35 protein-coding genes (3 of these 35 cut by a window edge) are annotated in these 57,671 nt (G+C 34.1%); 9 read left to right on the top strand and 26 right to left on the bottom strand.

Features of this window, described 5'->3' with window-relative positions; genetic code table 11:
- The 26 genes from SLW70_RS09105 to SLW70_RS08980 form a co-directional block, all read right to left on the bottom strand.
- Positions 1 to 2: a 2-nt sliver of a hypothetical protein gene (locus tag SLW70_RS09105; protein ID WP_320887999.1), read on the bottom strand. Its footprint begins 829 nt before the window's first position; only 2 of the gene's 831 nt are visible here; its start codon straddles the left edge of the window (only 2 of its three bases are visible, at positions 1 to 2); its stop codon lies off the left edge, out of view.
- Positions 3 to 22: 20 nt separating this feature from the next.
- On the bottom strand, positions 23 to 1,582 hold the full coding sequence (locus SLW70_RS09100; protein WP_320887998.1) for a RagB/SusD family nutrient uptake outer membrane protein: 1,560 nt from the start codon (positions 1,580 to 1,582) through the stop codon (positions 23 to 25).
- Positions 1,583 to 1,592: 10 nt separating this feature from the next.
- Positions 1,593 to 4,781: a SusC/RagA family TonB-linked outer membrane protein gene (locus tag SLW70_RS09095; protein WP_320887997.1), complete on the bottom strand. Its 3,189-nt coding sequence runs from the start codon at positions 4,779 to 4,781 to the stop codon at positions 1,593 to 1,595.
- A gap of 595 nt (positions 4,782 to 5,376) precedes the next feature.
- On the bottom strand, positions 5,377 to 9,432 hold the full coding sequence (locus SLW70_RS09090; protein WP_320887996.1) for a two-component regulator propeller domain-containing protein: 4,056 nt from the start codon (positions 9,430 to 9,432) through the stop codon (positions 5,377 to 5,379).
- Positions 9,433 to 9,603: 171 nt separating this feature from the next.
- Complete coding sequence (locus SLW70_RS09085; protein WP_320887995.1) at positions 9,604 to 10,656, bottom strand: GntR family transcriptional regulator; 1,053 nt, start codon at positions 10,654 to 10,656, stop codon at positions 9,604 to 9,606.
- 264 nt (positions 10,657 to 10,920) lie between these two features.
- On the bottom strand, positions 10,921 to 12,291 hold the full coding sequence (locus SLW70_RS09080) for a family 43 glycosylhydrolase (protein ID WP_320887994.1): 1,371 nt from the start codon (positions 12,289 to 12,291) through the stop codon (positions 10,921 to 10,923).
- Positions 12,292 to 12,377: 86 nt separating this feature from the next.
- Complete coding sequence (locus tag SLW70_RS09075) at positions 12,378 to 15,371, bottom strand: glycoside hydrolase family 2 protein (RefSeq protein WP_320887993.1); 2,994 nt, start codon at positions 15,369 to 15,371, stop codon at positions 12,378 to 12,380.
- A gap of 142 nt (positions 15,372 to 15,513) precedes the next feature.
- Entirely contained in the window at positions 15,514 to 17,610 is a 2,097-nt protein-coding gene (locus SLW70_RS09070; protein ID WP_320887992.1) for a polysaccharide lyase family 8 super-sandwich domain-containing protein, read from the bottom strand.
- A 100-nt stretch (positions 17,611 to 17,710) separates the two neighbouring features.
- On the bottom strand, positions 17,711 to 18,046 hold the full coding sequence (locus SLW70_RS09065; protein ID WP_320887991.1) for a hypothetical protein: 336 nt from the start codon (positions 18,044 to 18,046) through the stop codon (positions 17,711 to 17,713).
- 120 nt (positions 18,047 to 18,166) lie between these two features.
- On the bottom strand, positions 18,167 to 20,932 hold the full coding sequence (locus tag SLW70_RS09060; protein ID WP_320887990.1) for an alpha-L-rhamnosidase: 2,766 nt from the start codon (positions 20,930 to 20,932) through the stop codon (positions 18,167 to 18,169).
- Between the two features lie 277 nt (positions 20,933 to 21,209).
- Entirely contained in the window at positions 21,210 to 23,357 is a 2,148-nt protein-coding gene (locus tag SLW70_RS09055) for a glycoside hydrolase family 3 N-terminal domain-containing protein (RefSeq protein ID WP_320887988.1), read from the bottom strand.
- Between the two features lie 126 nt (positions 23,358 to 23,483).
- Positions 23,484 to 24,863, bottom strand: coding sequence for a cellulase family glycosylhydrolase (locus SLW70_RS09050; RefSeq protein WP_320887987.1), 1,380 nt, complete (start codon positions 24,861 to 24,863; stop codon positions 23,484 to 23,486).
- Between the two features lie 139 nt (positions 24,864 to 25,002).
- Positions 25,003 to 26,724, bottom strand: coding sequence for a sulfatase (locus SLW70_RS09045; protein ID WP_320887986.1), 1,722 nt, complete (start codon positions 26,722 to 26,724; stop codon positions 25,003 to 25,005).
- Positions 26,725 to 27,444: 720 nt separating this feature from the next.
- The gene (locus SLW70_RS09040; RefSeq protein ID WP_320887985.1) at positions 27,445 to 28,170 is read right to left on the bottom strand and encodes a hypothetical protein; all 726 of its coding nucleotides are present in this window, start codon (positions 28,168 to 28,170) and stop codon (positions 27,445 to 27,447) included.
- 22 nt (positions 28,171 to 28,192) lie between these two features.
- Positions 28,193 to 29,704, bottom strand: a complete 1,512-nt coding sequence (locus tag SLW70_RS09035; protein ID WP_320887984.1) for a RagB/SusD family nutrient uptake outer membrane protein — start codon at positions 29,702 to 29,704, stop codon at positions 28,193 to 28,195.
- A 22-nt stretch (positions 29,705 to 29,726) separates the two neighbouring features.
- Complete coding sequence (locus SLW70_RS09030; protein WP_320887982.1) at positions 29,727 to 32,822, bottom strand: TonB-dependent receptor; 3,096 nt, start codon at positions 32,820 to 32,822, stop codon at positions 29,727 to 29,729.
- A 921-nt stretch (positions 32,823 to 33,743) separates the two neighbouring features.
- Positions 33,744 to 34,790, bottom strand: coding sequence for a GntR family transcriptional regulator (locus tag SLW70_RS09025; RefSeq protein WP_320887981.1), 1,047 nt, complete (start codon positions 34,788 to 34,790; stop codon positions 33,744 to 33,746).
- Positions 34,791 to 34,970: 180 nt separating this feature from the next.
- A complete protein-coding gene (locus tag SLW70_RS09020; RefSeq protein WP_320887980.1) occupies positions 34,971 to 35,987 on the bottom strand; it encodes an aldose epimerase family protein in 1,017 nt (338 codons plus the stop codon).
- The gene (locus tag SLW70_RS09015) at positions 35,977 to 36,960 is read right to left on the bottom strand and encodes a Gfo/Idh/MocA family oxidoreductase (RefSeq protein WP_320887978.1); all 984 of its coding nucleotides are present in this window, start codon (positions 36,958 to 36,960) and stop codon (positions 35,977 to 35,979) included. Before SLW70_RS09015 ends, SLW70_RS09020 begins: the two co-directional genes overlap by 11 nt.
- A 209-nt stretch (positions 36,961 to 37,169) precedes the next feature.
- Positions 37,170 to 38,126 (bottom strand): transketolase family protein, encoded by a 957-nt coding sequence (locus SLW70_RS09010; RefSeq protein ID WP_320887977.1) that lies wholly within the window; start codon positions 38,124 to 38,126, stop codon positions 37,170 to 37,172.
- Between the two features lie 73 nt (positions 38,127 to 38,199).
- Positions 38,200 to 39,042 carry a transketolase gene (locus tag SLW70_RS09005; RefSeq protein WP_320887976.1) on the bottom strand — a complete coding sequence of 281 codons (843 nt, stop codon included), beginning with the start codon at positions 39,040 to 39,042 and terminating at the stop codon, positions 38,200 to 38,202.
- Positions 39,043 to 39,044: 2 nt separating this feature from the next.
- Positions 39,045 to 39,698, bottom strand: a complete 654-nt coding sequence (gene fsa, locus SLW70_RS09000; RefSeq protein ID WP_320887974.1) for a fructose-6-phosphate aldolase — start codon at positions 39,696 to 39,698, stop codon at positions 39,045 to 39,047.
- 13 nt (positions 39,699 to 39,711) lie between these two features.
- The gene (xylE, locus tag SLW70_RS08995; RefSeq protein WP_320887973.1) at positions 39,712 to 41,181 is read right to left on the bottom strand and encodes a D-xylose transporter XylE; all 1,470 of its coding nucleotides are present in this window, start codon (positions 41,179 to 41,181) and stop codon (positions 39,712 to 39,714) included.
- Positions 41,182 to 41,509: 328 nt separating this feature from the next.
- Positions 41,510 to 42,835, bottom strand: coding sequence for a xylose isomerase (xylA, locus tag SLW70_RS08990; protein ID WP_320887972.1), 1,326 nt, complete (start codon positions 42,833 to 42,835; stop codon positions 41,510 to 41,512).
- Between the two features lie 13 nt (positions 42,836 to 42,848).
- The gene (locus tag SLW70_RS08985; RefSeq protein WP_320887971.1) at positions 42,849 to 44,330 is read right to left on the bottom strand and encodes a xylulokinase; all 1,482 of its coding nucleotides are present in this window, start codon (positions 44,328 to 44,330) and stop codon (positions 42,849 to 42,851) included.
- Positions 44,331 to 44,333: 3 nt separating this feature from the next.
- Complete coding sequence (locus SLW70_RS08980) at positions 44,334 to 45,332, bottom strand: GntR family transcriptional regulator (protein ID WP_320887970.1); 999 nt, start codon at positions 45,330 to 45,332, stop codon at positions 44,334 to 44,336.
- Positions 45,333 to 45,936: 604 nt separating this feature from the next.
- On the opposite strand from SLW70_RS08980, the gene SLW70_RS08975 reads away from it, so the two are divergent.
- Complete coding sequence (locus SLW70_RS08975; protein WP_320887968.1) at positions 45,937 to 48,042, top strand: bifunctional aldolase/short-chain dehydrogenase; 2,106 nt, start codon at positions 45,937 to 45,939, stop codon at positions 48,040 to 48,042.
- Between the two features lie 187 nt (positions 48,043 to 48,229).
- Positions 48,230 to 49,510 (top strand): sugar isomerase, encoded by a 1,281-nt coding sequence (locus SLW70_RS08970; RefSeq protein WP_320887966.1) that lies wholly within the window; start codon positions 48,230 to 48,232, stop codon positions 49,508 to 49,510.
- Positions 49,511 to 49,520: 10 nt separating this feature from the next.
- Positions 49,521 to 50,894 (top strand): FGGY-family carbohydrate kinase, encoded by a 1,374-nt coding sequence (locus SLW70_RS08965; RefSeq protein WP_320887965.1) that lies wholly within the window; start codon positions 49,521 to 49,523, stop codon positions 50,892 to 50,894.
- A 10-nt stretch (positions 50,895 to 50,904) separates the two neighbouring features.
- Entirely contained in the window at positions 50,905 to 52,050 is a 1,146-nt protein-coding gene (locus tag SLW70_RS08960; RefSeq protein ID WP_220761311.1) for an alpha-hydroxy acid oxidase, read from the top strand.
- 43 nt (positions 52,051 to 52,093) lie between these two features.
- Positions 52,094 to 53,140, top strand: coding sequence for an L-rhamnose/proton symporter RhaT (gene rhaT, locus SLW70_RS08955; protein WP_320887963.1), 1,047 nt, complete (start codon positions 52,094 to 52,096; stop codon positions 53,138 to 53,140).
- Between the two features lie 672 nt (positions 53,141 to 53,812).
- A complete protein-coding gene (locus SLW70_RS08950) occupies positions 53,813 to 55,021 on the top strand; it encodes a DUF4856 domain-containing protein (protein ID WP_320887962.1) in 1,209 nt (402 codons plus the stop codon).
- Between the two features lie 149 nt (positions 55,022 to 55,170).
- Positions 55,171 to 56,277: an imelysin family protein gene (locus SLW70_RS08945; protein ID WP_320887961.1), complete on the top strand. Its 1,107-nt coding sequence runs from the start codon at positions 55,171 to 55,173 to the stop codon at positions 56,275 to 56,277.
- 46 nt (positions 56,278 to 56,323) lie between these two features.
- A protein-coding gene (locus tag SLW70_RS08940) for an HTTM domain-containing protein (RefSeq protein ID WP_320887960.1) crosses the window boundary here: on the top strand, positions 56,324 to 57,671 show its 5' portion. 11 nt of this gene lie beyond the right edge of the window; only the first 1,348 of its 1,359 coding nucleotides appear in the window; the start codon lies at positions 56,324 to 56,326; the stop codon falls past the right edge of the window.
- Positions 57,621 to 57,671, top strand: the start of a protein-coding gene (locus tag SLW70_RS08935; RefSeq protein ID WP_414458221.1) for a TonB-dependent receptor domain-containing protein. The gene runs 2,427 nt beyond the window's last position; only the first 51 of its 2,478 coding nucleotides appear in the window; it begins with the start codon at positions 57,621 to 57,623; the stop codon falls past the right edge of the window. The genes SLW70_RS08940 and SLW70_RS08935 overlap by 62 nt, the downstream gene beginning before the upstream one ends.

Below are 57,671 nucleotides of genomic sequence, written 5' to 3'. Positions count from 1 at the left end.
ATCTGTTTTTTATTTTATAAAATTAAGATCCCCACCCTGTGTTTTGTTTATAACTGTTCAAAGACTCTATAATGTGAGTTTGATAAATTGGAAAATACAAACGGTCTGGTGTAATTGCATTAATACCTCTAGATTGTAAAATAGGATTTACATACTCAAAAACTTTATCATTTCTTATCAAATCCCACCAACGTTTTCCTTCACCCATTAACTCAAATTGACGCTCATCTAAGATATAGTTGATTTGTTGCTCTTTTGTTGCTCCAAAATCATCAACAGTAACCAAAGGTAATTTTCTAGCTGTACGAATTTGGTTCAATAAAGCAAGTGCTTCTGTTGGTTTATTCAATTTTACTTTAGCTTCTGCTAACAATAAAATCATATCGGCATAACGATACATCACCACATCCGATCTATCTAAGTTGCTTTGCATACCAGAACGATCTTTAGTCCATTTGTGTAATCTAGCTTCACCAATGGCTGTTGATCCCATACCAATCAAAAAGTCTCCTCCTTGTCTGGAAGCAAATTGTCTCCAATCTCCGTATAAAGGTGTTACTGTAGTAACACCACCTACAGTAGTAGTTCTACTAAGCACTGGTGGTGTCGTAGGGTATTTTGTTGTCCAACTAACCTCATCTTGAGGAAATCTTTCAATCCACTTATTTTCAACTGATGGTGAAATTACTGTAACGATTGATCCTTGTACCCAAGAAACCCATAACTTAGAAACTGTTGCGTCAGCTACATCATAACGGATAGAAAACATCAACTCAGTACCTGTTTGCACTTTACCTGGAGCATTAGGCAAAGCGGTGGTAGGAAATTGGTTGTAAAATAAATCTTGCCAAGCTTGAGGAGTGGTAACTAAACTGTGTGCCTTCAAACTTATTAAATCTTCAATAGCTTTCTCAGCCACCCCCTCTTGTTTTAACCACATATACACTTCAGCTTTATGAGCTAATACACTAACCTTTGAAAAATTAAATGGTGAAGCTGTCGTTGTCATTAAAGCTTCCGCTTTAAGCAAATCAGGAATCACCACCGTATTCATAATCACATCATAAGAAGTCACTGGTTTATAAGAATCAGCAGTAGTTTTGATAGGCTCTAAAAACAAAGGAACATTCTTCCAGATACGAATCAAATCAAAGTACACTTTAGAGCGAATCGCATAAGCTTGCCCTAAGGTATTAGGATCAGCACCTTGCAAAGCTTCTCCTCCTATAATCACTCTGTTTGCTCTATCAATGGTTTTGTAAAAATCGGCCCAACTTAGGGAAGCATCACCAACGTCCATCGTACTATTATGGAAAGAACTCCTAGAAACATTGGTACTTGCTGGCGCTGGCCAAAAACTATCGGCTCTAAACTCTCCAAAAACATAATTGGCATCAGAATACGCATTTTGCAATCCGTCATACACTCCAGCTAAGGCTAAATCCAACTCTGATTGATCTTTGTAAAAAGTACCTGTCGATATAAAACTTTCTCCTTCTACCTCCACAAAATCATCGCAAGAATAAAGCATCCCTACTGCTGCAAATAAAAGTGCAGCTTGTTTTATTTTAAATATTTTCATAATTTTCTTATTAGAATTGTACTCTTAAACTTAATATAATCTCTCTATCACTTGGATATCTTAAGTTATCCACACTTGGTTGTAAAACACTATCTCTACTTCCAAACTCTGGATTATAACCAGAATAATTTGTCCAAGTCAAAATATTATTTACCTGCAGATTTAATGATACAGCTTTTAAGCCAATATTAAATGATTTGATAGCATCTTTAGAGAAGTTATACCCCATGCGGATGTACCTCCATTTGATAAAACTTCCGTCCTCGACATACAAGCTGTTAGCAGTATTGTCAGCTGTATAATCGAATGAGTTTTGTGGTCTACCATTATTATTTCCTGCTGCTATAATAGGATAGGTAGCAATATCTCCTTGTTGTGTCCATGCTTGTTCAATACGGTCTGGAGCAGGAGTAATAGTAGTAGCTCTAAAACTGTTTCTATTATGGTCATAACGTTTGTAAATCTCATTTCCAAAACTATAATCAAAAAGCAATCCTAAAGTGAAGTTCTTGTATTTAAAATCTTGAGTTAAACCTCCATAAGTAGTTGCGATACCGTTTCCTAAAATCTGCGTATCAGCAGTATTAATCTTACCATCGTTATTAGTATCTTCCCAGATATAATCTCCCCCTTTAAGAACATTTCCTGAGGTCTCATGTACCAATTGCCTAATTGGTCCATTATAAGCTTGACCAGCAGCAGTATTATAATTCCCTAAAAAGAAACCGTTGGCATCAAAATTTGGATACAAACGAGCTCCTGAAGTTGGATCGTAAGCATTGGATTCATCATATTGGTAAATACCATTTTGTTTATATCCTATAAAATTACCTATAGGTTGTCCTTCAACAATTCTTGAAACGCCATTAATAATAGGTGAATTTAACTTTGTTACCTTGTTTTCTAAAAATCCGATATTAAACCCTGCATCCCATGTAAAAATTTTGTTTTTAATAATAGCACCGTTTATAGATAAATCTAAACCTTTATTTCTAATATTACCACGGTTTTCTTGTATTACTGAAAAACCAGATTCCTGAGGCAAACGTGTTTCTACCAACAAATCTTTGGTGTCTTTAAGCCACGCATCTACAGAGAAATTCAATCTACGCTTGAACATTCCTAAATCCAAACCAATATTTGACGAAGCTGTTGATTCCCATTTAATTGTACTGTTTCCAACTACAGTAGGTACAACACCCAGTACTCCATTGTATAGTCCGCTAGGCGATAACTGATCTTCATATTGAAAATCTCTAATTCTGTCATTACCCACAATACCATAACTCGCTCTAATTAACAAGTTATCAATAGTGGAGACATTTTTTAGAAAATTCTCTTTATTAGCTCTCCAACCCAAAGATCCTGAAGGAAAATAACCATACTTATTACTTGGACCAAATTTAGAAGAACCATCTCTACGCATAGTAGCCCCTACTAAGTATTTACTATCAAAATCATAATTGAAACCTGTAAATAGTGAGAACTGACCTTGATCATAGTTTTGGGTTTGATCTTTCAACGCATTTGAACTTGAAAAACGATTAGCAGTTAAAAAATCTAGATTTGAATTATTTAAAGTCGTAATCAAATCATTAGATAAAGCTGTATCTATTCCTAAAATTTCATATCTTAAAGCTTGTACCTGCATACCTCCAAAAGCAGACAAACTGTGTTTGTTCCATTTTTGATTAAAATTCAAGAAATTATCTTGTTGTACATTGTATTCGAGTGCATGTCTTTCGGCCGCAGTAGAACGCGAGTCAGCGGTAGTACCTCCTCCTACTAAAAGTGCTTTAGGCGCATACATTTCCTCTTTAGTATAACTCATGTTTAAACCTAAAGTAGATTTAAGCGTTAATTGAGGTAAGATTTTGTATTCCGCATAATTAAATATATTGAATTTATAAGCTCTCTTATTTTGTTTACGCAATAACAATTGTTGTACTGGATTAGCTGAACCATTAAAATTTGTTGGAGTTGGAGATAGATCACCATTTGGCTCATATACGGTGATATAAGGAATTCTATTTAATGAATTTCCTAAAACCGCTCCAGAGCTAATTCCATTAGTTTCTTCAAATGTCATATTAATAACAGTACCCGCACTAAACTTTTTAGTAGGCGTTAAATCCAATTTTAAACGAGTACTAATTCTTTTAAAATCACTATTAAGCACTACCCCGTCTTGCTTTAAGTAACCTGTATTCCAATAGAATTTAGACTTATCACCACCACCACTCAATGAAACATTGGTTTGATATCTAAAACCTGTTCTTGTGATTAATTTTTGGTTATCAGGAGATTGTCTGTATCCTAAGTTTAATGAATCCAGTCTAGTTAAGGAAGTATTTCCTGCATCTAAAACTCTTTCCATGAAAACTCTTTGTTTAGCATTAGCCACTGGCACAGCCCCAACCAAAGAATTTGCCCCTGTGATGGTCGTAACATCCACTTTAAGATCTCCTTTTTTACCAGATTTTGTCGTAATTACAACAACCCCATTGGCTCCTTGAGCTCCATAAGGTGCTGTTGTCGCTCCATCTTTTAAAATCTCAAAACTTTCAATATCACTTGCATTTAAGTTATCAATATTAAAAGTTTGTTGTCCATCAACCACATACAAAGGACTAGTAGAACCATTAATAGAACCAATACCTCTAATTCTGATATCAAATCCTTCACCAGGACCATTGTTTGATAAAATTTGGACTCCGGCTACTTTACCTTGTACCCCTTGCAATACATCAATAGGTGCCGATTGTACAATCGATTCTGCTTTTACACTTGTTATCGATCCTAATACCTTTTCCCTTTGTACTTTTTGATATCCAATAATTACAACATCCTCTAAAGCTTCAGCTGACTCTTTAAGAGTAACATTTATTGTTTTACTACCTCCAATTGCTACTTCTTTAGCTTGAAAACCGATATAAGTAAACAATAAAGCCTTAGCTCCAGCGGTAACTTGTACAGAAAATTTTCCCTGCGCATCTGTTATCACTCCTTTTTTTGTACCTTTTTGCACAACATTTACACCTGGGAGCGGAAAACCAGTCTCGTCCTTAACAACCCCCGAAATTCTGTCCTGGGCATGAAGATTAAACGCTGAAATTGAAAAAAACAGCATCAACATTAATCCTAAACCTAAAAAACTACCTTTCTTTTTAGTTTTTTGTTTCATAATTAGCTTTAACATATAATTAATATTTATTGGTTATTTTATTAGAGAGACAAACAAGACTGTAGCCTTTCTAACGTAGATACAATTTTACACCAACTTAATAGTACATCTATCCTGCTCTGTACTGATTACCACCTATAACTAGTTAAATACCTATTAGAACTTAAATGTCTCTTACAAAAAAAACACCGTCTAATTACTGATTACCTTGATTTGTTCTTACAAATTATATCATAAAAAAAACATAAAACAATCTATAATAACGTAGTCAATATCAGGGTTCTTAAAAAAGTTATATTATAAAACATCAGAGAAAATAAATAATCACTAAAAACATTATAGCCACAAAAAAAATCAATACCAGCTCTAAATATTTTGATTGCTTGAATTTCATGCTCTTCTAATAATTTATTATATATAACTTTCTGAACTAAAATCTTTGGAAAAACTTTATGTTCCTACCATTAACTTTATGGTAAAATTACAATAACATTAGAGCACAGAAGTCCCGAATAGGTACTCAAAAGTCCCTATTCGCTGGTTATGAAGCACTAAACAAGAACTTCAATAATACTTTAAACTAAATGTGATTTACTTCTAATAAATGATTTTAGGAATCTAGAAAGGTCTTAACGTATTCAGTAGGGGTTTTTCCAAATTTCTTACTGAAGCATTTGCTAAAGTATTTTGGGTTTTTAAAACCTAGCATATAACTAATTTGAGAAATATTCATCTTACCTTGCTCTAAAAGTTGAGCACCTTTTTTCAATCTTATGTGTTGTACAAAGTCATTTGGAGTAAAGTCTGTCCAAGCTTTGATTTTTTTAAACAACACTGTCCTACTTACTCCTAATTCTTCACAGAAAAAATGAACATCAAATTGCTCATTACCAATGTTATTTTCAACGATTTGCAATGCTTTCTTGTATAGTTTTTCATCTAAAGACGATAATACTATGCCATCTGATGAAACCGTATCTATTGAAGACATTTTTTGTTTTAAACGACTGATAGAAGTCAATAAGTTATGGATTCGCAATTTGAATTCTGCGACATTGAAAGGCTTACTAATATAATCGTCAGCACCACTTTCTAAACCTTCTAACTTATAAATTAAAGATGAACGAGAGGTTAATAAAATTAAAGGAATATGACTGGTTCGCACATCTTCTTTAATTAAAGAACACAACTCAGTACCTGTCATTATCGGCATGACAACATCACTGACAATAAGGTCTACTTGTTCTTGTTGGGCAATTTTATAAGCTACTTTACCATTTTCGGCTTCCAAAATATTGTAATTTTCAATCAATAAATCACGCATGAATTTTCTCAGTTGTTTATTATCTTCAACCAAAAGAATAGTTTGTTTCTCATGCGAAGTCAGATCTTCTAAAAAATTATTTTCAAAAATCACTGCTTGTTCCTCTAATTGATCAACATACTGTGATAAATCATCACTAAATTTAAAATCCTGAATTATCTCTTCATCTAACAAATGCTCACGACCAAGAGAGAGTTCAACCGAAAATATTGAACCTACACCATCCGTATTACTTTTAACTGAAATTTTACCTTTGTGTAAATCAACAATATTTTTAGCAATAGATAAACCTATCCCTGTTCCTTTATTATAATCATTATCAGGCTTGTTATTTATTGACACTTCAAAGAAACGCTCAAAAATTTTATCTTGATATTCTTTTGCAACACCTACACCGGAATCTTCAACCTGAATAACTATTTTTTCTTTTTCTTCAATAATCCTAATCATTATTTTACCATTCTTAGGAGTATATCTAAAGGCGTTTGATATTAAATTATAAAATACACGTTCTAATTTATATCGATCATAATATACTAGGATTTCATCCGATGGAGTTTCAAAACTATAATCATAATTTCCGTCCTTGGCATATTCTGTAAAAGAGAGGTAAATTTCTTTTAAAAACTTAACGATGTTTCCTTCTGCAGTTTCAAGTTTTACTAAATTATTTTCTAACTTTCTAAAATCCATCAAACGGTTAATGAGTTGCAGTAAATGATTAGCGCTACTTTCAATGACCTTTAATTTTTTATACATCTTACTATTCCCACTATAATTTTCTAATATTTGATGTAAAGGCCCTAGAATTAGAGTTAGTGGTGTTCTGAATTCATGAGAGATATTAGTAAAAAACTCCAATTTGGCTTTATTTACCTCTTTAGTCTGTTCAGCTTCTAATTTTTCTAAATCTAATTGATGTTTGAGTTCGGCTTTAGACTTTAAAATACCAAGTAAATAATACAAACTTCCAAATATAAATATCCCATACAACATAAAAGCCCACCATGTACGCCATGGAGCAGGATTTACATGGATTTTTAAAGTTGTTGGAACACTATTTGAAATACCATCGTTATTAATTCCTCTAATTTCAAAAGTATAATCACCCGGATTTTGAATCGTATAAGAAACGGAGTTTTGCGAAGTTTGATTCCAATCTTTTTCCAAGCCTTTTAAACGATACTCATAGTGGTTACTATTTCTATTAATAAAATTTGGAATAGCAAACGAAATATTGAAATTACCTTGCTCATATGAAAGTTCAATCTCTTTTGTAAATGTTATTGTATTTGAAAGTAACTCAGTCTGATCATTCACCGCAATCGATTTATTTTTCACTTTAAAATCGGTTATAATAACTTGAGGGGAATAGTTATTTTTCACCAATTTATTTGCATCAAAATAAACAGCTCCAGCGGGACCTCCAAAAAAGAAATTAGAATCCCCAATACGTAAACTTGAATTATTATTATAATGATTACTTGCTAAACCCTGTTTATAAGTATAGTTTGCAATTACTTTATTATGTAACGGATTGTAGTAAATTATTCCTTGATTGACCGTACTAATCCAGAAATTACCTTTATTATCTTCAAGAATACTCCTTATACCAATTACTGAAGTAGCACTTTCAAGTTTAATATCGACAGGTCTAAAGTCATTAGTAACCAACTTAAAAAGACCATCACTTTCAGTACCAGTCCAAATAATGCCTTTGGAATCTTCAAAAACATAGGTCATACTATAACCTATTTGTGTTTTTTTATTATAAAAAAAATCTTTTATATGACCTTTAGTATTAACTACATTCAATCCTTTATTGGTACTTAACCAAATATTATTTTTAGAATCAACTCTTATTGACTTTATAAAGTTGGACAATAGACCATTAGGCTTACTATTTGAGTCAATTATTGAAAATATATTATTTTTGACATCATATCGAATCAAACCTTTGCCGATAGTCCCTAGCAACATATCTCCATTGGTATCTTGTTGAATAGCATAAACACCAACACCTTCTAGGTATGAAACTAACTTTGGATGTAAAGTAGTAGCATTAAATTTTTTGGTATCCAAATTATAGACTACAAATCCATCTTCAAAAGTTCCTATCCAAAGATTATTATCTTTCGTTAAATACAATGCTTTTATATTATCACTTTTAAGTGCAGGTGTATTTTTGGTATTTAAATATTCGAAAGTTTTAGAATCTATATTAAAAATTGAAATACCTCCTCCTTCGGTTCCAAAAAACAAGAGTTTCTTATGGTGTACAATAGAGCTAACTACTTTAAAACTGAGTCCTAATTTCCTAGGTTTTTGGGTAATATTAATAAAATTAATATTTGATTTATCCCAAAGATTTATACCCCCATGATAGGTTCCTACCCATATGGACCCTTTACGATCTTTAAATAATGATTTAATAAAATTATCATTGATAGTCTCATTGTCATCTATATCGCTATAAATTACTCTTATATCTTTATTTTTATCAGCTATTTGAAGGCCATCATAAGTACCAATCCATAGTTTACCTTTTTCGTCAAAAAGCAGTTTCCTTACATTTCTATTCTTATCTTTTAATTTAACTTCATCAAAATAAGGGGATACCTTTCCTGTTTCTATAGCATACTCTACAACACTTTTAACCCTTGTGCCTAATAACAAATTTCCATTAGGACTTTCTATTATTTCCTGTACATTTAGATTTTCAGTTCCCTTTATTGTTTTAAAATAATATCCTTTTGCCGTTTTAGAAATTAATTGTTTTAAACCATTTTTAGTCCCGACAAAAACAGCTCCTCTTTTTGTCTCAAAAATGGACAAAATAGCATTGTCAACTAAGGTTGATGTAAATGAATCAGAAGCTTTATCATAAATCGAAAGCCCTAAAGGAGTTCCTATCCATAATTCTTTATTGGATAATTCTTTGATAGTCCATATAAGATTATCTTGTATAGAAGAGCTATTCGCGCTATTGAAATACGATTTAAAAGTATCTTTTTTGGGATTATACTTGTTTAATCCTACAGCAGTACCTACCCAAATAAATCCATCACTATCTTGCTCTAAACAAATTATATCACTGTTACTTAAAGATAAAGGATTTGCCCTATTATGCCTGTAGACAGTAAACTTAGAGCCATCATATTTATTCAATCCATCTCTAGTTCCAATCCATATTTGTCCTAGATTATCCTGAATAATGGTTATTGCAGAAGTTTGAGACAAACCTTCACGAGTAGACAAATGTTTGAATTTATAGATTTCGCTTTGCGAAAATCCAGTCAAAATAAAACAGAAAACAAATAATAAAGCAGCGACCTTATGCATTATATATTAATCAGTATTTCACAAATATTAAAGCTATAAGTAAAAGTAACATAAAGAATTCACAAAAGAATATTTATTTTTTGATTCCTTCTTTTTTGATTAATACTTTTATATAATTTGCAAAACGTATGATTTATATAATTCACCACTATTAAGCTTAAAAACAGCAAATTATATAGATGTTCTATCGATAAAATGAAAAGGTACTTTCACCCTACCTCTTTTGTTTTCTAAAATCATTTGAGCGGCAGTTTCTCCCATAATTTTAAAATCAGTAGTCATCGTAGCTATGCCTAACAAATCTTTGAGTGGGGTGTCGTTATATGAAATAACACCAACATCTTCACCCAATATTAATTCATTTTTTCTAATCTGGTTTATTAAATTAACCAAATCAGCCTCTTCAATGGTAATAAATAAATCCCTTTTATTGAACACCATGTCATCACAAACTTCATCTAGAATTTCAAAATCTTTCTCATTCTCCAAACAAAATTTCTTAAAACCATGTAAAATCCTCCTCGGATAAGGATAAACTGATTTTTCAGGATATACCAATGCTATTTTTTTATACTTAGCTATTTTATTAATCCCTTCATTTAAAGCTTCATAAATATCCTTGTCATATTCTTGATAAATAGCCGAAACATCTTTATCTTCTAGCAAAGGTGGCATAATATTATCCAAAACTAGTAATTTATTTTTTGGCAAATCTTGTATCGCATTAAGGGTCTCTTCCGTAAAACTGGCATGTTTTAGATTTTCAGTTTTGAAATGTGGCAATACAACATAATAATCATATATTAATTTAGTGTTCTTTAGTGTATTTAAGAAAACTAACTCATCACAATGATAGATTACTAAATCTATTTTTGAATTAAATCCAATTTTATTTAAGAATGCATTATAGATACTCATTTTATAAGAGCTCATTTTACTTACTAAGAATAATATCTGTAGTTTAGGAGCGGTTTCAATATTTACTACATAATTACCTCTTCTTGGAATCGAAACTATTACATTACGCTCCTTTAAGATGTTATATGCCTTTTCGACAGTGTCTCGAGACAAATAACAATCTTCACTAATTGTATTGATAGATGGCAGTTTCTGATTTAATTCAATATTCCCATTAGAAATATTATTAATAATAGAATCAACAATTTGCTGATACATTGGCACCCTTGAATCTTTATTTATTTCTATACAGTCTACTACTTCCATAATTTTCAAGTATTTAATTAGTAAATAACATGATGCAATTTAGTAAGTACAGAGAGTTATATTGTACCGAAAATGGTGTCCAAAAATACCGTTTCACGTACTTTTTTACCAATAAAACCAATAGAAAGGATACTTTAAAGTACTTGATGGTTTGCAAATAAAATTTCCTTTATTCAAAAATACTTTTTCAAATACTTCATAAGGGCTGTAATATTTGAGTTACCAAATTGTAATGAAAATTGAACAAAGCATTATTTCATTTTATTATTTCAAAAACGAAAAAGAGTTAATTGTTATTTGTTCGTTTTTAGGTGTTTTAATTTTAAAATAGAGCGTTTCTTTATCCGAAAGTCCATTCAACTCACATTTTAAATCTTCCAACTTACCACTACCCTTTGTCTTGAATTTATAATTCCCTACAACTTTTCCGTTAAGACTTTCTTTTCGTATTTCAATTTCAAAAGTTGTCTTATAATCTGAAGCAATTTTAAAAGAAATAGCCTTTTTATCTTTTAGATTTTTAATATTGGTAAAACCGATATAGCTGTTTTCTTTTAGTGTTTGAATAGCAAAATCGTTTTCTTTCAGTTCTACTTTTTGAACCCCATCAGCATCAAAATAATCTTCAGCTTCTATTTTTGATTCGTTTGCGTTGTAATTCCCTACTCCAATACCGTCAACCCTAATCGTTGCTATTTCGCCATTGGCTTTATAATGGATGTAGCTAATAAATGTATCTCTAAAATAGCGATTACCCGTTTGACTAATATCACAATAGGCAAAATAGGTTTGATTGTGCCATTCGAAAAAAGAACCATGGCGCCCTTGTTGAAATCCATGAGGCCAAGTAGGACTATCAAATCCTTGGGCAAAACTCTCTTTTTTCATGATTTGATCTTTGTAGTCAAAAGGACCATAAACAGAATCCGACATGGCATAAAAGATACCCCAAGACAAATAAAATTTCCCATTGTGCTTGTGCATAAAAGGCTTATCATCTGTTGGCATTTTTAGATTTTTTCCATCTAAATTATACGGCCCTCTTGGATTATTGATTTCTAATTTTCTTGGTTTTTCGGCAAGCGAAATCATATCGTCGTTTAACTTAGCGATATAATAATCCCAAACCCCAAAAATGATGTAATGATTACCGTTATCTTCAATTAATCCTATATCGTATTCGTGTGTAGGAGTCATATCTGAAGTCAACAACGGCTTTCCTAAAACATCTTTCCAAGGCCCTACTGGCGAATCTCCCACTACAACACCTGTTTGTTCATTGCCTTCTGAGAAATACCAATAGTACTTTCCGTTTTTATATGCCACATCAGTTGCCCAACATTGTGTAAAAGGTTTTCCAATATAAGTATGCTCAGGTTTTAACACACTTTCTTTTTTCCAATTGACTAAATCTGGTGATGACCATATCCACCAATCTTCCATCAAAAAACCTTTGTTGTCTATAGATGTATCGTGAGAAGCATAAACATAGGCTTTATTGTCAAAAATATGAATATGAGGGTCATTAAGTCCCTGATTGGCTACAATAGGATTTTGCCCCAGCACAGCAAATGAGATGAGGAATACCCCAAAGCCAACTATTTTTTCTTTAAAACAATTCATATTATTTACCATAATCTACTTTTTTTTATGCCCTAATTAAAAATTGCATAAGCGTTAAACACTTATGCAATTTTCTACTAACTACTAAAAATAAACAACTATTTTTTCTTTCCAATCACCACATACATACGACAATCTTTTGGTGCATCACCTTCAGTATTTCCAGCCATAATGATGCTTTCTCCCGCTTTGGCGGTACGTTTAAATAAGGACATTTTCACTCCACCTAAATCAATATCGTCACCTGTATCTACATATTCTTTTTTCAGGAATTCAGGTCTTGGCACACGGTCATCATGGCCTACATAAATTTCCATATCCACACCAGCAACAAATTGCAATTGATCACGAGCCCAATATCTCTTATCGGAATCAGGGGTTCTAACATATTCTGCTCCTCTTAAATAATTTGGGATTACAGTATAATTGTATTCTAAATCGGTATAGGCCTTTTTCCCCCAATCCATTGTGGTGCGCAACATCGCTTTGGCATCTCCTGTATAACTGAATTTAGTAAACAATTTACTTGTATTATTTTCAGCTGGATCGTAGGCTGGCATCGCTGGCGTGTGTATGGGCATAGGCTCTTCTTTGGGAACATTTTTATACACCTGAGGCATCTCTAGTGTCAAACCATTTTTTATATCCACAGGAAGAGACTTCAAAACAATTGTTGCTGGTTTTAATCCTTGTCTTGTTGCAGTAATAGTCACTTGACCTGCTTTTAATAAAGAACGAACAGCTACACGATTGATACCACATTCTGTATCTAAATATAGGTTGTTGGTACTATTAGCTTTGCCACTATTGTATCCACCACGCCAGATGGCAGGACCTGAAATGGTAAAATCAACACGAGCAGCATCTAGCGGACAACGGTTTCCGTCTTTATCAACCACTTCAAAGTCCACCAAAGCGATATCTGAACCATCTGCTTTCCATCCTTCTGGACCGGTAATTGGAGTTAACTTGATGGCTACTGGCTCACCTACTGTCTTCTTAGTTTGCGTCACCAATACTTTATTATCTACATAACCTTCGACTTTTATTTCACCCGCTTCCCAAGCCACAGCAGGAAATTGGTACACATACCCATTTTCAGCTGTATCATCCGTTCCAATCAATTTACCATTGATGTACATTTTAACAGCAGCACAATTGGAAATCACATACATATCTTTCTTTGTTCCTTGGGTATAATTCCAATGCCCAATTAGGTGCACTTGAGGTTCTGGTCTCCACATGGCTTTTAAGGCATAAAATGCTTCTTTAGGCAAACGAACACCATCTACTTCTCCACTAGCTCGGGTTACCTCAGTAGGATTACGTCCTCCGTGTGGTCCATCAGAAAAAACCCAATTGGCACCACCAGAATGATACACTTTTTTTCCCATTTTATTCCACCAATGGTCTGCTTGACGCACCGCAAATTCTTCTGAACCTATTTGGTAAGTGTTTTTATATAAGTTAGGATTGTTCCAAAAATTATCGTCGGGAGAATATTTGTCCCAAATACGTCTAGGCGCTTCATCACGCATGTATTCACTTTCGATAATGGGTAAACTAGCAAATTCTCTTTGCCAACCTTCGGTACCTACTTCGATAGTCAAGTATTTTTCGGATTCTATTTTTAAATCAGAACGTCTGTTCCCTATCAACCTTTTGCCTTTAGGATCATAGGTATTAACAATGTCTAGAATTTCTTGGTAATGTTTTTCGGTTTCGGCCCAGTTACCGCCTTCCCAAATAAAAATAGAAGGATTATTACGGAACTTAACAATCATGTCTCTAAAAGCGGCAATACGAATATCCCAAGTTTCACCTTCGTCTTGTGATTCTCCTGAAACCCCTGGCATCAAGGTTACAAAACCATATTTATCTCCCATATCTACCTCTGATGGAGAGGCAGCACAATGTCCCCAACGAATGAAATTACCACCCGCTTCGTCCATTAATTTATAGGTAAAATCACGTAACCAATCTGGCAAAGCAGCTCCTAAACCCGCCCAAGTATTGGTTGGTTTTTGACCCCATCCGTGTAGTTTAGCATATTCGCCATTGTTATGAAAACCCGAATCTTTATTAAATTCAAAACTTCTGATTCCTAATGGAGTTTCGTACGTATCTATTACTTTTTTACCTTCTTTCAAAACCGTCAACACCTTGTACATATACGGTTTACGAGTGTACCAAAGCTGAGGATTCAGCACTTTGGCAGTAGAAGAAAAAACAAACTTTTCACCTGCTTTAAGATTTCTGGATGAGGCTGAAGTACTCACTACTTTGCCGTTAGCATCAATAATTTTGGCTTCACAAATAATTTCTTTTCCAGAATTGTATTCATTTTTCACTTCGGCTGTAACGGTAACATCTGCACTTTTTTCACTTATATTTTCAGCATACACATAAGTTCCTACTGTTTTCATGTTGTCATACAAAGGCAGGGTCACATGTAACAAATCAGTGGTGTGTAGAAAAACATTGCGATAAATTCCGCCATGTGTTGGATGCCAGTGTTCATGGTTCCAAACTAAAGGATCGTTGTCTCTAAAATTATCGCTTTTACGGTCATTATTCACTTTAACAGCAATCACATTATCCGCACTTCCATATTTAATATATTGGCTAATATCATAACCAAATGCAATAAAACCAGTACGGTTTGTACCAATGTAAGTTCCGTTGATATAAACATCTGCAATTTGGCGTACACCTTCAAATTCGATAAAAACTTTTTTCCCTTTATCGGCAACAGGTAATTTAAAATGCTTGCGATACCAAACCGTCCCTCTCCATTGGTTTTTCTCTCCATGATGACCTCCTAAACTCAAATCATCAAAAGTATCCACATCATTAAAAGTATGCGGACAACTCACAGTACTCCATGATGAATCATCAAAGTTTAGCTCTTGCGCATTTTTGGGATTTTCTTTAATAAACTTCCAATCGGGATTAAAATTATACTTCGTACGGTTCCCTCTGGAAATCTCTTTAAAATTCTGACTATTCGCCGAAAGGCTTGTCAAAATTAAAAGGGAAATCGTCCATAAAAATTTGCTCCAACTACTGGAAAAACTACTCGTATTTGTCATTTTTATTACTTTAAAACTATTGGTATTTTGGTTAGTATTCAAATCGTGATTGATTTAAGAAAATAATGAAGGCTAAAAATAAACAAGAACTACCGCAAAGCTGTCCTGCACTGTACTGTACAGAAGTGCTTTTTTTATTAATTTAATAATTCATTTTACTTAAAATAAATGATACCGTTTTACCCGCTTCATCAGCTCTAGGCAGAGAAACATTCAGGATGGATTGATTATTTTCAACTACTGATTGCTTGTCTTTGTATTTTTTATCGAAAGCAATACGAATGGTCATTAATTTATGAGTTGGGTCACTAACTGAAACTTTCAATCCGCTATCTTGTTTTTCAACTAATAACAAACAAGGCTCGCTCACTGAAATTCCGCCGAACAAATCCACCTTACCTGCTTCGTAAAAAACAATACCTGCCAGACTTCCATCTTTACGACTAACAATTTGTTGGCTTTTCGCATTCTTAATTTCGAATAAAAGCTTTTTCTCTAATTGAATTAATTGTTGCTGCGTCGCATTGGGAACCAAAATATATTGGTAGTCTGCTTCTTTTGGTTTGGTTCCATGATTGAGATATACATTAAAGATATCCGCTTTGATGGTTTCGTCTTTGTAACGTTGCGCCACTTTATACCAAGAACCTGAAACGGTATCAGCAACCAAACTGAGATTACCACCCGAAGGAAAAAGATAGCCTACTTTATCGTGTAAAATCCAGCTAGGATTGGTAAAATCCTGTTTGCCTGTGATTTTTTGTATGTTCCTTTTGTTATTTACTATAATTGCTCCATTGCGATATACTTGGTTGATTCCTGTAGTCACATTAAAAGGCGTATCAGCTGTTATGCCGTTTCCTAAACACACAATTTGGTTGTCCAACATAAACCAAGCTTTGTTAGCCTTTAAACCGCCACGATTGTATTGCAAAACCGCAAGTCCATTGGTTCCATCTGTAACGCCGCCTACAAAATCACCTTCAATTTTATAACCCCAAGCATTGGATACAGGAATAGGAGCATCATCCTGAATAATCGTTGTTCCGGGCAATTTTTTCCAATCCCAAAAAGGAAAAACATCCAAATATTCATTGTCTGATTGATACAATAAAGTCATTCCGCCTCCTAAATGATACCCCAACATATTTTCAAAATTCACTGTTTCATAACCATTCACACGGCTTGAAGACATTTTGAGCGTAAACAAATAATTGGGAGTTCGAGAAATATGAAAATCCGAAGTCCAAAAATGCTTATTCCCCGACAAACTTTTATAATCTTGTGCTTTATTATAAGCGGATGCAAACTCAGGATCTAATTTTTCTAATTGTTTGAAATTTTTCAGAATGGCATTTTGCTTTTTAGCCAATTCGCCTTGGAACAATTGCCTACCGCTACCACCAATATCAAAGTTTTTTTTCCATAAAAACCACTGGGTTCCATCAAGAGCAAATTCCCGAATAATGGCTACTTTTTCTTCATCAAAAGCAAAAGGCGTATGGCGCAAAACAGCAATCCACTGAATCATATCACCTAAATACGATAAACCGTAATTCCCTTGTTGCAACATGGCGCCATGCTCGTGAAAACTATTATCGGGTTGAATTCCTAAATCTGTAGAAACTCTTAACTCACCTTGAATAGCTTTTGATGCAATATTTACGCTATCAATATTTCGAACTAACAAAGATTTGTACAACACATTACCTGCCAACCAAACTTTGTTTTGTCCTCCCATACCAATCTTGGCTTTATTCAAGATTTTTACCCCCGTTTGCAGCTGTTTTTCTGAAAGATTATCTTCCATAACAATCAAAATAGGAGCCAATTGTTGTGGAATTCCAATTTGGGGATACCACCAGTTAGGACTCACAAAATCATTGGACAACCAATAATCTAAGGCAAGATGAATTTTAGCTAACAATTCTGGACTTTGGTAATAATTTGAACCCTCTTTCAAATAAGCTTTAGACAAGTGATTTAAATTCAAAAGATGATCTAAAACAGGCCATCTTCCTCTTTGTTGGCTGCTGTAGTCAATGCTTGGCCAAGCTCCTTTTGCATCTAAGCTTGCTAGTAAATGATGTACTTCGGAAGTGGAAACTGTATCTTCTAAAAAGTTTTCTGTAATGTTGCTCAATAATTGCTGTAATTCCAGCGGATACTCTTTTTTTGTCTGTGAAAATGCAGCTTGTGAAAACACCACTAAAACAACTAGTAAATAGATTTTTTTCATAAATTTTCATTTCTTCACTTCAATATAAAGAAGCTATTGTACAAAAAAAAAAAGGAATCAAAAATGATTCCCTTTTCAAACTAAACAAACTAAACTATAACTATTTTTTTGATCTTTCTTGTTTTCTATATTCAGCCCATTCTTTCATTTTGGCAGCACCTAAAATCTCTCGAGTAGCAGCATAAGACTCAACATTTATTTCCTTCATTTTTTCTTGAATAACTGACTGATTGCCTTCATTTTCTTTACGAACTTCTGCTCTTTTTTTATTATTACTCAACTCTAAATCATAGAGTTGTTTTTGTTGTATATCTGACAAAGAAACAACTTCATTCATTTTTGCTACTGTTTCTTTGGCTGCAGTTTCGAATCTATCTTGAGCTACCATTGACAAAGATGCAAACACAAAACAGATTAATAGAATTCCTTTTTTCATAGTGGTATTTTTAATTAATTATTAGATTAAAAGTTAAGACTTTACTAATTTAAAAAACAAAAAACACTTCCCCATCCTGAACTATCCTGATAAACTTCTATTTATAGCTTTCGTAATAAATCACTTAGAAACTTCTATTATGTTTTTCGCACCCGGATAACTAAACACATAAGTACCTGAGCCTAATACAATAAGGACATTATTATCAACTTCCTTAGCATTTTTCTTCAGTACTCCTTTAAGAGCACTGCCATTTAAAAGTACTTGGTTCAATGTTGCTTTAGGCAAAGTAACCGTTCCTGTCGTATTGGCTGGTATACTCACTTTATAAATAAAATCATTTCCTTTAATTTCCCAAGCGGATTGTACCAAACCATATAAGGATATAAATTCAGCGTTTGCATTGGTCAAACCTCCACCAGGATGAGGGTGAAACAAAGTATGTTTGTATCCAGGATTTTGAGGGTCGATACTCAAACCTGCCACATGCGTGTACAACCATTCACCAATCGCTCCATAGGCATAATGATTAAAACTATTCATTCCGTCAATGATAGTTCCATCTGGTTTTTGGGTATCCCAACGCTCCCAAATCGTTGTCGCTCCCTGTGTTACGGGATACAACCAAGATGGGTATTGCTTGCGATTTAATAACATAAAAGCCAAATCATCACGACCAATAGCCGAAAGCGTACTACACAACAAAGGAGTACCCACAAACCCTGTAGTAAGATGACCAAATTTCTTCACATCATCAGCAAAATACTGAGCCGATTTTTGTCTCAAATCTTTTGGAATCAAATCAAACGAAAGCGCTAAAGCATAAGCAGTTTGTGTATGTGACACCAATCTACCATTAGGTGTTAGGTATTCTTTGATGAATGCTTTTTTGACATTTTCAGCTAATTTTTCATACTTTGTTGCATCAGCAGTATTTCCTAAAATGGCCGCTATTTTACTCAATAAAGTAGTGGAATAGTTAAAATAAGCGGTTGCAATCAAATCTTTTTCGGTTACAGCACCGGCATAATCGGGTTTATCCGAATGGAAAGCCAACCAATCTCCCCAATGCCAACGGTTTTGATTCCATAAATAATCATCTCCAGCATTTTTAGCCATATATTCTACCCAGCCTTTCATACTCGCGTATTGTTGCTCTAAAATACGTTTGTCACCATAGGTTTTATAAACCGTCCAAGGCACAATCACCGCAGCATCTCCCCAAGCCGTAACTCCTCCTAATTTGTTATTCCACATATCCGGAATAATGTTCGGCACTTCGCCATTAGGTTGTTGGTCTAAAGCCAAATCTTTCAACCATTTGGTGTAAAACGAAGCCACATCAAAATTGAAGCCAGCGGTCATACTAAACACTTGCGCATCGCCCGTCCATCCTACTCGCTCATCACGTTGCGGACAGTCTGTTGGGATGTCTAAGAAATTATCTCTTTGTCCCCACTGTATGTTTTTTTGCAGTTGATTAATCAAAGGGTCTGAACAGGTAAAAGTCCCTGTTTGCTTCATATCCGAATGAATTACAATACCTGTAATTTGGTCTGCAGTTGGTACAATTGGCCCTTCGACTTTTATAAAACGAAAACCATGAAAGGTAAAATGAGGTTCAAAAACTTCTTCTGCTCCGCCTTTTAAAGTATAGATATCAGTTGCCTCGGCAGCACGAAGGTTTTTAGTAAAAAAGTTTCCCTCTTTATCCAAAACCTCAGCAAATTTCAAAGTCACTACATCGCCTTTTTTTCCTTTTACCTTGATTCGTGCCCATCCTACGATGTTTTGTCCTAAATCAAAAACCAATTCTCCAGAAGGTGTTTTAATCGTTTTGATGGGTTTGATTTCTTGTGTGGCTTTCACTGGCAAGCCATTTGAAGCTACTAAAATATCTTTAGAATGATTCAGGATTCCAGCTGGCTTCCATTTAGCATCATTAAAGTTGGCTTTAACCCAGCCGTCCATTTCTAGTCGGGCATCGTATTTTTCACCATTATAAATATCGGCTTTCAAAATAGCACCATAAGATGTTTTCCAATTGTCGTCTGTTACAATGGTTTCGCTAGTTCCATCAGTATAGTTTATTCTTAATTGTACCAATAAACCTAATTGGTCACCATAATAGGCACGCAATCCATCCCAACCCAAATAGCCTCGGTACCAACCATCGCCTACCATTGCTCCTATGGCATTTTTTTGCTGCACCATTGAAGTTACGTTATAGGTTTGATACTGAATGCGTTTTTTATAACTAGTAAAACCAGGAGTAAAAAGTTGGTCTCCCACCTTTTTCCCGTTCAAAAATAATTGATACAATCCTAGAGAAGTAACATACACTCTTGCGGAACTCACTTTTTTGGTAGTTGAAAACTCTTTTCGATAATACTGAGCAGGTAACGAAGTAGTTGATTTGGCTTCGTCTTTCATGGTAATCCAAGACGCTTTCCAGTTATCTTTTTCTAAAATCCCCATTTCCCAATAAGCAGGTCCGCTCCATTCTGAAACTTTATTTTTATTATCCCAAATGCGTACTTGCCAATAAGCTCTTTGCATGGATTTCAACGGTGTTCCTTGATACGCCACATTTACGGATTGGTCGCTTTCTACTTTTCCAGAAGTCCAAAGTAGATTGTTTTTTTTGGACAAATTTTCAGCAGAACTAGCCACACGGATTTCGTAAGCTACTTGCTTCGCATTTTGTGTATCTGCAATCATTTGCCAGCTAAATCTTGGTTTTAAAACATCAATCCCAATAGGATTGGTATGATACTCACAAACTAATTTACCTACACCAGTTTTTGCAAAAGATACTATCGAAAACGGTATAAGAATGATTAGAAACAAAAAACTTTTAAAATCTAATCCAACATTTTTTTTCATATTTTATAGAATAATTAGTTATTATAAGCCAAACAATTTGAATTCCTAATTTTGCCGAATTGAGTCATTTAAACGATACTAGTAAAGGTACTTAGAATCAAAATATTCCTTTCTTTTATTTAAAAAACACTTAACTACCAATCCTTAAAAAGCAATTATTATTTTAAAATTTAGCGGATTATTTTGGGTTGTTATTCCCTTTAAAATTGGGAAAATCGGCAAGGATTTTAGATAAAAACCATTGAAAACGATCTCTCAATGGTTTTTATTTTGAAAATTACTTTACGGTTAGTTTAATTGCTGTTAAATCTTTGGCTAAAGATGAAGCTCCAACTGAAATGGTAAAATCTCCAGGCTCGACCACTTTTTTCATTTCTTGATTGTAAATCGATAGATTGTCAAAATTCAATTCAAACTGAACCGTTTTGGTTTCACCTGCTTTGAGATGAACACGCTCAAAACCTTTTAGCATTTTGTTGTATCTTCCAACAGAAGCAAAATCATCTCTTATGTACATTTGTACAATCTCGTCACCATCTCGTTTGCCAGTGTTGGTCACTTCTACCGAAACTGTTGTTTTTCCGTTAACAGCAATGGTCGGCTGAGCCAATTTTAAATTTTTATATTCAAAAGTGGTATAACTCATTCCTTGTCCAAAAGCAAACAATGGTGTTTTATCAGCAAACTTATACAATCCTTTACCTGAACCTACAAAATCTGGTTTCTCCAAATAAGTAACCGGAATTTGCCCTACCGAACGCGGAAAAGAAACGGTTAATTTCCCTCCTGGATTGTTGTCTCCAAAAATAGTTTCAGCAATCGCCTCACCTGATTTCATGCCTAAATACCAAGTTTCTAAAATCGATGGAATTTTTTCAGCTATAAAATTGATGGACAAAGGACGCCCATTAATCAACACAGCTACAATTGGTTTTCCTGTTTTATGAATTGCTTCTACCAATTCATTTTGAACGCCAATTAAATCTAAATTATCTCTATCGATTCCTTCGCCACAAGTAAGAGAAGAACCACCAACAGCTAGAATAACCACATCTGAATTTTGAGCTGCTTTTATTGCCTCATCAAATCCAGCTTTAGAATCCGTATATAAATCACAACCTTTGGCATAATTTACTTTTATATCCTTCCCTACTTTATCCTTAATTCCTTGTAAAACCGAAACATAATAAGGAGCTGCGCCTGTATAGCCACCTAACAAAGGAAACTTTCCATTTGGCAGTTTATTTTCATCAGCATTTGGCCCTATTACCGCAATGCTTTTAATTTTGTTTTTATCCAATGGCAAAAGGTTGTTTTCATTTTTCAACAATACGATTGCTTTTTTGGCAATTTTCAAGGATACTGCTTGACTTTCAGGCTTACTAACTAATTTATCTGGATAGGTTTTTCCTAATGTTTCAAACAAACCCAATCTGTATTTAGCCGTTAAAACTCGGCTCACACTTTGGTCAATATTTTTAATAATCGAAGGGTCTCTTTTTAAGGCTTCTTTCAAAACGGCATTTGTATAAGTGGACCATTCCAAACTTTTACCAATTACCAAGTCCATATCGACTCCTGTTTTCAATCCTAAAATGGCAGCATCTACTCTGTCTTTAGCAATCGAATGCATTAAATTTAGTCGTAAAACATCATTATTATCTGAAACGATAAAACCATCAAATCCCCATTTATCGCGCAACAATCCTTGTAAAAGCGGTTTGTTCATGTGCATAGGAATACCATTAAAATCTTGATGTCCTGGCATTAGCGAACCTACTTTGGCTTCTTTTACAACAGCTTCAAAAGGTGGCAAATGAATTTCAAACAATCTTCTTTCGGACATATCACTAAAACCTCCATTAATCCCACGACGGTTTTCAGGATAGCCAACAAAATGTTTGGCCGTAGCCATAATATGATTTTTATCAAAACGTTCTTTACCCGTTCCTTGAAGTCCGTTTACAAAGGCAACCCCCATTTTGGAAACTAAAAACGGATCTTCACCATAGGATTCTTCTACACGACCATAACGAGGGTCACCCGTAATTACATCTAAATTAGGCGAATAACAATGCGTTAAATTAGCCGCTCTGGCTTCTAAAGCAATATGCGTAGTCATTTCCTGAAGCAATTTCGGTTCCCAAGTCGATCCCAAAGCAATCGCTTGCGGATATACTGTGGCATTGTCTAACCACAGGCCGTGCAAACATTCACTGTATTTCATCATAGGAATACCCAAGCGTGTGTTTTCAGGAGCGTCTTGCGTTAATTGTTCTATTTTTTCGTCCAGTGTCATTTTTCCCAATAGTACTTTGACCTTGGCAGCAATTTCAGTATTCGATTGCTGTGCAAATCCTGCTTGAAAATGGGCAGCTACAAGCACAAAAAAGAATTTAATAAATAACGAATTTGATTTAATCATTGTAAAATAATATTAATAGTTTTTAATTCTCTCCATACTAATTTCTAAAATTAGTGTAAGTTATTCAAATAGTTATCCTGCTTTATCGTGGTGGGGCATCCGACAAAACTAGATTTGTTTTCATTGTTATTTTTTAACTATCCCTGGAGCTATTTTAAAATGGATATTTTTTTGATCCTCTGGCCATTTTTTAATTGTTAATTGCTGGCGCATTTCGTCCCAAACAAAATCCGAAACGGTCGCTTTTGTATTGTTTTTTACTATTTGAAGTCCTTCTTTTTTGATAGGATCATAGGTTAGTATCATAGCGTCATCACAAATTATGGAAAACCCATCTGGATAATGCCTATTGGCTCCCACAAAAACAACCGAAGTTCCTTTGCTATTGTCTGATTTTAAGTTGACATGCAGTGTGCGGCTGGCAAAATCAAATTTGAATTTCAAAATATCTCCTGCAATCGTTTGGGGATAAGGTCTTGCAATGATATCAGTAATGTATTTACGCTCTACCGTTCCGATGGCATTTTTATCACTAAAAATGGCCCAGGTTGAAGGTCCTTCTGACATGAAATTTTGCATTTTTGGATTTCCCGAAAACCAAGCTTTAATGCTTCCTACCCCCATTTCATCAAAGACTTCGGCGGTACGCATATACAATTCGGTATATTTTAGTTGCCCTACCTTTCCACTAATAAGGGTATCCGTTTTGGCAAAAGTAGGAAAGCCCCATTCTCCTATAAAAATGGGAGCATTTAGCATCGTCGATTCGCGATCAAAACGATCCATCACAGGTTTTACCAAATCCATATTGCTCTGATAAATATGGGGTGCAAAAACCACATTTTTTCGATTAACCGCTGTCGTAATTTCAGCATATTGATTGTTGTCCATCCCTTCTCCTTTATTCATAAAAATGGACTGAATCAATACTTTTTTATTTGGATTTATTTTTTGACTTTCATCTATGATTTTTTGGTACAACGGCACTAGGTATTTTGCAGTCAAATCATCGTATGAAATATCCATCGTAAGTTTTCGCGGTTCGTTCACCACATCATAACCAAGCACAAAATTTTCGTTTTTATAGCGGTTCCAAATCAGCTTCCAAGCGTCAATATAGGTTGTATATTCCTGTTTTTGGTTCAACCAAAATTGCTCCCATGAAAAATGTTCAACACCATAAACCGTCATTTTAAAAACAGTTTTAATTCCATTTTTTTTACCTAAATTGACTAAATTATCTAATTTGAGCAAATAATTATTATCTAATTTAGCGCCAGGAAAAGTACTTAGTTTTCCTAACTCTAGTCGGATGACTTGGTAATTTGCTCCCATTCGCACCATGCGTAAATAGTCATCAGATGTAAATTCTCCATCATTGGTTACCACCACATACCCCCTAGGAATAATATGACGTCCTTGCTCATCACGTAAACCGTGTTTTATTTGTCCTACTACCGAAAATGTCATTGCTAAAAAAAACAGGACGCTGTACTTTATTTTCATAATTTATATTGAATTAAAATGATTAACAACTATTCTCTCAAAACAAACTAGATTTTGTCAGTCTTGGCAGAGTAGCACTAAAAAACCTTAGGTCTTATTGTAAAGCACTAAGGTTTTGATAGAGGTTTTCTTTTTTTTTTTATAATTTAAATTGATTCATCTCTGTATATTCTCCTGTTCTGTGGTACTTATCCCAAATTCTCAGTTTCCAATAATAGGTAACACCTGCTTTCAAGTTAGTCGCCCCATATTGAACTCCCGAGGTATTTGACTTCATTACCTCTTCACTATTCCACATATCACCAATATTTTTTTCCAAATTAACTTTTGAACTAGCTACTAAAATTTGATACGATTTTTGCGAAATAGCACCTTGTGGCAATACCCAACTGAACTCTGGTTGAAGTGCATTGTTTGTTACAACGGTCTTCAAAGCGGAAGGAACTCCAGTAGTAGGATCTTTATGTTCCTCAATAAGTGCGTCACATTTTGCTCTTAATTTATCTAATACACTTTGGTATTTGGTATCTTTAACCAAATTGTTAACCTCATCTGGATCTTGTTTCAAATTGTACAATTCTTCAATGGATTTGTCATTGACATATCTGAAATATTTCCACTCATTTGTTCGAACACCTTCACTTGGCGGAATATTCTTGAATTCCCATAAATGCTCTACTAGTATGGTGTCTCTTAGTGCTGCAGCATTTTTATTTTCAACCAATGGTGCTAAACTTTTTCCTGCCCAAGTCGCCGGTTTTTTAACGCCAGCATAGTCTAATATTGTCGCCGGAATATCCACATTCAAAGCCATAGACTGTACCTCCTTATGCTCTTTGACCCTTGGGTCATAAATAATAAGAGGCACTTTCAAAGAATTATCATACATCAACCATTTACCCGCAATTTGTCTTTCTCCTAAAAAGTATCCGTTATCGCCCATTACGATGATAATGGTGTTTTTATCCAGACCTTTCTTTTTTAATTGTTTACGAATTTTAGTGATTTCCATATCAACACCTGCAATCATGCGGTAATATCCTTTGACACTGTGTTGGTATTTCTCGGGTGTATCATAACGCCAAGTCCAACGCAAACGATTATAACCATCTTTTACAATTTGAGGAAGTACATCATAATACTTATTGTCTGAATATTTTGCAGCTGGAACCTGAGTGTTTTTCAATACAAAATCTTGTTCTTTGTCCCAGAAATACTGTTCTTTGGCCGAATCGTGCGCATGAGGAGCACTAAAACTCAACTGTAAACAAAACGGTTCGTCTTTTGATGCTTTATCGATAAAATCTAAAGCTTGTTGTCCGGTATAACGAGTTAAGTGAACGGTATCTTTACCAATAGTTTTGTAATAATACCCGCGTCTGTCATGGAATGATGCTTTTCGATCATAATCATCATATACATCATACAAGCTTTCTAGATTCTTGTATTTTACCCCAAATTTTCCAAACAAGGCTGTACGATAACCAGCCTCTTTTAGCACTTTAGGGTAAGCTGTGTTCATGAATTCTTGCTTAATTTCATCAGATTGAAAGCTATAACGGTGGGTGCGCTCATACAAGCCACTTATCAAACTTGCCCTACTTGCAGCACAAATAGGAGTTGTAGCAATGGTATTATGAAAAAAAGTTCCTGTCTTAGCCAATTTATCCATTTCAGGAGTATATGCAAGTTTATTGCCTACATATCCCAGGGCATCCCAGCGTTGATCATCAGTGAGGATAAAAATAATATTAGGTTTTTTTTCTGTTTTTATTTTTTCTTGGGCAAACACTAAAGCTTTACTAGGCAAACCTAAAAGCATCCCTAGCGACACAACTGCTAAAAAATTTTTCTTTATCATTTTTTTTCTAATTCTACTTCCTTTATTTATCTGCAAAAAAGTAAAGAAATTTATTGTTTCTTATATTCGTCTCTAAAAGTAGGCATAGCATAAGCTTTATCTATCCTGTACTGTACTGTATAGAGTTTAAAGTTCCCTTCTAAATAAAAAAAACCTCCCTTAGACAACAGCTATAAAGCCATGACCAAGGGAAGTTCACCAATAAATAGCTAATTATTTAAAGCTATATGAATATTAAGAAATGGTAACAAAGAGTTGATTTCTAAAATAATCTTCAACCATTTAGGCTACATAATTCCTGATTTGAGTATTATTTTTTTTGTTTAACAACAACAAAATATTAAAACTATAAGCAATACTATTTATCTGTTTTTAACCTAATTAAAAACTGTTTTATCAATTTAATGCCATAGTCATTCTTCGAGTCATTCTTTTTTAAGAGCGGTAACTTTTAACCTAAATTACACATTGGAAAACATATTCTTTAATTAATTTTATAAGATAAAATCTGTAAAAATATGCCTAACCTGACTATTAGCAGATAGGTCAGTTTGAAAAAAATGAAAGAGTTCCAAATCCAGATTTTAGGCTTAAGTAAAACGCAATAATCTCAAAACAAATATCTGTAAGGACATAATAATTTTACAATCCTAAAAAAAACATGATATAAAAAAAGGCTTCGGTAATAAAACCTAAGCCTAATTTTACTATTTCAAGCTATTAGATTCCAAACAAAGGTTGACCAAACTTATACCTTCTGGTCATTTTAGCATTTCGTCCAAGTGCTAAGATGTGTGCTACGCAATTACCATTTGAGAAAATATAATTATGATAGCCTACAGTTGCGTTTATCTTACCCAATCCGCCAGTAGGCAAATCTGGTGAGGCATTTATTTGCATATTATAATTCCAATCTCTGTTAATGGTCATCGTTTTGTTGTTTACATCGTTTGACAAGGTATTGAAAGTATAATTTTGATCTAAGGTTTTTAAATGATTAGGCCCTTGGTCTACATATTCATCCAAAATGAGGTGAAGCAATGCATTACGTACGATATCTAAATTGACTTTAGGGTCGGCAAAAACATCTGCTGGATCTCTATTGGCAGTATTTCTTAATGAAAATTCTTTACTAAAAAAACCAGGACCATTATTTGTCCAATTGGGATCTTTCATCAAAAAGAAAGTTTGTTTTTTTGTTGAGGTGTTATAAACATCTTGCAATCCTGTTTGTTTGATTGCTTCAATCATAAAATTAAATTCACCTTTGGGATTTGTTTGTAGCCATTCCCAAACTGTCATGGAACCAAAGGTAACTTGAGGAGTTACCTCCGAATCAAATTTGAATTTCTTTTGAGGTTCTAAATCACAACTTATAAAAGTAAAAGGAACTAGCAAGGACATCAAAAAGATTCCTAGTCTAAATTTTATTTTTAATGTATTCATGTGTATCTTTTTTAATTAAATATTATTTATATGCTTCGTTTTGAGTCAGCTTTGGATTGTCAATTCGATGTCTAAACCATATTGGCCAAAGAATTTCATTTTGTTTCAATCCATTGATTGGCGCCATTACTTGTACAGCTTTTCCTGTTCTGACCAAATCCCACCATCTTGTACCTTCGCCAAGAAGTTCTAAACGTCTTTCACTAAGGATAAAGTTTTCAACTTCGGTTTTGTCATTTACATTTACAATATCTGGAGTTGTTCCAGAATTTACTTGTGGTAATTCACGAGCTTTTCTGATGTCGTTTAAGATAGCAATTGCTTCAGCTTGTCGATCAAGTTTATTTAATGCTTCAGCTTTTAGTAATAACATATCTGCGTATCTAAAGAGAATTATATCTGTATCATCTATACTTGGACTAATATTACTTTTATGATACTTTGAAACCCTTAAATCTTCACCTGTTGAACCAAGCTCTGTAATCGATTCATAATAACGATAATCACCATATTTAAAATTCTTTTCACCAGTATCTTCGTTTATTTCAAATACATGAGGGTCTACACCTGGGTATTTTGTAACCCATTCTAAAGAATCAGTAGGAAACTTAGCTTCCCATTCCTCAACTAATTTTGGAGCTACCCAATAAGATGGTACTCCTTGGAAAAAAGTTGTATACACACCCGAAGCTCTATTACCATCTTCTTCAAAATTATATCTTATAGACATAATCAATTCAGGTCCTTCCTGTCCTTCACCAGGAAATCTTACTTCATCATTTAAAAATAAATTACGCCATTCGGTTCTATTTTTTGTTAACGAAAAAGCTTTACTATTTACTAGCTCCTCTAAAATATTGTTAGCTTCTAGAAATTTATTTAAATACATCATCACCTCTGCTTTGAAAGCTAATAAACTTGTTCTTGAAAATTGATGACGAGAAGAAACTACTGTTAAGTTTTCTTCGGCCAATTTAATATCAGCCAAAACAAGATCTAGTACTTCTTGAGGCGTAGCTCTAGGCCTAATAGATTCTGGAGAGAATGAAAGGTCTGCTTTTACAAACAATGGAACACCACCCCAAACTCTATAGGCATCAAAATAAGCATAAGCTCTTAAAGCATAAGCTTCACCTAATAATTGTTTTCTGTATTGTGGAATTTGCGGAATTTTTTCGATGGCTAGATTGGCTCTAAAAATCATTTTATACAATTCATTCCATTGCAAATAATTACTTGAAGATTCAGGTGTCAAGTTATTTGTAATTAAATCTTGCGTATCAGGTTGTGGTTTATCTGATACTACATAATTATCTGCTCTAAATTCCCCCCACATAAAACGTTTCACTTTATAAGCGTCTTGCATGGCATCATAGACCGATGCTATTCCTAATTCGGCATCTTGATTGGTGAGCCAAAAAGATTCATCTGCTAGTTGGCTTAGTGGTTTTTCGTCTAAAACATCTTCACAAGAAGTAGTTAAACCAACTACTAAAAATGAAAACAGTATTACTTTATATATATGTCTTTTCATGTGTTAATTTTTAAAGTTATTATTAAAACTGTACGTTTAGTCCAAAGATAATTTCGGTCTTATTTGGGTAACGCAAGCTGTCCCAACCTGGCTGTAATGGATTCCCTCTATTTCCTAGTTCTGGATTATAACCTTCATAATTAGTTAACATAAAAAGATTATTAAAGTTGGCACTAAGCGTTAGTTTGTTTATAAAGCCTATTTTTTTTAATGTTTCTTTTGAAAAATTATATCCAAATTTTACATTTCTCAATTTGATAAAATCAGCTTGACTTACATAATTAGATTCAAAACCACTTCTGTTATTGGCTCTACTAGTTTCTAAGCTAGGGTATCTAGCAATATCTCCTTGTTTTACCCAAGCACCATCAATACGTTCAGGATTTGGTGTATAAACAGAGTTACTTGCTTTATCTCTAATGTGGTCATAATTTCTATAGATATCATTACCAAAATTATAGGTAATTAGAAATGACATACCAAAACCTTTGTAATTAAAACTATTGTTAAAACCACCAACAAAATCAGAAAGTCCGTTTCCTATAACTACTCTATCACTGGCTGCATCAATATTAAAATCACCATCTTGGTCTTCAAAAATGATGTCTCCACCTTTTAAAACTCTATTAGAGTATTTTAATTTTTCGATAGTCCCTGAGTATTCTTGTCCATTAAGAGTATAGTTTACAAAATTTTGGTTTGAATCAAAATTGGGTGTTAACCTAGTTCCTTCTGGCGTAAAAGCATTGGATTCGTCATATTGAAATACACCTAAATTTTTGTACCCATACATATTACCCAATGATTCTCCTTCTTGAATTAAATAACCACCTGATTCAAATCCATCATCATCAGCTAGGTCTAGCACCTTGTTTTTGTTGTAAGCCAAGTTAAAACCTGTTGACCATGAGAAATTATTAGTTTTAATCGCTCGGTACGAAGCACTTACTTCCCACCCTCTATTTTCAACAGAACCAATATTTGTTCTAACATTAGAAAAACCTGTTTCTTGAGGAATAGGCACTTCATAAAGCAAATCAGTAGTTGTTTTTACGTATCGATCTACCGAAATATTTAAACGTCTTTTAAATAATGCTAAGTCAATACCATAATTTTGTTGAGCCGTTTCTTCCCATCCTAAATTGTCATTACCCAATTGCACTGGTGCAAAACCGTTGATACTGTTGTAAAAAGATCCTGGAGAATAAAGGGCAATACTTTCAAAATCACCAATTCTTTCGTTACCTGTAATGGCGTAACTCGCTCTTAATTTTAAGTCATTTAAAAAATGAACTGACTTCATGAAACCTTCTTTAGAAACTTTCCAACCCAATTGGGCAGCAGGAAAGTTACCCCATCTTTTATTAGCACCAAATCTAGAAGAACCATCTCTACGCAAAGAACCTGTTACAAAATACTTTCCTTTGAAGTCATACCCGAGTCTTCCATATACTGAAGACAATGAATGATTTGAGGCTGATGTTCCTGTAGAATTTAAATTATATTCTTTTACATTGTTAAAAGTCTGAATATAATCATTGTTAAATTCAATAGCATTTAAGTCAGACAATTCAATATTCCATTTTTGAACAGAATACCCTAATAAACCACTCAAGTTATGTCCTCCTTTTAGGCTCTTTTTATAGTTCAAGAAGTTTTCACTTTGCACATCATAATAAGTACGTTGTCTTTCTCGACCAGTAATTTTACCATTGTCAATATTTACGGTTTCTTGTGGTCTAAACTCATTGAGTTTTTGATTACGATAATTTAATCCCAAGGTTGTCTTGAATGATAAAGAAGGGCTGATTTTAAAATTAATATAATTAAAAATAGAAGATCTAAATTGTCTATTATCATTAACAGCCAATGCTGCTCTTGCTACAGGGTTGTTTCTAGCATAACGCTCTCTAATATAAGAGCCATCAAAGTCAATCAATAATACATTGGGTTGTCTGTATGATACTTCACGAAAAACAGCACTTTCATTAATACCATCTTGTAATTCATATGTCCCATTGATACGCATACCAGCAGTAATATATTTATTTAAGTCAAAATCAACTTTTAAATTAGAAGTGATTCTATTATAACCACTACCAATAATAATTCCCGACTCGTCTAAATAACTTGTGTTCCAGTAAAATTTAGATTTTTCAGAACCTCCGCTAAATGCTAAGTTTAATTGATTTTTAGTACCCACACGTTTAATAGCATCTTGAACATCTACCACCAATTGGTTTCTAATTCCTAATGAATCAATTACTGCACCAGAGGCATCCTGGCTACCCGTTCTTAATTTTTCAAATTTATTAAATTGTCTAGTATTAGATACAGGCACCAAGTTGTTTAAAAAACTATATGAACTAATATAATCCACACTCATTTTAGGAAAACCAGCTTTACCTTGTTTTGTAGTTACTAATACTACCCCATTTGCAGCTTTTGAACCATAGATAGCTGCCGATGCACCATCTTTTAGCACATCAATATTTTGTATATCCGATGGATTTATATTGTCAATATCATCTACTTGTTGTCCGTCTACAATATATAAAGGCGAGGTACCTGCTCCAAAGGTAGAAATACCTCTAATCTGAATTTCAGAACCAGAACCTGGACCACCATCAGATGTGATTTGAACACCTGCCACACGGCCTTGCATCCCTTCTAGAGCACTTACTGGAGCTACTTGCATAAGAGATTCCGATTTAACCGAACCTACAGCTCCATTTACGTCAGCTCTTTTTACTTCTCCATACCCAATTACCACTATTTCATCTAGTTGTTGTAGGTCTTCTGATAATAAAATATTTTTTTGAGTTTTTCCTTTTACCGAAACTTCCTGTGTTTCATATCCTAAATATGAAAAAACTAAAATTTGCTTCCCTACTTCTAATTTAATACTATAATTACCATCAAAATTAGTAGTGACAATATTTTTAGTCCCTTTTTGAAGGACATTCACCCCTGGTATTCCCAGTCCATCCTCGGAAGTTACTTGACCAGTAACCATTGCTGTCTGGGCACTAGCTATATTTCCCCCAACTAAAAACATAAGCAATACGAGGGAATAAATGCTTAATAAATTAGTAATCTTTTTTTCTTTTTTTTCCATAATCTTAGTTAGTTTTAATGTAAAAAAATTAATATTTGGTTGTACGAAACAACTCGAAGTTTATAAACTAAATAGGTAAAACATCTATTTAATCAAATTACAAATAAAGCAAACAAGCAGTCAAAAGCGTCCTTAAAAATGCTACTTTAGCGTTATTGTGTTAAAATTTTATCAATAATTAAATGAAAATATAATTATCATTAAAAAAAGTCCGAACAAGATCCTCCTCATTACAGAAGATTAGGTTAGCGGCTTGTATTTAAAAGAATTTAAATTCGTTATCAAAATTTGCACTAAAAATTTTGAAGGTGAATCATTAAAAAAATTTGCAATAATCAATTAAAAAATAAAGCAAATTAATTAGGCCAAAACATTATTAAATAGAATGTTTTGCTAATACTTACATGAAATTATGCAAATAAATAAAATTGAATTTCAATAAGCGATACTTAAAGGAACCGTAACCCTTTTAAGCTTATTGGCGAGGATAATAAGACGGTTTGTTTGTGAGATATAAATTCTGAAGTCATCACCGAAATCCCCAATTATTATTTTGATGGTGAGTCGTTATAGAATTCAATCATATTTACAAAGTAAGCAAAAAACATCAATAGAAGTATCCTGAACTATCCTGCTATTTTAACATTTACATTAACATTTAGGACAAAAAATTGAACAAACATTAAACTTCTACAACAAAAATTAAAAAGAGTTCACATACTATAAATTCTGTTATTCACAATCAATCAAGAGGTTAATACTGCCAAATCTTTATAATATATTGAGTTTTCTAAAACCATTTACAAGCGCTACCAATAACAAACAGTACAGGATTGGATATCAACAGAATAAGACAAAAAAAAAGCACCAAAAACGATTCTGTTTATGGTGCTTTACTAATTTAGAATTGTGTTATAAACTCTAAATAGAGTTTCTATCAATAAACCTAAAAGGTGCTCTAATTTTATCTTTTTCATGATTCAAAATCATGTTAGCTGTTCTTTTTCCTATAAAGACAAAATCTGTTGAAAGTACGGATATACCTAATAAATCTTTGAGTGGTGAATCGTTATATGAAATAACACCAATGTCATTTCCTAAAACAAATTCTTCATTCCTAATTTGATTAATCAAAATAACCAAATCAGTTTCGGCAATTGTAATAAACAGATCCCCTTTTTTTAAGACAATATCTGCACACACCTCATTAATAACTTGGAAATCAATATTAAATTCAACACAAAATTTTCTAAAGCCATGTAAAATTCGTCTTGGATAAGGATAGACTGATTTTTCTGGGTAAACTAAAATCAATTTACTGTATTTCAGTATTTTTTCTAAACCTTCCTTCAATCCATTATAGATATCTTCTTCAAAGTCTTGATAAATTTCAGCAACACCATTGCCTATATTCATATTATTATTATCCATCAAAATTAATTTTTCAGAAGGAATCTCTTTAAGAGTTTCTAAAACTTGAGGAGTATAACTTATATGTTTCAAATCCTCAGTTTTAAAATGTGGCATTATCACATAATAATCATAGGCCGATTTAAATTTCTCTAACAAATTTAAAAACAAAGATTCATCACAATGATAAATATGTAAATCAACATGAGCGCTTGGTCCTATGCTGTTAATAAATTCATTATACATAATCATCTTATATGAACTCAATTTATTAACCAGAAATAAAACATTAATTTTAGAAATCAAATCTGTTCTGGTAATATAATATCCCTTACCTCTGATAGAAGTGATTATTTTCCTTTCTTTCAAAATATTATAAGCTCTCTCGACAGTATCTCTCGACAAACCAAATTCTTCACTAAAAAAATTTATAGATGGAATTTTTTCATTGACTCTAATTTTTCCATTTGAAATATTATGAATTACAGCTTCTACAATCTGTCTGTACTTTGGAACTCTTGATTCCTCGTCAATGATGATATTTTTAGAAAAATCCATTGAAATATAATTTATATTTATAAAATCTTAATTAACAACAACAAGAACAACTAATTAGCTCACTTCAATTCCTATTATCTCTTTAACAAATTTAAGTCTAATAGAGGGTTTTAAAGTACCAAACTAGGATACCAATAGTACTAAGTGGCTGTTTATAAAAAGATTTTAGATGTTTTTATGTTAACGTATAGAGAAGGCATAAATAATTTCATTAGAATATTTTTCTCCTGGTTCTAAAATTGAATTTGGAAAATCCGAATAATGGGGAGCATCAGGGAAATTTTGAGGTTCAAAACAAATAGCAGGAAATGCAATATTTGAAAAATCTATGGCAAAAGGCAAGTCTGGAAAGTATTTTGGAGTAAAAACCACCATTCCTTTTTGATTGGAATACACATTAAGTTCAATTCCCGTTTCAGCCGAAAACAATATGGCTTTAATAGGCGCTGCATCCAACACAAATGTATCATCAAAACCAATAAAATCTTCTCTCCCTAATTTAGAAAATTCTCTCCTATCAAAATTAGTATGTTCTGAATTAAGGATTTTTCCTGAAGGTAATAATTGTGAACTTACTTCGAGATAAGCACTACTGTTTATTTTTAAATCATGTTGTAAAACAGTTCCTTTCCCATTCAAATTGAAATACGGATGACTGGTCAAATTTACAGGACAAGCACTGTCCGTTTTAGCAGTATATGTAATCTTCAAAGCATTGTTCTCTGTCAATTCAAAGATCACTTTCACAGCCAAATTACCTGGATACCCTTCTTCCAGATGAGGACTCAAATAACGCATTTCAACAGTAGTTTCTGTGATTTTAGATATCTCCCAAAGTTTGTCATCAAATCCCGATTTACCACCATGCAAATGCACTCCATCGTCATGATATATTTGGTATTGATCATTATTTACAAAAAAACTTCCCTTTGAAATACGTCCAGCATAACGCCCTATCGAACTTCCTAAATACAATGGATTCTCTTTATATATCACTCCCAAATAATCTTCAACTGATTCCAATCCAACATTTACTTCAGTCAAAGTCCCTTGTTTATTAGGCACTTTTAAACTCATAATGGTTGCTCCATAATTAGTCAACTGGAGCGTCATTCCGTTTTCGTTTTTTATCGTTACAATTCGTAATGTAGGATTCCCATTGTTCTCAATAGTATCCTCAAGTATATTAGTTTTCATCTATGGTATATTTTAAACCGGTTTGTACTCGTACTGCATCAACAATAGAAATCAAGTCCAAACAATTTTGATGGGACCAAACTGTGCTTTCAATAGCTTCTTGTTGAATACATTTATGACATTCTTCAATTTCATAGGTAAATCCTCTTCCTTTGGTAGGAAAACAATATTCCGTTTGATGGTCACTTTTTATAAAATTAAAGCCTTGGGCTTCATGCCAAAAGCCATTTAAGTTAATTCTGCCAGCCGTTCCGCTAATAGTCGCCACCATATTCGAATGCGACATAAAACTACTTTGCAACACCGCTTGTGCGTTTTTATATTGCAAAATCATCGCTGTTTGTTGGTCTGCCCCCGTTTCAAAAAACAATCCCGAAGCCAAGACCTTTTCAGGCTTACCAAGCACCACATAAGCTAGCATTAAAGGATAAACGCCCATATCTAATAGCGAACCACCACCCAAATCTAAATCGGTCATTCTACCGCTAGGATTGTTAATCAAATATGAAAAATCAGCATTGATATATCGTATTTCTCCAAGTTCTCCTTGCTTTATTTTCAAAAGTGCTTGCTGAAAAGAAGGATTAAATCGTGTCCAAAAAGCTTCCATAAAGAAACGGCCGTTGGCTTTGGCTGCCGCAACCATTTCCGAAGCTTGTTTGTGATTCAATGCCACTGGTTTTTCGCATAACACATGCTTTTTTTCATTCAAAGCCTGAACTGCAAGTGATGCATGCGAGTCGTGTGGTGTGGCGATATAAATAATATCTACTTGAGGATCATTGATAAGGGTAGTATAATCTTCATAAACAACTGTAGCATGGTGTTTTTCTGCAAAAGCATTAGCCTTGTCTATACTTCGAGAAGCTACCGCATACAATTCGGCGTCAGCTACCAAAGCTAAGTCAAAAGCAAATTGATTGGCAATATTTCCCAATCCTAAAATTCCCCATTTTATTTTTTTGGTACTCATATTTTTTTAGCATTTGAATTCTACCCTTTAAAACAAAAAGCATTTATTGCATGTTTATTTTTTTTTTTTAGCCACGAATTAAAAAATTAAACTTAATTAATTCGTGGCTAAAAATTTTATGAACAAAAAAATGCGACAAGAAAAGTATTCCTATCGCATTTCATCTCTAGAAAATGATGTCCAGTAGATACTTATTCTTTATAAAAAATTTATTTTTTTCTAGCCAATACTTTTTGAGTTGCTTTGACAATTGCCTCAGCATTCAATCCGTATTTTGCCATTAATTGCGCAGGAGTACCGCTTTCGCCAAAAGTATCTTTGGTCGCCACATATTCCTGAGGAGTTGGTTCATTCAATGATAATAATCCTGCAATGCTTTCACCTAATCCTCCTAAATAATTATGTTCCTCACAAGTAACAATACAACCTGTTTTAGCCACCGACTTTAAAATTGCATTAGCATCCAACGGTTTAATGGTGTGAATGTTGATTATTTCGGCATCAATACCTAATTTTTCTAGTTCTTCACCTGCTAAAATGGCTTCCCAAACCAAGTGTCCTGTAGCAACAATAGTTACGTCAGCACCTTCGTTAAGCATCACTGCTTTCCCTACTTCAAACACCTGATCTTCGGGTGTAAAAACAGGTACTACAGGACGTCCAAAGCGCAAATAAACAGGTCCTTCATAATCAGCAATAGCGATAGTTGCCGCTTTGGTTTGATTGTAATCACAAGTGTTGATTACCGTCATTCCAGGCAACATTTTCATCAAACCAATATCTTCTAAAATTTGGTGTGTTGCTCCATCTTCACCCAATGTCAATCCTGCATGCGAAGCACAAATCTTAACATTCTTATCAGAATACGCAATCGATTGACGAATTTGATCGTACACTCTACCTGTAGAAAAATTCGCAAAAGTTCCTGTAAATGGAATTTTACCTCCTATTGTCATTCCCGCCGCAATACACATCATATTAGCTTCGGCAATTCCCACTTGAACAAAACGCTCTGGGTTTTCTTCAATAAATTTCTCCATCTTAAGTGAGCCTATAAGGTCAGCACATAAAGCTACCACATTAGGATTTGATCTTCCTAAGGCTGCTAAACCTGCTCCAAAACCTGAACGAGTATCTTTTTCTTCTGTGTATGTGTATTTTTTCATATTCTTTTCTTTTTTAAAGATTTTAGCTCCAGTCAAAAAAACTGAATACTAAAAACTGACCACTGCCAACTTTCTAATAATCGCCTAAAGTTTCTGGATTTTGACTTAATGCATTTGCTAATTGCTCATCATTAGGTGCTTTTCCGTGCCAAGCATGGGTGTACATCATAAAATCAACACCATGTCCCATTACCGTATGAAGCAATACACAAACTGGTTTTCCTTTACCCGTTCTTGCTTTTGCTTCTTTCATTCCTTTAATAACGGCTTCGATAGAATTTCCCTCTTTAATTTCAAGAACATCCCAGTCAAAGGCTTCAAACTTAGCTTTCAAACTTCCCATGTTCAAGACTTTGTCTGTAGGGCCGTCAATTTGTTGTCCATTAAAATCGATGGTGGCAATGTAATTATCAATATTTTTAGCTGAAGCAAACATAATCGCTTCCCAGTTTTGACCTTCTTGCAATTCACCGTCTCCGTGCAAACTGTAGACTAAATGACTATCATTATTCAGTTTTTTAGTCAATGCCGTTCCAATGGCAACCGACATTCCTTGTCCCAAAGAACCTGAAGCAATGCGAACTCCCTCTAACCCTTCATGCGTTGTAGGATGACCTTGTAGTCTAGAATTTAATAAGCGAAAAGAGTTCAACTCTTCAATAGAAAAATATCCTTTTCGTGCCAGAACACTATAAAAAACAGGCGAAATATGACCGTTTGACAAGAAGAAAACATCTTCATTTATCGCATGCATATCAAAACCTTCTTTTAGTTCCATCACTTCATTATAAAGTGCCACCATAAATTCCGTACAGCCCAAAGAACCTCCAGGATGCCCTGAATTTACTTTGTGAACCATTCGCAAAATATCCCTTCTAGTTTGGCTAACAATCTCTTGCAGTTGATTGATTTCCATCCTTAATTTCCTTTTTGATAATCGGCTAAAAACTGTGCTAATCCGCTATCTGTCAATGGGTGTTTCAATAATCCAGTAATAGACGATAATGGTCCTGTCATTACATCTGAACCCAATTTAGCACAATTAACAACGTGCATCGTATTACGAACAGAAGCAGACAATATTTGCGTTTGAAAATCGTAATTATCATATACTTGTCTGATTTCAGCAATCAATCCCATACCATCCGTACAAATATCATCTAATCGTCCAAGGAAAGGAGACACATAAGTTGCCCCTGCTTTTGCCGCCAATAAAGCTTGACCTACTGAAAAAACAAGAGTTACATTGGTTCTAATTCCTTTATCTGAAAAATATTTACAAGCTTTCACTCCATCACTTATCATAGGTAATTTTACCACAATTTGAGGATGTAAAGCTGCCAATTCTTCACCCTCACGCACCATACCTTCAAAATCTGTTGCAATTACTTCGGCAGAGACATCACCATCCACAATATTGCAGATAGCTAAATAATGTTTCAAAATATTATCCTTTCCAGTAATGCCTTCTTTAGCCATTAACGATGGATTGGTTGTTACTCCGTCTAATACCCCTAAAGCTTGTGCTTCTGCTATTTCACTTAAATTTGCTGTATCTATAAAAAATTTCATTTCTTTTTTTTAATTATTTTATTATTTGAGAAGTAGAAACGGAATCGATTTCAGTTTCTTCATTCACTTTTTCACTCCATAAATTATTCATATCTTCCAAAGTCTTTCCTTTGGTCTCTGGAATATATTTCCAAATAAATAGCATCGCTAAAACGCCCATCAAACCGTAAATCCAATACGCAAAACCATGATTGAATTGTGCTAGTAGATAACTATTTTTATCCATCATAGGGAAAGTCCAAGACACCACATAATTAGAAATCCATTGTGCTGCCACGGCAACAGCCAAGGCTTTTCCACGCACATCGTTCGGGAACATCTCAGATAATAATACCCAAGCTACAGGTCCCCAACTCATCGCAAATGCTGCCACATAAACTAACATGCAGATTAAGGCAAACATTCCTAATGAATTTGTAAAAAATGCTGTTCCTAAAGCAAACATCGCTACAGCCATTCCTAAAGCACCAATCATCATTAATGGTTTTCTACCCACACTATCCACCGTTTGAATAGCAATTACCGTAAAAATCAAATTCACACCTCCTACAATGATGGTTTGTAACAAAGCAGTATCGGTTCCTGACCCCATGCTTTTGAAAATTTCGGGAGCATAATACAACACTACATTTATCCCTACAAACTGTTGGAAAACTGAAATTAAAACACCAAATACAATAACAGGAATTCCATATGAAAATAACTTTCCTGAACTTTGAACCACCGTACTTTTTATTTCCTCTAAAATTTTATTAGCCTCAGCTTTTCCATTCACTTTAACTAATACTTCCAATGCTTTTTCAGGTTGTGATTTCAACAACAAAGACCTTGGCGTATCAGGTACAAAAAACAAAAAGAAAAGAAATAAAGCTGCAGGAATAATTTCAGAAGCAAACATCCATCTCCAACCGATTGAATCCAACCAAGTAGAATCCCCTTGTTGAGCGATATAATAGTTCACAAAATAAACCACAAGCATACCAAAAATGATGGCAAATTGATTCATCGAAACCAGTTTTCCTCTGCTTTTGGCTGGGGCTATTTCAGCAATATACAAAGGCGATAACATAGAAGCTAATCCGACTCCAACACCTCCAATGATACGATATACCACAAATACATAGATAAAAGTGTGATCACCTTCACCAATTGGTCTCAATAACATTTCTGGCATAGCTGATCCAATGGCAGATATTAAAAACAAAACTGCTGCTAAAATAAGGCCGTTTTTTCGACCAAATTTTTTGCTAATTAGCCCGCCAAAAACACCTCCAATAATACATCCTATCAAGGCACTAGAGACTAAAAAACCTAATCTTGCATTTGCTTCAAGCTCTCCTAAACCAAAAGGCATTACAAAAAACTTATCCAATGAACTTACCGTCCCGGATATTACTGCTGTATCATAACCAAACAAAAGTCCGCCTAGAGTGGCTACTAATGTTAACTTCCATAAATAATTGGAATTTGCTGTTGTATTCATAATTTTAAAATTTGTGGGTTGGTTAATAATTTTTCATTAAATCTAAATTGTTAGCAATCTTAGTTGAATACATCTAAAGAACTGGTTCTACTTCTTTAAATCCAAAATCCGCATTAGGATATTATTGATTTTTTTTACGGAGATTTTATATTATAAAACAATTAAAAAATCTGTGTAAATCCGTTTCATCTGTGTTATCCGTGTTCCAATGCGTAATCTAGCTTAAACAAGAAAAAGTACCGAGCTGTTATTTCACCATAAAACAAAACATACTCGATACCTTTTCATTTAAAAACAACTAACTAAAACAATTTTTCATCAATGAATATTATATATATTGATTGATAATATTTTCGAACAATTCTTGCTTACCACTTTGTAAAGTAAGCTCGCCGTTCTCTTGTGCAATTTTGTATAAGTCTTCTAAACCTAATTTTCCGTTTTCAAAATCTTTTCCTTTTCCAGAATCAAATGAACTGTATCTTTCTTTTCTTAATTTATCATAAGCTGATGAAGTGATGATTTTGTCTGCAGTCAATAAAGCTCTTGCAAAAGTATCAGCACCACCAATATGTGCTAAGAATACGTCTTCCATATCAGTTGAGTTTCTTCTGATTTTAGCATCAAAATTCACTCCTCCTCCTTGCAATCCACCTGCTTTTAAGAACACCAACATCGCTTCGGTAGTTTCTTGGATGTTATTTGGGAATTGATCCGTATCCCAACCATTTTGATAATCTCCGCGATTTGCATCGATGCTTCCTAACATTCCAGCGTTGGCTGCCACTTCAATTTCATGTTGAAAAGTATGTTGTGCCAAAGTTGCGTGGTTTACTTCGATATTGATTTTGAAATCTTTATCTAAACCATATTGACGTAAGAATCCAATTGCCGTAGCCGAATCAAAATCGTATTGGTGTTTCATTGGTTCCATTGGTTTTGGTTCGATAAAGAAAGTTCCTTTAAATCCTTGCGCTCTAGCATAATCTCTAGCTTTTGTAAGGAATTGAGCCATATGGTCTAGCTCACGCCCCATATCAGTATTCAACAAAGACATATACCCTTCACGTCCTCCCCAGAAAACGTAGTTCTCTCCACCTAAGGCAATAGTAGCATCCAAAGCTACTTTTACTTGACCACCAGCTCTAGCTAATACATTGAAATCTGGATTGGTCGAAGCACCATTCATATAACGTGGATTCGAAAAACAGTTTGAAGTTCCCCAAAGTAATTTTACTCCAGAGGCAGCTTGTTTTTCTTTCAAATATTCGGTGATAGTAACGATTCTTTTTTCTGACTCTGCAAAAGTTGCTCCTTCATTTACCAAATCAAAATCATGGAAACAGTAGTAATCAAATCCCATTTTGGTTACAAATTCAAAAGCTGCATCTGCTTTTTCTTTTGCAGCAGCAATAGCATCTGAAGGTTGGTCCCATGGAAAACTTTGTGTTCCTGGTCCAAATGGGTCTGAACCTTGCCCACAGAAGGTATGCCAATAAGCGATAGCAAATTTAAAATGCTCACGCATGGTTTTTCCAGCTACTACTTGGTCTGGATTATAATATTTGAATGCTAACGGATTGTCAGATTCTTTTCCTTCAAACTTAATATCTCCAATTCCTTTGAAGTATTCTTTATTGCCTAAAATTGCCATTTTTTTATAATTTTTATTTGTTGATTATTAATTCTAATTCTTTTTTCCAATTTTGATATGCCTCATGGTAATTTGATCTATTATCCAAAGGATGATAACTCATCACATAGTCGTTATCGTTAATATTTTTTCCGAATTTTTCAAAATCTCCTTCATGTAATCCTGCTGCACGTGCTGCTCCTATGGCACCAGTAGTTTTGTATATTTGGATTTCGCAATTCATCAAAGTCGCAATGGTATTGGAGAAAATGGCAGATCGAAATAAATTGTCATTTCCTGCACGCATCACCTTAATTTCAATCCCGTCTGATTTCATGATTTCCATGCCATAAATGAATGAAAAAGCGATACCTTCAAGTGCCGCACGACACAAATGCCCTTTTTGATGGTTATTCAAATTAACATTTACCAAGCGTGTCCCAATTTCTTGGTTGTTAAGCATACGCTCAGCACCATTTCCAAAAGGAATGACCACCACTCCATCAGATCCTACTTGAACTTCTTGAGCTAAACTATTCATTTCATCGTAAGAAGAGACCGCTAGATTATTCAACAACCATCGGTACTGAATCCCTGCGCCGTTGATGTTTAACAGCTTACCAATCCTTGGTGCGTTTTTTAAATAATTTACGTGAGCAAAATTGTTTACTCGGGTACTTTCTTTGCTCGACAAACTTTCAGTTACAGCATAAACAACCCCTGAAGTTCCACCAGTTGCTGCTACTTCACCAGGATTAAGTACATTTAATGAAAGAGCATTATTAGGTTGGTCACCTGCTCTATAAAATATAGGTGTACCTACTGCCAATCCGCTTTCTTGTGCTCCTTTTTCGTCTACTCTAGATTGTAACCCAAAAGTATCCACAATATCTGGCACTAACGAAGCGTCAATACCGTAGTAGCTTAACAAGAAATCTGCAACCGTATCTTTTTTGAAATCCCAAAACATTCCTTCAGACAGTCCTGACATCGTTGTATTAATTTCATTTGAAAAACGGAACGCTAAATAATCTCCCGGTAACATAAACTTATGGATACGACTGTAAATTTCGGGTTCATTTTCTTTGACCCACTTTAATTTTGAAGCTGTAAAATTACTTGGTGAGTTTAACAAATGCGTGCTGCATTTTTCCTCCCCAATTCCTTCAAAGGCCTCTCTCCCAATAGCTACCGCACGGCTATCACACCAAATAATCGATTGACGAAGCGTATTTCCTTCTTTGTCAACCAAAACCAAACCATGCATTTGATACGAAATACCAATACCCTTGATTTGATCAGCCGTAATACTGTGTTTCTTTTTTAATTTTGCAATAGCATTACAGCTATGTTGCCACCAATCTTCAGGTTTTTGTTCTGCCCATCCATTTTTTATGGCAAGCATACTCATTTCATTCTCTGGTTCTTGAGCCACATCAATACTTTTTCCCGTTGCCATTTCGACAAGAGCTACTTTTATTGAAGAACTTCCTAGATCAAATCCAATGTAATACATAGTTTATAGTGATTCTCTTATTGTTAATTTTGTTGGAACATACATTTGCATCGGTTTGTTTGATGTTACAAACTCTGCACCTTTGGTTCCTAATTCTTTAAAATCAGTTGATACAACTGTAATTCCTTTATATATAAATTTCTTCATAGGAGTTTCATTATAGGACAAAATACCAACGTCTTTTCCGGGCTCAAAACCCATCTCTTGACATTGCTCTAAAAACTGCCCTAAAACGCGATCACTCACACTGATATAAGCAATATTTTTTTCGACTTTCCAATTCTTTGAATCCGTAACAATTTGATAGTCGAATTCAAAATCTTGACAATACTTTCTAAAGAACTGAATCGATTCAAAAGCATGATGTGTATAATTGGGATATATGAAATGAATAGCTTTATAGTTATTAAACAACTCTTTGGCTTCTACTAGTGAATCGTAAAATGATTTTCCAAAATCTTGAAAAATGTAATTATTATGCAATTGAAAATGAATATTCCAGTCAATTAATAATAATTTATCTGTAGGTAATGTGGATAAAACCTCAGGCACCTCTTTATCATCAAAGGGCATCACCACATATTTATAATATTTGCCCAGACTATTATTGATTATGGTTTTAAAATTATCGGTATTGTAATGATGAAACTGTACGTCTGTAATAAAATTATCTGGCAAATTATTAATAAAGGAGTGATACAAAACTTCTTTATATGCTTTAAAAGTATCAAGAACAAGTAACACTTTACGTGTTTCTCCCACCACATAATACCCTTTTCCTGGCACTGAATCAACTACGCCCTGTTCCTTTAAAATCATATACGCTTTAAAAACAGTGTCTCTTGATAGCTTACTAGATTTACTCACACTATTCACTGATGGTAATTCAGCCCCAACGACTAGCTCTTTTTTAGCAATGGCATTTTTAATGGCATCAACTAATTGCTGGTATTTGGGAACATCAGCTTCTTTCCCCAATTCAAAAACACTAGTATTTTCCATAATATATCATTTTATCTCAAGCATTATTAAAAGTAAGTCTATCTAAAAACTCTAATCAATAATTGATTTAAAAACCAATTAAAAATAAAATTACACATAACAGAAGGCATAACCATCCTGTATTGTCCTGCACAAACACAAAAAACTGTAAAATCATACTGTTCTGTGCTGTCCTGTGCTGCAAATATAAATAAATATTTAAAATGCAAACCAATTATAAACATAAAAAACTGTTTTTATAAATTGTTACAAAAAAACAATCACCAATCAACCCTCTAACAACAAGACCTTTATGGTTCAAAAAACATTTCCCCATCTCTGTATTAATTAATTCAAACGAACAAGAGAACAGCATAACCTTTTCCTTATAAACATGGATTATAATAGATAACTAGTATTACAACCCCGTCTTTACTACCATAAAACAATAACGAACCATTAAAAAAACTGTCAAAATTTCATTTTAAGCCCCTAAAAAAAACGCTTTTTTAAAAAAGTATTAATATATTACTATGCAAAATCATCAAAAGCAGTACACAGCAGGATACAAAGAACAAAACACTAACTTAAATTTGCTTTAAACATTATAATAAAAACTCGTTTTATGGATACAGCAGTAAAAAAATTCAACCACGTTAATTACCTGTGGGATAATGACAAAGCAAATGCTTTAGGAGATGATCAAGTAGCTTTATTTTTATATCGCTCAAACATTTTAGGGGCAGACCTTAGAATCACTAATTATGGTGGTGGAAACACTAGTTGTAAAACTATCGAAAAAGACCCTTTGACCAATGCGGAAGTAGAAGTAATGTGGGTGAAAGGTTCTGGTGGTGATATTGGGACTTTAACTAGAGCTGGTATTGCAGGTTTATATACGGACAGATTACGTGACTTGAAAAAAGTATACGGAGGTCTTGAAGATGAAGACCGTATGGTAGGACTTTTTGATCACTGTATTTATGACTTAGATAGTAAAGCACCTTCTATCGATACACCTTTACACGGTTTATTACCTTTTGCACATATTGATCACTTACACCCTGATGCGTTAATTGCTGTAGCAGCTGCTGCAGATAGCGAAAAAGTAACCAAAGAAATTTGGGGCGACACTATGGGATGGGTGCCATGGCAACGTCCTGGTTTTGACTTAGGTCTTCAACTAGAAAAATGTTTGGCTGATAATCCTGGCATTAGAGGAATCGTTTTAGGTTCTCACGGTTTGTTTACTTGGGGAGATACTTCTTATGAGTGTTATATCAACAGTTTAGAAGTTATCGAAATGGCTTCTGAATATATTGAGAAAAAAATTGCTGAAAAAGGAAGTGTTTTTGGTGGACAAAAAGTACAAAGTTTACCAAAAGAAGAGCGTCTTGAAAAAGCAGCTCAAATCATGCCTTTATTAAGAGGTCTTTGTTCTTCTGAAAAAAGAATGATTGGTCACTTCTCTGATAGTGATGTGGTGATGGAATACATCAACAGTAATGACTTAGAGCGTTTAGCGCCTATGGGGACTTCTTGCCCAGATCACTTCTTGAGAACTAAAATCCAACCTTTAGTATTGACTTTAGATCCAAATGAAGATTTATCTGATTCGAACGCTATTCTTAAAAAATTAGAGCCGGCATTTGAAGCTTACAGACAAGAATATAAAAACTATTACGATACTTGCAAAAAAAGCAATAGCCCAGCGATGCGTGATCCAAACCCTGTGATCATTATTTATCCTGGAGTAGGTATGTTTAGTTTCTCAAAAGACAAACAAACTACTAGAGTTGCAAGCGAATTTTACATCAACGCTATCAACGTAATGCGTGGTGCTGAGGCAATTACAGCCTACACTTCATTACCAAGACAAGAGGCTTTTGATATCGAATATTGGTTGCTAGAAGAAGCTAAATTATCACGTATGCCAAAAGAAGCGGCTTTGTCTCGTAAAGTAGCCTTAGTTACTGGTGCAGGTGGAGGAATTGGTAAAGCGATTGCTGATAAATTAGCAGCAAATGGCGCTAATGTAGTCCTTACTGATATCAACGAAGATGCTCTTATCGAAGCAAATGCTACTTACAAAAGAGACGTTTCAACTTATGCTGTTTGTGATGTAACGAATATTGAATCTATCGCTTCTGCTTACAAAAAAGCCGTTATTGAATTTGGTGGTGTGGACATCATCGTTCACAGTGCTGGATTAGCGATTTCTAAATCTATCGAAGACACAACTGATAAAGACTGGAATATTCTACAAAGTATCCTTGTAAAAGGACAATTTGATTTAGCGAAACAATTTACTGAAATCGTTCGCAAACAAGGTTTGGGTGGTGATTATATTGCTATTGCTAGTAAAAATGGTTTAGTAGCAGGACCAAACAATGTCGCTTACGGAACTGCAAAAGCAGCGCAACAACACATGGTGCGTTTATTAGCAGCTGAATTAGCAAAAGACAAAGTAAGAGTAAATACGGTAAACCCTGACGGTGTTATTGTAGGAAGTAAAATCTGGGAAGGTGCTTGGGCTGAAGGAAGAGCTAAAGCGAACGGAATTACCGTTGAAGAATTACCAGCATTCTACGCTAAAAGAAATTTATTAAACGAAATCATTACTCCAGATGATATTGCTAACGGTGTATTTGCTTTAGTAGGTATCCTTGACAAATCTACTGGTAACATCATCAATGTTGATGGTGGAATGGCCAATGCTTTTGTAAGATAAAAACTTTTAAGGTACTAAGTTCCTAAGGTGCTAAGAGACTAAGATTTTAGTCAATAATATCTTAGAAACTTGGTACCTAATAATTTTGGTTCTAAAGTCGAAATTCTTAAATTATTGTAACTGTTTCAGTTCCTTTCTTTCTTTCGACCTTAGACTTTTCACTTTCGACATATATAAAAATACTATTATGAAAATAACTAAAGACCAAATTCAAGATGCTAACAAAAGTGGTCTTGATTCACATAAAGAAAATTTTGATTTCTTAGCCAATAAATTAACTAAAAACGGTCACAATGTAGAGGCTATCCTTTCTAAATTGGCTGATTTTCAAATTGCTATCCCAAGCTGGGCATTGGGAGCTGGAGGAACACGTTTTGGACGTTTTTCTTTCTACGGAGAACCTTCTACTTTGGAACAAAAAATTGAAGATATTGGATTAATCCACTCTTTAACACAAACTGCTGGTGCGGTTTCATTACACATTCCATGGGATGTACCACAAGATTACAATGCTGTTAAAGAATTGGCACAATCATTAGACATTAAATTTGATGCGGTAAATTCTAACACGTTTCAAGATCAAAAAGATTCTAAATACAGCTACAAATACGGTTCGTTAAGTAATATTGAAAAAGAGGTAAGAGAACAAGCCATCCAACACAATATTGATGTAATCAACATTGGTAACAAATTAGGGTCAAAAGCATTAACAGTTTGGTTAGCGGATGGATCTTGTTTCCCAGGACAAAACAACTTTCAAGCAGCTTTACAAAACACACAAGACAGTTTAAAAGACATCTACAAAGGATTGCCTGAAGACTGGAAAATGTTAATTGAATACAAACCTTATGAGCCTAACTTCTACTCTACTGTAATTCAAGATTGGGGAACTTCGTTTATGTTGGCTAACGAATGTGGTGAAAAAGCTTTATCATTAGTCGATTTAGGACACCATTTACCAAACAGCAATATTGAACAAATCGTTTCCATTTTGATGTTAAAAGGAAAATTAGGAGGTTTCCACTTCAACGATAGTAAATACGGTGATGACGATTTAACCGCTGGAAGTATCAAACCTTATGCTTTATTCTTAATTTTTAACGAATTGGTGTACGGAATGGCTAACAACCCACAAAATCCAGACTTAGCTTGGATGATTGATGCGAGTCATAACGTAAAAGATCCTTTGGAAGATTTAATCCAATCATTGGAGGCTATTCAAGAAGCATTTGCTAAAGCATTATTAGTAGACCAAGCAGCTTTAAAAGCAGCACAACTAGCTCATGATGTAGTAAAATGCCAAGAAATTTTGCAAGGTGCCTACAGAACGGATGTTAGACCATTGCTTGAAAAAGCAAGATTGAACAGAGGTGGTGTCATTAGTCCTATCAATGCTTTCCGTTCTTTAGATGTTAGAAACGGATTAATCAAAGAAAGAGGTCTGCATTCAGTAGCTACTGGTCTATAATATAAAGAGCATGAAACAGAAAGTAACCGCCGTTTTTGATATTGGAAAAACCAATAAAAAATTCTTCCTCTTTGATAAAGACTTCAAGGAAGTGTATCGCGAATACATAAAATTTGATGAAATTCAGGATGAAGATGGCTTTCCTACCGAAGACATCGTAGCTTTACATAAATGGCTCAAAGAATTATTTCATAGAATATTAGAGGCACAGGAATACGATGTAAAAGCCATCAATTTCTCTACCTACGGCGCTAGTTTTGTTCATTTGGATGAAAATGGCGAAATCGTAACGCCTTTATACAATTATACAAAGCCTATGGACGAAGCGTTAATCGCTTCGTTCTATGAAAAATATGGGCCTGAAATTGAATTTTCGGCTAAAACAGGTTCAACTAATTCCGGTATGTTAAATTCAGGCATGCAATTGTATTGGTTAAAACACACCAAACCTGAAGTATTCAAAAAGATAAAATACTCGTTGCACTTGCCACAATATATGAGTTATATCTTTACAGGAATTCCATTGAGCGAGTACACCAGTATTGGATGTCATACCGCACTTTGGGATTATGAAAAGAAAGATTATCACTCTTGGGTGTACGAAGAAGAAATTCACAAAATCCTCCCTCCTATTGTTTCTACCGAGACGAGTATCAATATGAACTACAACGGAAAAAGAATTAAAATTGGAGTAGGAATTCACGATAGTTCTTCGGCTTTATTGCCTTATGTGCGAAGTTCCAAAGAGCCTTTTGTTTTAGTCTCTACTGGAACTTGGAGCGTTTCTCTGAATCCTTTTTCAGATAAAACGTTAACGGTAAAAGACATTCAAGACGACTGTATCAATTATATGCGAATTAACGGTAAACCCGTGAAATCAGCTCGATTGTTATTAGGGAATGAATACACACATCAAGTACATGCCTTAGCAGATCATTTTGGTTTAGCGCATGACTATCATAAAACCGTTTTATTTGACTCTAATTTGTATCATAAAATCAAAAAGGATTTCAAATATTGTTTCAGATGGAATGCTATTGAAGATGCTAACATGCCTGCAAAAACAGAGATTATTTATGATAATTTCAAGGAGGCCTACCATCACTTGATGATTGAATTGGTTCTATTACAAGTACAAAGCATCAAAAGAGCCGCTGGAAACACCAAAATAAAGAAACTCTTTGTCGATGGTGGTTTTAGTGATAATGATGTATTTATCAAACTATTATCTCATTATCTAAGAGATATGGTGCTTCGTTCTACGAATTCTTCGTTAGGCTCAGCCCTTGGAGCAGCTATTTCTATCTCGGACACCAAATTGAACTCTAAGTTTTTGAAAGAAAATTATTCGCTCAAAAAACACGTTCCTTTTATAATCAATTAAAAAAGCTATTATGGCATCACAATTAGACTCTAGATACCCTTCGATAGACGACTTAAGAAAACAAGCGCAAAAAAAGATTCCAAAATTTGCTTTTGAGTATCTTGACGGAGGTTGTAACGAAGATGTTAATTTACATAGAAATACTTCGGAATTAAGAGAAGTACAACTAAAACCAAATTACCTTAGAGACCATCAAGGTTCGAGCATGAAAACCAAATTGTTTGGTATCGAATACGATGCCCCTTTTGGTGTAGCTCCTGTGGGACTCCAAGGATTAATGTGGCCTAATGCTACAGAAATTTTGGCGAAAGCCGCTTTTGAACACAATGTTCCATTTATCTTAAGTACAGTAACCACCAGCAATATCGAACGCGTTAGCGAAATCACAGAAGGTAAAGCATGGTTTCAATTGTATCATCCTGCAAAAGATGAACTAAGAGATGCTTTGATTAATAGAGCCGCAGCAGCCGAATGTCCTGTGTTGGTGATTCTTTGTGACGTTCCTACTTTTGGTTTTAGACCAAGAGATGTGCGTAACGGTTTAGCAATGCCTCCTAAAATGTCGGTTGCCAATATTTTACAGGTAATGGGCAAACCAGAATGGGCAATGCAAACCTTAATTCATGGACAACCTAATTTTGCCAACTTGCTACCTTATATGCCTAAAGGTTTAGATTTAAAACAATTAGGAAAATTCATGAACGATACTTTTTCTGGACGTTTGAACGAGGCTAAAATAAAGCCAATCAGAGACATGTGGAAAGGGAAATTAGTGCTTAAAGGGGTGGCTTCTGAAGAAGATATCGAAGAAGCGATTCGTTTAGGAATTGATGGGATTATCGTTTCCAACCACGGTGGACGTCAATTGGATGCTGGTGAATCAGCTATCAATTCATTAAAACGATTGGTGGCTAAATATGGCGACCAAATCGAAATTATGATGGACAGTGGTGTACGCTCTGGACCAGACGTAGCAAGAGCAATGGCTTGTGGTGCGAAGTTTACCTTTATGGGACGCTCTTTCATGTATGGCGTGGCTGCTCTTGGTAAAAAAGGAGGCGATCACACGATGACATTATTAAAAACCGAATTACAACAGGTAATGGAGCAATTGAATTGTGCCACTGTTGAAGAATTCAAAGATCATTTGATTTAAATATTCTATTTCTAACCATAATTAATTTTAAAAAACCAAAAATATGCAAGCATTATTAGGTCTTATTTTTCATACTATCGGAGGTGTTTCCTCGGGTAGTTTTTACATGCCTTTCAAAAGAGTTAAAGGATGGGCTTGGGAAAGCTACTGGATTATAGGAGGTTTATTCTCTTGGTTGATTGTACCACCACTAGCTGCTTACTTAACAGTTCCTAATTTTATGGGAATTATCAGTGAAACTGTTTTTTCTGTAAAAGCCTTTACATACTCTATGGGAGTAATCTGGGGAATTGGAGGACTAACTTATGGTTTGGGTGTTCGCTATCTAGGAATGTCTTTAGGAAACTCCATCGTACTAGGTTTTTGTTCTGCTTTTGGAGCATTAGTTCCTCCTATTTATTACAACTTTAACCCTACTGAAGGCAAAGTAACTTTATCAGATATGCTCGCCAGTTCTGGTGGACAATTAGTATTATTAGGTGTTGTTGTTTGCCTTTTAGGAATTGCATTCTCTGGTAAAGCAGGAATGATGAAAGAAAAAGATCTATCTGGTGGTGAATTAGACAAACAAGAATTTGATTTGGTGAAGGGTTTGATTATCGCTATTATCTCTGGAATCTTAAGTTCATTCTTCAACTTTGGTATCGAAGCAGGTAAACCGATGGCTGACGAAGCTGTTGTACAAGGTTTCAATCCTTTGTTCCAAAATAATGTTACGTATATAGTCTTGCTTTGGGGGGGACTTACAACCAATTTTATATGGTGTATGTACCTTAATTTCCGTAACAAAACATTTGTTGATTATACCAATGTGCAAACACCTATCGTGAGAAACATTTTGTTATCAGGTCTAGCAGGAACCATGTGGTACTTACAATTTTTCTTTTACGGAATGGGTGAAAGTAAACTAGGCAACGGTGCTAGTTCTTGGATTGCTCACATGGCAACCATCATCTTAACCGCTAACGTTTGGGGATTAATTCTGAAAGAATGGACAGGTGTTTCGTCTAAAACGTTCCGCACCTTTTTATACGGAATTGGTTTGATTCTACTTTCTATCGTTTTAGTAGGTATTGGAAACTCTATCTAAAAAATCGTTTCTATATTAGAAACTAAAATAAATTGTTTTTTGGTTAAGCAACCGCTGTTAATATGGTCCTATTAACAGTGGTTGCTTTTTTTATGTATAAAAACAGTGTCTGCATAATAATAAAACCAATATAAGCCATTTTTAAAGAAGAGATCTATCAAGCACTAACATTTATCTTTTTTCAACCACACTTAATTCATTACAATACAGCTAATGATTTACGATTGTTGAACAACGGTAAACTACAATTTATACCATAAATTTGAGTTCAATTCAATTCCAAATCACTTTTAAATTTGAATTTTCATTATACTTCAGGGCTACTTTTAGCTTGATAATCCAGTAATTAATCTTGAATTAACTGACTAAACAAAAAACAAACTTGACAATAAAAACCTATTTATTCCACTAGATGGGATGATTGAAAAATCATCCCATTTTTTTTATCCGACAGTGTAGTAGATATGGTTGTTTACCTTAAAAACAACTTACACTTATTCAACTCGTACCTAACCGTCATCATTCATAAAACCACATTCCACTCACCAACAAGTACTTACAAAAAAAATAAAAAATTATTTATAAATAATCTAAATAAAAACTTGGAATTCTAGAATTGGATTTTATCTTTGCAGAAAATTATTCTTATTCATTCTAAATAAATAAAACAACATGATTCGTTCAAAATTACTTTTTACATCGCTAACGATTGCTGCACTTTCAATTACATCTTGTACTAATGATGATGATGAGCCAACATTTAACTATACTGTTCCTACTACCTATACTTTCGAAAGAAACAGTTCAACTACAGTTGATTTCTCAGGACAAACAAGCCGTATCTTAATGTTAGACGAAATGGGGAACTACATCAAAAACGCTGGTGTAAATGGAACTGTAGCTAGTAACGTAGTTCTTTCAAATATGTATTCAAATTCAAACAATGCCTTTTCATCAACTGAATTAAATACTTCTGGAAAACAACTTAAAGACAAAACAGCTTCATCAAAAGATTATTTTTCTCTATTCTTAGGAGGAGGAAGCTCAACTGAAAAAACAACAGTTCAAGCATTTTTTGAAACACAATTAACTAATGCAGCTAACGCAAGTGCACTTCCTCAAGTTACTGCTTCTGCAGGTGTTGCTGGTATTTATCTTGATGGTACAACCAAAAGAATAATTGCTGCGAATGGTTTAGAACCACAACAAATTTTACTAAAAGGATTAATGGGAGCTTGTTTTATGGACCAAGTGGTAAATAACTACTTAAGTGTAAACAAACTTGATGAAGCTTCAAACAAAGAAAACAATACTAACAAAGTATTAGAAACTGGAAAAACATACACTGCAATGGAACATACTTGGGATGAAGCTTACGGTTACATCTACGGTGCAGGAGGTGGAAAATACTGGGATAGTTATATTAAACAAGTTAATGCTGATACTGATTTCAACACTGTAACAGCTGATATACAAAATGCTTTTATCAAAGGTAGGGCTGCAATCGTTGCTAATGATTACAATACTAGAAATGCACAAATTGACATCATCAAAGCTAAATTAGCGCTTGTACCAGCTGTACGTGCCGTATACTATTTAAAAGAAGCAAAAGGAAAACTAGGAGAACACAATGGAGCTAAAGCATTCCATGCACTTTCTGAAGCTTATGGCTTTATCATGTCATTAAGATATACAAACAAACCAGGTACTAACGCACCTTATTTCACAAGAGCAGAAGTAGATACCATGCTGAGTACACTAACTGCAGGAACAAACGGATTTTGGGCAGTTGATTACTTGAGTCCAAAACTTGATATATTATCAACTCAGATTGCTGCAAAATTTGGTTTCACTGTAGCAGCAGCTGCAACGGTAAACTAATTCAAAAAATCAAAGCAAGAACAGCGACCTGTTCTTGCTTTTTTTGTACTTTTGCAAAAATTTTAAAGCAGTATAATAAGTCGGTAAATTGAGGTTGACTCTGAAGAAATTCACATTTAACTTGACTTAAAAAAACTAAATTTCAGCACATGAAAAAACTAATTTTCTTATTCAGTCTAATTACATTACTAGCTGCTTGTTCCTCCAATGAAGGAAGTGGAGATAGTGACAACTATGATAGGACAGCACTTTTAACCAATTGGGCTAATAATATAATCGTTCCTAGTTACACTAACTATCAAGCAAAAGTACAAACCTTAGTTACTGATGCTGCAACTTTCAATTCAAACCCAACCGAAGCAAATCTTCAAACGGTTCGTACTTCTTGGCTAGAAGCATACAAAGCATACCAATACGTACAATATTTCAGTTTTGGAAAAGCAGAGGAAATCTATTTTAAAGAGAGAACTAACACCTATCCTACGGATGTAACTGGTATTAATGCAAACATCACTGCAGGTAGCTATAATCTAAGCCTAATTTCTCAAACTAGCAAACAAGGTTTTCCAGCCTTAGATTATGTATTGAATGGATTAGGGACAACTGATACAGAAATTGTTTCTTATTATACGAATACAAATGCAACAAAATACAAACAATATTTGACAGACTTAGTAACAGCATTAAAATCAAATGCAGATACAATCGTTGCTGACTGGAACAGCAGTTACAAAGCATCATATATCGCTAATAATGGTAAATCAATTACAAGCTCTGTAAGTATTACTATTAATAGTTTTATAGAGACTTTTGAAAAAAATACTCGTGCTGGTAAAATTGGAATTCCAGCTGGATTATTTTCTGGAGGAACCGTTCATCCTGAGAAAGTTGAAGGATATTACAAAAAAGACGTATCTAAAATATTATGTGAAGTAGCTGTACATGCTGCCCAAGATTTTTTCAACGGAAAAAGTTTTAATAATTCTAGCGAAGGTGCAAGTCTAAAATCGTATTTGAATTTCTTAAACGTTGTTAGAAACAATCAAAACTTAAGTGATATCATCAATACTCAATTTGAAACTTCATTTACCAAAATAGGTCTTCTGAGTAATAATTTTTCTAATCAAATATCATCTGATAACTCTAAAATGATTACGGCTTACGACTCCTTACAGCAAAATGTTGTCTACTTAAAATTAGACATGATGCAAGCATTGAAAATCACAGTTGACTATGTAGATAATGACGGTGATTAAATCATCAATGATTTTAAAAATTTACACGCTTTAATAGGAACCATTTATGTTTCAAAATTATTTCAAACAATATACATCAGCCGCAACGCTAGCTTTCTTTAGGCTAGCGTTTGGTTTAATGATGTTATTCAGTTTGATCCGTTTTGCTTGTTATGGATGGATTCAAAAACTTTATATTGACCCTAAATTTCATTTTACCTATTACGGTTTTGAATGGGTAAAACCTTTGGGCAATTACACTTATTTACTATTCCTTTTTTGTGGAATTGCAGCACTATTTGTCGCAATTGGATACAAATACAAATGGGCGATTATTAGTTTCTTTCTCAGTTTTACTTATATCGAACTGATGGACAAAACGACCTATTTGAATCATTATTATTTCATCACAATTATTAGTTTTGTTCTTATTTTTTTACCTGCCAATTGCTACTTTTCAATTGATGCCTATAAAAATGAGAAAAAACGTTTTCAAAAAATCCCACGCTGGACGCTTGATATTCTTAAACTACTTCTAGCCATTGTGTACATTTACGCTGGAATAGCCAAACTTAATTCAGATTGGTTACTAGAAGCTATGCCTCTCAAAATTTGGCTTCCTGAAAACAACGAAATTCCAGTATTAAGCAGCTTATTAAATCAAACCTGGGTACACTATGCCTTTAGTTGGTTTGGTGCTATTTACGACCTATTCATCATTTTTTTACTCCTTAACAAAAGAACAAGAGCTTTTGGTTTTTTCCTTGTCGTCGTATTTCATGTTTTGACACGAATTCTGTTCCCAATAGGCGTATTCCCATTTGTAATGATTGTCAGTTCGTTAATCTTTTTTGAAGCCAACTTACACCAAAAAATCTTAAATGGTATTGCCCAACTTTTTTCAAAAGACCTTAGTCTTTTTGAAAATGGAAAAGAAAAAACCCAAAAACTCGACACCATTAATCAATTTAAATTAGGATTTATTGGGCTTTTTATTGTGTTCCAATTGGTTTTTCCATTTAGATATTTATTATATCCCAATGAATTATTTTGGACCGAAGAAGGTTTTCGTTTTTCATGGCGTGTTATGTTGATGGAAAAAGCAGGTTATGCAGAATTCATGGTTACCGACAAAAAGAACAACAAAAACGTAAAAGTAAACAATAGTAAATTCTTAACTCCTTTTCAAGAAAAACAAATGGCATTTCAACCCGATTTTATTCTGGAATTTGCTCATTTTTTAAAAGAACAGTATCAAAAACAAGGTTTTGAAAATCCAGAGGTATATGTTACTAGTTATGTAGCCCTTAATGGACGATTAAGCCAACAATATATAGACCCAAAAATAAATCTAGCTGAAGAAAATGAAAATTTCAAACACAAAACTTGGATTCTCCCTTTTAATGATACCATCA

The sequence above is a fragment of the Flavobacterium sp. NG2 genome (assembly GCF_034119845.1).
Classification (GTDB): domain Bacteria; phylum Bacteroidota; class Bacteroidia; order Flavobacteriales; family Flavobacteriaceae; genus Flavobacterium.
The sequence above is the reverse complement of the archived record's forward strand: the minus strand, read 5'-3'. Positions and strand labels throughout refer to the sequence as shown.

What these genes read in the sequence shown, in the direction of transcription:
- SLW70_RS08985 (WP_320887971.1), bottom strand. Translation starts at nt 44,330, where the DNA reads ATGTATTACATTGGATTTGATCTAGGAAGTTCTTCAATAAAAGTAGCT.
- SLW70_RS09085 (WP_320887995.1), bottom strand. Translation starts at nt 10,656, where the DNA reads ATGGAAGTAGTAGACTGTATAGAAATAAATAAAGATTCAAGGGTGCCA.
- SLW70_RS08960 (WP_220761311.1), top strand. Translation starts at nt 50,905, where the DNA reads ATGGCATCACAATTAGACTCTAGATACCCTTCGATAGACGACTTAAGA.
- xylE (WP_320887973.1), bottom strand. Translation starts at nt 41,181, where the DNA reads ATGAATACAACAGCAAATTCCAATTATTTATGGAAGTTAACATTAGTA.
- SLW70_RS09010 (WP_320887977.1), bottom strand. Translation starts at nt 38,126, where the DNA reads ATGAAAAAATACACATACACAGAAGAAAAAGATACTCGTTCAGGTTTT.
- xylA (WP_320887972.1), bottom strand. Translation starts at nt 42,835, where the DNA reads ATGGCAATTTTAGGCAATAAAGAATACTTCAAAGGAATTGGAGATATT.
- fsa (WP_320887974.1), bottom strand. Translation starts at nt 39,698, where the DNA reads ATGAAATTTTTTATAGATACAGCAAATTTAAGTGAAATAGCAGAAGCA.
- SLW70_RS09025 (WP_320887981.1), bottom strand. Translation starts at nt 34,790, where the DNA reads ATGGATTTTTCTAAAAATATCATCATTGACGAGGAATCAAGAGTTCCA.
- SLW70_RS09080 (WP_320887994.1), bottom strand. Translation starts at nt 12,291, where the DNA reads ATGGTAAATAATATGAATTGTTTTAAAGAAAAAATAGTTGGCTTTGGG.
- SLW70_RS08965 (WP_320887965.1), top strand. Translation starts at nt 49,521, where the DNA reads ATGAAACAGAAAGTAACCGCCGTTTTTGATATTGGAAAAACCAATAAA.
- rhaT (WP_320887963.1), top strand. Translation starts at nt 52,094, where the DNA reads ATGCAAGCATTATTAGGTCTTATTTTTCATACTATCGGAGGTGTTTCC.
- SLW70_RS09035 (WP_320887984.1), bottom strand. Translation starts at nt 29,704, where the DNA reads ATGAAAAGACATATATATAAAGTAATACTGTTTTCATTTTTAGTAGTT.
- SLW70_RS09030 (WP_320887982.1), bottom strand. Translation starts at nt 32,822, where the DNA reads ATGGAAAAAAAAGAAAAAAAGATTACTAATTTATTAAGCATTTATTCC.
- SLW70_RS09005 (WP_320887976.1), bottom strand. Translation starts at nt 39,042, where the DNA reads ATGGAAATCAATCAACTGCAAGAGATTGTTAGCCAAACTAGAAGGGAT.
- SLW70_RS08945 (WP_320887961.1), top strand. Translation starts at nt 55,171, where the DNA reads ATGAAAAAACTAATTTTCTTATTCAGTCTAATTACATTACTAGCTGCT.
- SLW70_RS09055 (WP_320887988.1), bottom strand. Translation starts at nt 23,357, where the DNA reads ATGATTAAATCAAATTCGTTATTTATTAAATTCTTTTTTGTGCTTGTA.
- SLW70_RS09070 (WP_320887992.1), bottom strand. Translation starts at nt 17,610, where the DNA reads ATGAAAAAAATCTATTTACTAGTTGTTTTAGTGGTGTTTTCACAAGCT.
- SLW70_RS09065 (WP_320887991.1), bottom strand. Translation starts at nt 18,046, where the DNA reads ATGAAAAAAGGAATTCTATTAATCTGTTTTGTGTTTGCATCTTTGTCA.
- SLW70_RS09060 (WP_320887990.1), bottom strand. Translation starts at nt 20,932, where the DNA reads ATGAAAAAAAATGTTGGATTAGATTTTAAAAGTTTTTTGTTTCTAATC.
- SLW70_RS09040 (WP_320887985.1), bottom strand. Translation starts at nt 28,170, where the DNA reads ATGAATACATTAAAAATAAAATTTAGACTAGGAATCTTTTTGATGTCC.
- SLW70_RS08970 (WP_320887966.1), top strand. Translation starts at nt 48,230, where the DNA reads ATGAAAATAACTAAAGACCAAATTCAAGATGCTAACAAAAGTGGTCTT.
- SLW70_RS08950 (WP_320887962.1), top strand. Translation starts at nt 53,813, where the DNA reads ATGATTCGTTCAAAATTACTTTTTACATCGCTAACGATTGCTGCACTT.
- SLW70_RS09045 (WP_320887986.1), bottom strand. Translation starts at nt 26,724, where the DNA reads ATGATAAAGAAAAATTTTTTAGCAGTTGTGTCGCTAGGGATGCTTTTA.
- SLW70_RS09015 (WP_320887978.1), bottom strand. Translation starts at nt 36,960, where the DNA reads ATGAGTACCAAAAAAATAAAATGGGGAATTTTAGGATTGGGAAATATT.
- SLW70_RS09020 (WP_320887980.1), bottom strand. Translation starts at nt 35,987, where the DNA reads ATGAAAACTAATATACTTGAGGATACTATTGAGAACAATGGGAATCCT.
- SLW70_RS08980 (WP_320887970.1), bottom strand. Translation starts at nt 45,332, where the DNA reads ATGGAAAATACTAGTGTTTTTGAATTGGGGAAAGAAGCTGATGTTCCC.
- SLW70_RS08975 (WP_320887968.1), top strand. Translation starts at nt 45,937, where the DNA reads ATGGATACAGCAGTAAAAAAATTCAACCACGTTAATTACCTGTGGGAT.
- SLW70_RS09075 (WP_320887993.1), bottom strand. Translation starts at nt 15,371, where the DNA reads ATGACAAATACGAGTAGTTTTTCCAGTAGTTGGAGCAAATTTTTATGG.
- SLW70_RS09050 (WP_320887987.1), bottom strand. Translation starts at nt 24,863, where the DNA reads ATGAAAATAAAGTACAGCGTCCTGTTTTTTTTAGCAATGACATTTTCG.
- SLW70_RS09090 (WP_320887996.1), bottom strand. Translation starts at nt 9,432, where the DNA reads ATGCATAAGGTCGCTGCTTTATTATTTGTTTTCTGTTTTATTTTGACT.
- SLW70_RS09095 (WP_320887997.1), bottom strand. Translation starts at nt 4,781, where the DNA reads ATGTTAAAGCTAATTATGAAACAAAAAACTAAAAAGAAAGGTAGTTTT.
- SLW70_RS09100 (WP_320887998.1), bottom strand. Translation starts at nt 1,582, where the DNA reads ATGAAAATATTTAAAATAAAACAAGCTGCACTTTTATTTGCAGCAGTA.